The 55,120-nt window shown below is 67.3% G+C and carries 55 protein-coding genes and 1 pseudogene; 27 read left to right on the top strand and 29 right to left on the bottom strand.

Going from position 1 to position 55,120, the window contains the following annotated elements; all coding sequences use genetic code 11:
* Nucleotides 1-26 precede the first annotated feature (26 nt).
* On the bottom strand, nt 27-320 hold the full coding sequence (locus RSO68_RS00280; RefSeq protein WP_315585015.1) for an FAD assembly factor SdhE: 294 nt from the start codon (nt 318-320) through the stop codon (nt 27-29).
* A gap of 201 nt (nt 321-521) precedes the next feature.
* On the opposite strand from RSO68_RS00280, the gene RSO68_RS00275 reads away from it, so the two are divergent.
* The 3 genes from RSO68_RS00275 to lapB are packed head-to-tail and all read left to right on the top strand — an operon-like array spanning nt 522 to nt 2,355.
* Nucleotides 522-818 (top strand): integration host factor subunit beta, encoded by a 297-nt coding sequence (locus tag RSO68_RS00275; protein WP_089849146.1) that lies wholly within the window; start codon nt 522-524, stop codon nt 816-818.
* 52 nt (nt 819-870) lie between these two features.
* On the top strand, nt 871-1,176 hold the full coding sequence (locus tag RSO68_RS00270) for a lipopolysaccharide assembly protein LapA domain-containing protein (RefSeq protein WP_089849144.1): 306 nt from the start codon (nt 871-873) through the stop codon (nt 1,174-1,176).
* On the top strand, nt 1,177-2,355 hold the full coding sequence (gene lapB, locus RSO68_RS00265) for a lipopolysaccharide assembly protein LapB (RefSeq protein WP_315585014.1): 1,179 nt from the start codon (nt 1,177-1,179) through the stop codon (nt 2,353-2,355).
* Nucleotides 2,356-2,362: 7 nt separating this feature from the next.
* Here lapB and pyrF read toward each other — a convergent pair whose 3' ends face one another.
* The gene (gene pyrF, locus RSO68_RS00260) at nt 2,363-3,064 is read right to left on the bottom strand and encodes an orotidine-5'-phosphate decarboxylase (RefSeq protein WP_315585013.1); all 702 of its coding nucleotides are present in this window, start codon (nt 3,062-3,064) and stop codon (nt 2,363-2,365) included.
* 212 nt (nt 3,065-3,276) lie between these two features.
* Between pyrF and RSO68_RS00255 the strand changes: the two genes are divergently transcribed.
* Nucleotides 3,277-3,567: a ComEA family DNA-binding protein gene (locus RSO68_RS00255; RefSeq protein WP_089849137.1), complete on the top strand. Its 291-nt coding sequence runs from the start codon at nt 3,277-3,279 to the stop codon at nt 3,565-3,567.
* Nucleotides 3,568-3,714: 147 nt separating this feature from the next.
* Here the strand turns inward: RSO68_RS00255 and RSO68_RS00250 are convergent, their stop codons facing one another.
* Nucleotides 3,715-4,476 (bottom strand): SDR family oxidoreductase, encoded by a 762-nt coding sequence (locus tag RSO68_RS00250; RefSeq protein WP_089849135.1) that lies wholly within the window; start codon nt 4,474-4,476, stop codon nt 3,715-3,717.
* A gap of 215 nt (nt 4,477-4,691) precedes the next feature.
* On the opposite strand from RSO68_RS00250, the gene RSO68_RS00245 reads away from it, so the two are divergent.
* The 4 genes from RSO68_RS00245 (at nt 4,692) to RSO68_RS00230 (ending at nt 8,445) form a co-directional block, all read left to right on the top strand.
* Complete coding sequence (locus RSO68_RS00245) at nt 4,692-5,216, top strand: FxsA family protein (RefSeq protein WP_089849133.1); 525 nt, start codon at nt 4,692-4,694, stop codon at nt 5,214-5,216.
* 209 nt (nt 5,217-5,425) lie between these two features.
* The gene (locus RSO68_RS00240) at nt 5,426-5,719 is read left to right on the top strand and encodes a co-chaperone GroES (protein WP_035595572.1); all 294 of its coding nucleotides are present in this window, start codon (nt 5,426-5,428) and stop codon (nt 5,717-5,719) included.
* Between the two features lie 62 nt (nt 5,720-5,781).
* Nucleotides 5,782-7,428, top strand: a complete 1,647-nt coding sequence (groL, locus tag RSO68_RS00235; RefSeq protein ID WP_089849131.1) for a chaperonin GroEL — start codon at nt 5,782-5,784, stop codon at nt 7,426-7,428.
* Between the two features lie 237 nt (nt 7,429-7,665).
* A complete protein-coding gene (locus RSO68_RS00230; RefSeq protein WP_315585012.1) occupies nt 7,666-8,445 on the top strand; it encodes an RNA methyltransferase in 780 nt (259 codons plus the stop codon).
* Between the two features lie 84 nt (nt 8,446-8,529).
* Here the strand turns inward: RSO68_RS00230 and RSO68_RS00225 are convergent, their stop codons facing one another.
* From RSO68_RS00225 to RSO68_RS00175, 11 genes and pseudogenes are all read right to left on the bottom strand, one after another.
* Nucleotides 8,530-9,879, bottom strand: coding sequence for a Na+/H+ antiporter family protein (locus RSO68_RS00225; RefSeq protein WP_315585011.1), 1,350 nt, complete (start codon nt 9,877-9,879; stop codon nt 8,530-8,532).
* 282 nt (nt 9,880-10,161) lie between these two features.
* The gene (locus RSO68_RS00220; protein ID WP_315585010.1) at nt 10,162-11,187 is read right to left on the bottom strand and encodes an Lnb N-terminal periplasmic domain-containing protein; all 1,026 of its coding nucleotides are present in this window, start codon (nt 11,185-11,187) and stop codon (nt 10,162-10,164) included.
* A 76-nt stretch (nt 11,188-11,263) separates the two neighbouring features.
* Nucleotides 11,264-12,232 carry a branched-chain amino acid transaminase gene (locus RSO68_RS00215; RefSeq protein ID WP_315585009.1) on the bottom strand — a complete coding sequence of 323 codons (969 nt, stop codon included), beginning with the start codon at nt 12,230-12,232 and terminating at the stop codon, nt 11,264-11,266.
* A 135-nt stretch (nt 12,233-12,367) separates the two neighbouring features.
* Complete coding sequence (locus RSO68_RS00210; RefSeq protein ID WP_315585725.1) at nt 12,368-13,477, bottom strand: class II histone deacetylase; 1,110 nt, start codon at nt 13,475-13,477, stop codon at nt 12,368-12,370.
* Nucleotides 13,478-13,509: 32 nt separating this feature from the next.
* Complete coding sequence (locus RSO68_RS00205) at nt 13,510-14,451, bottom strand: ornithine cyclodeaminase family protein (protein WP_315585008.1); 942 nt, start codon at nt 14,449-14,451, stop codon at nt 13,510-13,512.
* Between the two features lies 1 nt (nt 14,452).
* Nucleotides 14,453-14,809: a RidA family protein gene (locus RSO68_RS00200; RefSeq protein ID WP_089849121.1), complete on the bottom strand. Its 357-nt coding sequence runs from the start codon at nt 14,807-14,809 to the stop codon at nt 14,453-14,455.
* Nucleotides 14,810-14,835: 26 nt separating this feature from the next.
* Nucleotides 14,836-15,870, bottom strand: a pseudogene (locus tag RSO68_RS00195) (histone deacetylase family protein).
* Between the two features lie 11 nt (nt 15,871-15,881).
* Entirely contained in the window at nt 15,882-17,159 is a 1,278-nt protein-coding gene (locus tag RSO68_RS00190) for a TRAP transporter large permease (RefSeq protein WP_315585007.1), read from the bottom strand.
* Complete coding sequence (locus RSO68_RS00185) at nt 17,156-17,701, bottom strand: TRAP transporter small permease (protein WP_089849115.1); 546 nt, start codon at nt 17,699-17,701, stop codon at nt 17,156-17,158. The genes RSO68_RS00190 and RSO68_RS00185 overlap by 4 nt, the downstream gene beginning before the upstream one ends.
* A gap of 71 nt (nt 17,702-17,772) precedes the next feature.
* A complete protein-coding gene (gene dctP / locus RSO68_RS00180; protein ID WP_089849113.1) occupies nt 17,773-18,846 on the bottom strand; it encodes a TRAP transporter substrate-binding protein DctP in 1,074 nt (357 codons plus the stop codon).
* 189 nt (nt 18,847-19,035) lie between these two features.
* Nucleotides 19,036-19,815, bottom strand: a complete 780-nt coding sequence (locus RSO68_RS00175) for an AraC family transcriptional regulator (RefSeq protein WP_315585005.1) — start codon at nt 19,813-19,815, stop codon at nt 19,036-19,038.
* A gap of 243 nt (nt 19,816-20,058) precedes the next feature.
* Here RSO68_RS00175 and RSO68_RS00170 point away from each other — a divergent pair, with 243 nt between their 5' ends.
* The 3 genes from RSO68_RS00170 to RSO68_RS00160 all read left to right on the top strand — a co-directional run bounded on the left by RSO68_RS00170 (nt 20,059) and on the right by RSO68_RS00160 (nt 22,851).
* Nucleotides 20,059-21,165, top strand: a complete 1,107-nt coding sequence (locus tag RSO68_RS00170) for a pyridoxal phosphate-dependent aminotransferase (protein WP_315585004.1) — start codon at nt 20,059-20,061, stop codon at nt 21,163-21,165.
* A 45-nt stretch (nt 21,166-21,210) separates the two neighbouring features.
* Entirely contained in the window at nt 21,211-21,636 is a 426-nt protein-coding gene (locus tag RSO68_RS00165) for a DUF2784 domain-containing protein (protein ID WP_315585003.1), read from the top strand.
* 624 nt (nt 21,637-22,260) lie between these two features.
* The gene (locus tag RSO68_RS00160) at nt 22,261-22,851 is read left to right on the top strand and encodes a VOC family protein (RefSeq protein WP_315585002.1); all 591 of its coding nucleotides are present in this window, start codon (nt 22,261-22,263) and stop codon (nt 22,849-22,851) included.
* Nucleotides 22,852-23,345: 494 nt separating this feature from the next.
* Here RSO68_RS00160 and RSO68_RS00155 read toward each other — a convergent pair whose 3' ends face one another.
* From RSO68_RS00155 to RSO68_RS00120, 8 genes are read right to left on the bottom strand one after another with little or no spacing between them, the layout of a single operon-like run.
* Nucleotides 23,346-24,026, bottom strand: coding sequence for a lipoyl protein ligase domain-containing protein (locus RSO68_RS00155; RefSeq protein WP_315585001.1), 681 nt, complete (start codon nt 24,024-24,026; stop codon nt 23,346-23,348).
* Between the two features lie 39 nt (nt 24,027-24,065).
* A complete protein-coding gene (locus RSO68_RS00150) occupies nt 24,066-24,836 on the bottom strand; it encodes a 2-oxo acid dehydrogenase subunit E2 (protein ID WP_315585000.1) in 771 nt (256 codons plus the stop codon).
* Between the two features lie 11 nt (nt 24,837-24,847).
* Nucleotides 24,848-25,084 (bottom strand): lipoyl domain-containing protein, encoded by a 237-nt coding sequence (locus RSO68_RS00145; protein WP_315584999.1) that lies wholly within the window; start codon nt 25,082-25,084, stop codon nt 24,848-24,850.
* 14 nt (nt 25,085-25,098) lie between these two features.
* The gene (locus tag RSO68_RS00140; RefSeq protein ID WP_315584998.1) at nt 25,099-26,121 is read right to left on the bottom strand and encodes an alpha-ketoacid dehydrogenase subunit beta; all 1,023 of its coding nucleotides are present in this window, start codon (nt 26,119-26,121) and stop codon (nt 25,099-25,101) included.
* Nucleotides 26,118-27,206, bottom strand: a complete 1,089-nt coding sequence (locus tag RSO68_RS00135) for a 2,3-butanediol dehydrogenase (protein WP_315584997.1) — start codon at nt 27,204-27,206, stop codon at nt 26,118-26,120. Before RSO68_RS00135 ends, RSO68_RS00140 begins: the two co-directional genes overlap by 4 nt.
* 40 nt (nt 27,207-27,246) lie before the next feature.
* On the bottom strand, nt 27,247-28,233 hold the full coding sequence (locus tag RSO68_RS00130; protein WP_315584996.1) for a thiamine pyrophosphate-dependent dehydrogenase E1 component subunit alpha: 987 nt from the start codon (nt 28,231-28,233) through the stop codon (nt 27,247-27,249).
* A 14-nt stretch (nt 28,234-28,247) separates the two neighbouring features.
* Nucleotides 28,248-29,828: a GMC family oxidoreductase gene (locus RSO68_RS00125; protein ID WP_315584995.1), complete on the bottom strand. Its 1,581-nt coding sequence runs from the start codon at nt 29,826-29,828 to the stop codon at nt 28,248-28,250.
* A gap of 56 nt (nt 29,829-29,884) precedes the next feature.
* Complete coding sequence (locus RSO68_RS00120) at nt 29,885-30,400, bottom strand: gluconate 2-dehydrogenase subunit 3 family protein (protein WP_315584994.1); 516 nt, start codon at nt 30,398-30,400, stop codon at nt 29,885-29,887.
* A gap of 383 nt (nt 30,401-30,783) precedes the next feature.
* Here RSO68_RS00120 and RSO68_RS00115 point away from each other — a divergent pair, with 383 nt between their 5' ends.
* Complete coding sequence (locus RSO68_RS00115) at nt 30,784-32,742, top strand: sigma-54-dependent Fis family transcriptional regulator (RefSeq protein WP_315584993.1); 1,959 nt, start codon at nt 30,784-30,786, stop codon at nt 32,740-32,742.
* 169 nt (nt 32,743-32,911) lie between these two features.
* Here RSO68_RS00115 and RSO68_RS00110 read toward each other — a convergent pair whose 3' ends face one another.
* Both RSO68_RS00110 and RSO68_RS00105 read right to left on the bottom strand, forming a co-directional pair.
* Nucleotides 32,912-33,217, bottom strand: a complete 306-nt coding sequence (locus tag RSO68_RS00110; RefSeq protein ID WP_315584992.1) for a hypothetical protein — start codon at nt 33,215-33,217, stop codon at nt 32,912-32,914.
* Between the two features lie 37 nt (nt 33,218-33,254).
* On the bottom strand, nt 33,255-33,452 hold the full coding sequence (locus tag RSO68_RS00105) for a hypothetical protein (RefSeq protein WP_089849084.1): 198 nt from the start codon (nt 33,450-33,452) through the stop codon (nt 33,255-33,257).
* A 359-nt stretch (nt 33,453-33,811) separates the two neighbouring features.
* Here RSO68_RS00105 and RSO68_RS00100 point away from each other — a divergent pair, with 359 nt between their 5' ends.
* From RSO68_RS00100 to RSO68_RS00070, 7 genes are all read left to right on the top strand, one after another.
* A complete protein-coding gene (locus RSO68_RS00100) occupies nt 33,812-36,604 on the top strand; it encodes a monovalent cation/H+ antiporter subunit A (protein WP_315584991.1) in 2,793 nt (930 codons plus the stop codon).
* Nucleotides 36,604-36,942 carry a Na+/H+ antiporter subunit C gene (locus RSO68_RS00095; protein WP_089849080.1) on the top strand — a complete coding sequence of 113 codons (339 nt, stop codon included), beginning with the start codon at nt 36,604-36,606 and terminating at the stop codon, nt 36,940-36,942. The genes RSO68_RS00100 and RSO68_RS00095 overlap by 1 nt, the downstream gene beginning before the upstream one ends.
* Nucleotides 36,939-38,468, top strand: coding sequence for a monovalent cation/H+ antiporter subunit D (locus tag RSO68_RS00090; RefSeq protein WP_315584990.1), 1,530 nt, complete (start codon nt 36,939-36,941; stop codon nt 38,466-38,468). Before RSO68_RS00095 ends, RSO68_RS00090 begins: the two co-directional genes overlap by 4 nt.
* Nucleotides 38,465-38,971: a Na+/H+ antiporter subunit E gene (locus RSO68_RS00085; RefSeq protein ID WP_315584989.1), complete on the top strand. Its 507-nt coding sequence runs from the start codon at nt 38,465-38,467 to the stop codon at nt 38,969-38,971. Before RSO68_RS00090 ends, RSO68_RS00085 begins: the two co-directional genes overlap by 4 nt.
* On the top strand, nt 38,968-39,237 hold the full coding sequence (locus RSO68_RS00080; protein ID WP_315584988.1) for a K+/H+ antiporter subunit F: 270 nt from the start codon (nt 38,968-38,970) through the stop codon (nt 39,235-39,237). Before RSO68_RS00085 ends, RSO68_RS00080 begins: the two co-directional genes overlap by 4 nt.
* Complete coding sequence (locus tag RSO68_RS00075; RefSeq protein ID WP_315584987.1) at nt 39,234-39,578, top strand: Na+/H+ antiporter subunit G; 345 nt, start codon at nt 39,234-39,236, stop codon at nt 39,576-39,578. Before RSO68_RS00080 ends, RSO68_RS00075 begins: the two co-directional genes overlap by 4 nt.
* A 256-nt stretch (nt 39,579-39,834) precedes the next feature.
* On the top strand, nt 39,835-40,239 hold the full coding sequence (locus tag RSO68_RS00070; protein ID WP_315584986.1) for a hypothetical protein: 405 nt from the start codon (nt 39,835-39,837) through the stop codon (nt 40,237-40,239).
* A 22-nt stretch (nt 40,240-40,261) separates the two neighbouring features.
* Here the strand turns inward: RSO68_RS00070 and RSO68_RS00065 are convergent, their stop codons facing one another.
* Nucleotides 40,262-41,155 (bottom strand): helix-turn-helix transcriptional regulator, encoded by an 894-nt coding sequence (locus tag RSO68_RS00065; protein ID WP_315584985.1) that lies wholly within the window; start codon nt 41,153-41,155, stop codon nt 40,262-40,264.
* 126 nt (nt 41,156-41,281) lie between these two features.
* On the opposite strand from RSO68_RS00065, the gene RSO68_RS00060 reads away from it, so the two are divergent.
* From RSO68_RS00060 to RSO68_RS00050, 3 genes are all read left to right on the top strand, one after another.
* A complete protein-coding gene (locus RSO68_RS00060) occupies nt 41,282-41,986 on the top strand; it encodes an ABC transporter permease (RefSeq protein WP_089849067.1) in 705 nt (234 codons plus the stop codon).
* Nucleotides 41,983-42,708: an ATP-binding cassette domain-containing protein gene (locus RSO68_RS00055; protein ID WP_315584984.1), complete on the top strand. Its 726-nt coding sequence runs from the start codon at nt 41,983-41,985 to the stop codon at nt 42,706-42,708. Before RSO68_RS00060 ends, RSO68_RS00055 begins: the two co-directional genes overlap by 4 nt.
* Before the next feature lie 113 nt (nt 42,709-42,821).
* The gene (locus RSO68_RS00050) at nt 42,822-43,601 is read left to right on the top strand and encodes a substrate-binding domain-containing protein (protein ID WP_315585724.1); all 780 of its coding nucleotides are present in this window, start codon (nt 42,822-42,824) and stop codon (nt 43,599-43,601) included.
* An 88-nt stretch (nt 43,602-43,689) separates the two neighbouring features.
* On the opposite strand, the gene idi is transcribed toward RSO68_RS00050, so the two are convergent.
* The 3 genes from idi to RSO68_RS00035 form a co-directional block, all read right to left on the bottom strand.
* The gene (gene idi / locus RSO68_RS00045) at nt 43,690-44,274 is read right to left on the bottom strand and encodes an isopentenyl-diphosphate Delta-isomerase (protein ID WP_315584983.1); all 585 of its coding nucleotides are present in this window, start codon (nt 44,272-44,274) and stop codon (nt 43,690-43,692) included.
* Nucleotides 44,275-44,302: 28 nt separating this feature from the next.
* The gene (locus RSO68_RS00040) at nt 44,303-45,451 is read right to left on the bottom strand and encodes a phytoene/squalene synthase family protein (protein ID WP_315584982.1); all 1,149 of its coding nucleotides are present in this window, start codon (nt 45,449-45,451) and stop codon (nt 44,303-44,305) included.
* Between the two features lie 177 nt (nt 45,452-45,628).
* Nucleotides 45,629-47,608, bottom strand: coding sequence for a serine hydrolase domain-containing protein (locus tag RSO68_RS00035; protein WP_315584981.1), 1,980 nt, complete (start codon nt 47,606-47,608; stop codon nt 45,629-45,631).
* A 276-nt stretch (nt 47,609-47,884) separates the two neighbouring features.
* Between RSO68_RS00035 and RSO68_RS00030 the strand changes: the two genes are divergently transcribed.
* Genes RSO68_RS00030 through RSO68_RS00010 form a run of 5 tightly spaced genes read left to right on the top strand, consistent with a single transcriptional unit; the run spans nt 47,885 to nt 54,470 of the window.
* Nucleotides 47,885-49,054, top strand: coding sequence for an isovaleryl-CoA dehydrogenase (locus RSO68_RS00030; RefSeq protein WP_315584980.1), 1,170 nt, complete (start codon nt 47,885-47,887; stop codon nt 49,052-49,054).
* A gap of 12 nt (nt 49,055-49,066) precedes the next feature.
* Nucleotides 49,067-50,674, top strand: a complete 1,608-nt coding sequence (locus tag RSO68_RS00025) for a carboxyl transferase domain-containing protein (protein ID WP_315584979.1) — start codon at nt 49,067-49,069, stop codon at nt 50,672-50,674.
* Nucleotides 50,675-50,681: 7 nt separating this feature from the next.
* Complete coding sequence (locus tag RSO68_RS00020) at nt 50,682-51,527, top strand: enoyl-CoA hydratase/isomerase family protein (protein ID WP_315584978.1); 846 nt, start codon at nt 50,682-50,684, stop codon at nt 51,525-51,527.
* Nucleotides 51,524-53,560: an acetyl/propionyl/methylcrotonyl-CoA carboxylase subunit alpha gene (locus RSO68_RS00015; RefSeq protein ID WP_315584977.1), complete on the top strand. Its 2,037-nt coding sequence runs from the start codon at nt 51,524-51,526 to the stop codon at nt 53,558-53,560. The genes RSO68_RS00020 and RSO68_RS00015 overlap by 4 nt, the downstream gene beginning before the upstream one ends.
* A gap of 10 nt (nt 53,561-53,570) precedes the next feature.
* On the top strand, nt 53,571-54,470 hold the full coding sequence (locus RSO68_RS00010) for a hydroxymethylglutaryl-CoA lyase (RefSeq protein WP_089849048.1): 900 nt from the start codon (nt 53,571-53,573) through the stop codon (nt 54,468-54,470).
* A gap of 92 nt (nt 54,471-54,562) precedes the next feature.
* Here the strand turns inward: RSO68_RS00010 and RSO68_RS00005 are convergent, their stop codons facing one another.
* The gene (locus RSO68_RS00005) at nt 54,563-54,832 is read right to left on the bottom strand and encodes a hypothetical protein (protein ID WP_315584976.1); all 270 of its coding nucleotides are present in this window, start codon (nt 54,830-54,832) and stop codon (nt 54,563-54,565) included.
* Nucleotides 54,833-55,120 lie beyond the last annotated feature (288 nt).

The following is a 55,120-nucleotide window of genomic DNA, read 5'->3' as shown; positions in this document are numbered from 1 at the left end:
CCAGCCCCTGAGCCGCGAGCGCGACCCTAGAGGTTGCGATAGTGATCGTTGTCGGTGGTCTCGGCATGCTCGACGATCAGCTTGACGATGCGGCGCCGCGTTGGGTCCTCGGGCCATTCACGGCGCATCAGCCAGACGAACAGGTCCTGATCCTCCTCGTCGATCAGAGCCCTGAACGCCGCCTGGTCCGCCTCGTCCAGATCGCCATAGCGCTGTTCGAGGAAGGGAATCAACAGCAGGTCCAGTTCCCACATGCCACGACGCGAGTGCCAATAGAGGCGTTTGCGCAGGGCGGCTTCCGGAGACGAATCGTCGTTCAAGGTCGGCCTCGTTGAGTCGAGTGGATGTGACAGCAGTATACCCGAGCCCCTGGCCGGCGGCAGCCCGCCTCTGACTCATGCGCCACAACGCTCGGCAAAAGGTCGTAGTGCGTTGTTTTCTCGAGATTTGCCCAGTATGCTTTGGAAAACAACAACGCCCGGATCACGCCGACCCCGGCAGGACCGCACGGAGACGAGTCGATGACCAAGTCCGAACTGATCGAGCAGATCGCCATGCGACAGCCGGAGCTGTCGGTAAAGGAGGTCGAGGCGGCGGTACGCCTGATCCTCGACGACATTACCGACACCCTATCCGAAGGAGGCCGGGTAGAGATCCGCGGCTTCGGCAGCTTCTCGCTGCACTACCGCGAGCCGCGGGTCGGCCGGAACCCCAAGACGGGGGAACCGGTCGCACTCGACGGCAAGTTCGTGCCACACTTCAAGCCCGGCAAGGAGTTGCGCGAACAGGTGGATGCCAGCCGCGCACTCGGCTACTGAACGGCGTCCCATGATCGCCGTCCCTCCTTCAACCGACACGGGAACATTGCACATGCGTTGGCTCAAAGGCCTGATCCTGGCCATCATTTTGTTGGCGGTGCTGCTGATCGGCATCCTCTTTGCCGTCAACAACCAGCAGACCCTGCCCCTGAACCTGATCTGGATCGAGCTCCCCGCCGCCTCGCTCTCCGTCTGGCTGCTGGCCTCGCTGACCGCGGGCGTGCTGCTCGGCATGATCGCCATGAGCGGCGTCTATCTGCGCCTGCGCACCCTGCTGACCCGCGCCCAGCGCCATAACCAGCAGCAGCGTAAGGAGCTCGATCGTCTGCGCGTCCAGGAGATGAAGGAACTCTCCTAGATGCCCGACGTGCTCTTGCTGGCCCTGCTGGTGGCAGCGATCGCCGCCGGCTGGTGGCTGGGCCGACGAGAACGCCCGAAGGGCGACGCCACTTCCGCGACGCCCTCCCTGGCGCGAGACTACTTCGTCGGCCTCAACTACCTGCTCAACGACCAGCAGGACCAGGCCATCGAGACCTTCATCGGTGCACTGGAGGTCAACAGCGATACCGTCGAGACCCACCTGGCCCTGGGCAACCTCTTTCGCAATCGCAGCGAAGCCGACCGGGCGCTGAAGATCCATCAGAACCTGCTCGCCCGGCCGACACTGACCAGCGATCAAAGCGAGCGGGTGCAGCTCGAGCTTTCCCGCGACTTCCTGGCGCTTGGCCTGCTCGACCGTGCGGAACGTCTGCTCGAGGGCCTGGTGCGCGACACTCACGACAGCGAGCTTCGCCGATCGGCCAGACGACTGCTGATCGATCTGTTCGAGCGCGAGCGCGAGTGGCAAGCGGCACTGGACGTGGCACTGCCCAAGCTGGTGCGCCAGCACGACGACATCCGGCGCGCGGCGGCCCACTGGCTCTGCGAGCTGGCCGAAGAGGAGCGCCACTCGGCAAGCCCGGTACTGGCCAGGCGACACCTGCGTCAGGCGCTGGCCACCGATGCGCGCTGCGTGCGCGCCAACCTGTTGCTGGCCGCCATGGCCCAGGACACCGGCCAGTACAAGCAGGCCATCAAGCTACTGCGACGCATTCCCGAGCAGGACGCCAGCTACACGCCGCTCATGCTCGAGCCGCTGGCCCACGCCTATCGGCTGCTGGACGACGAAGAGGGGCTGGTCCGCTGCCTGCGGGAACTGCTCGACGAAGTGCCCTCCACGTCCGTGATCAGCCTGCTGGCCGAGACGCTCTATCATCAGGGACGTGATGAGGACGCGGTCGCGTTGATCCGCGAGCAGCTCGAACGACAGCCGAGCCTGGAGGCGATTCACCAGCTACTGTCGCTATCGCGGCGCCACCCGCGGGAAGAGGACGAGCGCATCGAACTACTCGAGCGCCATACCCAGGCACTGGTCCGTGCCCGCCCTCGTCACCGCTGCCGGCGCTGCGGCTTCGCCACCGCGACGCTGCACTGGCAGTGCCCGCGCTGTCGCAGCTGGGGCACCACTCAGCCGATCGACGCCGCCGACGGGAGCTAGACTCGCCTCAGCCGGCGGCCAGCTCCGCCTCTATTGCCGCCAGCGCCGCCATGGGATCCTCCGCCTGCGTGACGGGGCGCCCCACCACCTGATGCGTGCTGCCCGCCCGCAGGGCGTCGAGAGGCGTCATCACGCGACGCTGATCCCCGGCGGCAGCGAAGCTCGGCCGAATGCCGGGCGTCACCTTGAGGAAGTCAGGGCCGCAGAGCGTGGTCAGGCGATTCGCCTCCTGAGGTGAACAGACAACGCCATGCATGCCGCTGTCGCGGGCCAGCACGGCCAGGCGTTCGACCTGCTCCGCGGGAGGCGTCGATACGCCCACCTCGGACAGATCCTCGGCCTCCATGCTGGTCAGCACCGTCACCGCAATCAGGTGAGTGGACAGCCCGTGACGATCCAGTCGCTCCCGGGCGGCCTCCATCATGCGCCGCCCCCCGCCGGCATGCACGTTGACCATCCATACGCCCTGCTCGGCCGCCGCCTGGACGGCTCCGGCCACGGTGTTGGGAATGTCGTGGAACTTGAGATCCAGAAACACCTCGAAGCCTCGACCGTGCAGCGCCTCGAGGATATCCGGGCCGCTGCGGGTAAACAGCTCCTTGCCCACCTTGAGCCGGCAGCGTGAGGGATCGAGGCGATCGGCCATGCACAGTGCGGCGTCCAGGGAGGCATAGTCGAGGGCGATGATCAGGGGAGAAGCGGTGGACACGGTCGGGCTCCTGGCAGGGTGAAGGAATCGCCCCAGTATATCAGTGATGGCCTACGCCGCTGGGGCAAAGACGCCGGCATCGCCTCCGTGATGGCTTACGCCACAGCGGTACGATCTCTGACGAGGCGATAGCGTCCGGCGCGCTAGCTTGAAGGGGACGAGCCGGTGCACAGAGGCAACGGCCCGCATCCCAGGACTCAAGGAGAGCCACCATGACCCACGCCCTCAAGAACCGCTTGACCTGCCTGATGCTGACGATACTGCTGGGCCTCGCCCCTCTCGCCGCCAGCCAGGCCCTGGCCCAGGAGATGTCACCGATCGACATCAACGCCGCCGATGCGGCGCTGCTGGCCGAATTGCCCGGCATCGGCCCGAGCAAGGCCACGGCGATCGTCGAAGATCGCGAGGCCAATGGCCCCTATGAGAACGCCGAGGATCTGACGCGGGTCAGCGGCATCGGCGAGGTCACGGTAGACGGCCTGGCCGACCAGATCACCTTCTGATCACGCCGCGTCGCTCACCGTATTCAAACACGCCTCATCCATCACGGGCAGCGATGCCGGCCGCACCTCGGCCGGCATCGCCACGCAGCACGCCGACAGAACGCGGGGCGAGAACATCGTGCCCGCTAGAATCCCAAGCCTGGAGCCCTAGAGCCTCAGCCCGCCATCGCACTCGATCACCCGCCCAGTGAAGTACTCGTTGGTCATGATGAAGGCGACACTTTCGGCGATATCCTCGGGCTGGCCGAGACGCCGGAGCGGCACTCCCGAGGTCAGCTTCTCGAGCATGTCCTCGCGCATCGAGGCGGTCATGTCGGTCTCGATGAAGCCCGGCGCCACCGCGCCCACGCGAATACCGTAGCGCGAAAGCTCCCCCGCCCAGGTGGTGGTCAGCGCCACCACCCCGGCCTTGGCCGCCGCGTAGTTGCTCTGGCCCATGTTGCCGGCCCGCGAGATGCTCGAGATATTGACGATGACGCCCTGGTGGCCCGCCTCGATCATCTGTGAGGCCGCCTCCCGGCCGCACAGGAAAACGCCGGTGAGGTTGACGTCGATCACCTGCTGCCACTGCGACAGGGGCAGCGTCTTCTCCACCTTGCCGTCCTTCGCCTTGACCAGCAGCCCGTCCTTGACGATCCCGGCATTGTTCACCAGACCCTGGATCGGCCCCAGCGACGCGAGGATATCGCTAAAGGCCTGCTGCACCGAGGCCTCATCGGCCACGTTGACGATGAAGCCCCGCGACGCGATCCCCTCGGCGTGCAGGAGGGAGACGGCCTGATCCAGGGCGTCGCCGTCGAGATCCATCAGGGCGAGACGCGCCCCCTGGCGGCCCAGCCGCCGTGCCATGGCCAGGCCCAGGCCGCGAGCGCCACCGGTGATGGCGATTACGGTATTGTCGAATGTCATGTGCGCTTCTCCGGGAGACAGGGACTCGCACGATCACAGACTCAAGCCGACCCTCGAGGAGACCTGGACGGCCTGCATAACCTTATGACCTTGCGATTAGCGCTACTTTAACGAAGCCTGGAAGGATATTCCACGACGCCTCCCCGCCGCCCCGACGGCTTGAATTCTGGCACCGCGCCCCCATCACCAGCGCAACTGTCATCCGCGGAGCCACCATGCCCATTCTTCTTATATTCACCCTCTTCGCCCTCCTCGACTTCGTCATCCTCTTCTCGGTGGGCAGCCACATCGGCCTGCTCACCACCTTGGGGCTGGTCCTGGCGACCGGCTTCATCGGCCTGCATCTGATCCGCCGCGAGGGCGTGGCCACCTTCGCCCGCGCCCAGGAGCGCATGAACCAGGGGGAGATCCCCTCGGGCGAGCTCCTGACCGGGGCGGCGCTGATCTTCGGCGGCGCGCTGCTGATGGCGCCGGGCTTTCTCTCCGACGCCCTGGGCTTCATGTGCCTGATCCCCAATGCCCGGCGCCTGCTGGCCAAGTCGCTCACCTGGCTGGGGGTACGCATGAAGGGGCTGCACGTTCGCGCCGAGACCTACCGCCCGCGCCAGGGCAGCGATGCCGACTGGCAGCAGGCGAGCCCACACGGGGATGACGCGACCGAGCGTCGCGACGAGCCTGGCAGCACCGGCGATGACCGCCCGCTGGAGGGCGATTTCATCTCCCGGGACGAGAGGCGCTGATCAGGCAAAAAATTTTCACGGCAGCCCTTGAAAGCGCCCTGCCGAGCCCCACCTATCCGACAGCATCGGAATTCGGCCCGGGAAAGCTCTTCGGGCCATCGACAAGGAAGGCGATAACCGCCTCCACCCCGCAGCCAGCCTGCGGGTTGATGATGAAAACCGCCGGACATTGATTGCCGGCACAGCAAACCATCAGGAGAACGTGAGCAATGAACATCCGTCCCTTGCACGATCGCGTCGTCATCCGTCGCGTTGAAGAAGAGCAGAAGACTGCAGGCGGCATCGTGCTCCCGGGCAGCGCTCAGGAAAAGCCGACTCGTGGCGAAGTCCTCGCCGTCGGTAACGGCCGGATTCTGGACAGCGGCGACGTGCGCCCGCTCGACGTCAAGGTCGGCGACACTGTGATCTTCAAGGATGGCTTCGGCGTCGAGAAGCAGAAGATCGACGGCGAAGAAGTGCTGATCATGAGCGAGTCCGACATCCTGGCCGTTGTCGAAGGCTGAGCCGCGACCCGCCAGCAATCGCCCGATACTGACGTTCACGAACTCACAGGAAGCATACGAAAATGGCAGCGAAACAAGTCAAGTTCTCCAGTGATGCACGCACTCGCATGGCGCAAGGCGTCGACACCCTGGCCAACGCGGTGAAGGTTACTCTGGGACCGAAGGGCCGCAACGTGGTGATCGAGAAGTCCTTCGGCGCCCCGACCGTCACCAAGGACGGTGTCTCCGTGGCCAAGGAGATCGAGCTCAAGGACAAGTTCGAGAACATGGGCGCGCAGATGGTCAAGGAAGTCGCTTCCAAGACCTCCGACGTCGCCGGTGACGGCACCACCACCGCTACCGTGCTGGCCCAGTCCATCGTGACCGAGGGCCTGAAGGGCGTGATCGCCGGCATGAACCCGATGGACCTGAAGCGCGGCATCGACCAGGCCGTCATCGCTGCGGTCAAGGAAGTCGAGGCCCTGTCCGTGCCCTGCACCGACACCAACGCCATCGCCCAGGTCGGCACCATCTCCGCCAACGGCGACAAGCGCATCGGTGAGATCATCGCCGAGGCGATGGAAAAGGTCGGCAAGGAAGGCGTCATCACCGTCGACGAAGGCCGTGGCTTCGAGGACGAGCTGGACGTCGTGGAAGGCATGCAGTTCGACCGCGGCTACCTGTCGCCGTACTTCGTGACCAACCAGGACACCATGGCCGTGGAACTGGAAGATCCGTTCATCCTGCTGGTGGACAAGAAGATCTCCAACATCCGCGAACTGCTGCCGACCCTCGAGGCCGTCGCCAAGGCCGGCAAGCCGCTGGTGATCATCGCCGAGGACATCGAAGGCGAGGCGCTGGCCACCCTGGTGGTCAACACCATGCGCGGCATCGTCAAGGTCGCGGCCGCCAAGGCCCCGGGCTTCGGTGACCGTCGCAAGGCCATGCTGCAGGACATCGCCATCCTCACCGGTGGCACCGTGATCTCCGAGGAAGTGGGTCTGGACCTCGAGCAGGCCACCCTGGACCACCTGGGCACCGCCAAGCGCGTGACCATGTCCAAGGAGAACACCACCATCATCGATGGCGCCGGCAACGACAATGACATCGAGGCCCGCGTCAGCCAGATCCGCGCCCAGATCGAGGAGACCTCCTCCGATTACGATCGCGAGAAGCTCCAGGAGCGCGTCGCCAAGCTGGCCGGCGGTGTCGCCGTCATCCGCGTCGGTGCTGCCACCGAAGTCGAGATGAAGGAGAAGAAGGCCCGCGTCGAGGACGCCCTGCACTCCACCCGCGCCGCCGTCGAGGAAGGCGTGGTGCCCGGGGGCGGTACCGCCCTGGTGCGCGTGCTGACCCGTATCGCCGGCCTCAAGGGCGATAACGAGGACCAGACCCACGGCATCGCCATCGCCGTGCGCGCCATGGAAGCCCCGCTGCGCCAGATCGTCGCCAACGCCGGTCAGGAGGCCTCCGTCATCCTGAACCGCGTCAAGGACGGTGAGGGCAACTTCGGCTACAACGCTCAGACCGGCGAGTTCGGCGACCTGTTCGAGATGGGCGTGCTGGACCCGGCCAAGGTCACCCGCTCCGCGCTGCAGTCCGCTGGCTCCGTCGCCGGCCTCATGATCACCACCGAGTGCATGATCGCCGACGATCCGGACGAGAAGGATGCCGGTGGCGCCGACATGGGCGGCATGGGCGGCATGGGTGGCATGGGCGGCATGATGTAAATCGCCCTCCCCCAGGCCTCGCCTGAGACCAGCCCCGCCGGGAAACCGGCGGGGCTTTTTATTGCCAGCCTCAAGCGCCGGGCGACAAGCGCCAAGGGCTCCGGCGGCTTGGCGGCTTGGCGGCTTGGCGGCTTGGCGGCTTGGCGGCTTGGCGGCTTGGCGGCTTGGCGGCTTGGCGGCTTGGCAATGTAAAATACGTATCCTGACCCACATCACTATCAGGCCTTCCCGAGCCCCATGCTATCGAACATCCGTATCGTCCTCGTCCAGACCTACCACCCCGGCAATATCGGTGCCGCGGCTCGCGCCATGAAGACCATGGGCCTCACCGACCTGGTACTGGTCAACCCGCGCTGCTTCCCCGACCCGGAGGCCTCCCGGCTGGCCGCCGGGGCCGAGGACCTCATCGACACGGCCCGGGTGGTGGGCTCGCTCACCGAGGCGGTGAGCGACTGCGTGCAGGTGGTGGGCGCCAGCGCCCGGCTGCGCAGCCTGCCGCTGCCGCACTTCGACGAGCCGACCGAGATGGCCCGCGACGTCGTCGAACAGGCCGCCGATGACCCGGTGGCGCTGGTCTTCGGTCGCGAGCGCTTCGGGCTGACCAACGACGAGATCCGCTGCTGCAGCCATCAGGTGAGCATCCCGGCCAACCCGGACTACGGCATCCTCAACCTCGCCCAGGCCGTGCAGGTGCTCGCCCATGAGGTGTTCACCGCCTGGCGACAGCGCCCGGAGAGCGACTTTCGCCTGGCACGCCCGAGCCAGGATCGCCAGCCATCCCGGGAGCAGCTGGGCCACTTCCACGATCACCTGACGCGCGTCATCGAGCGCAGCGGCTTCATCACCCAGCCCCACGCGCGCACCGAGGCGCAGCTCCAGGCACTGTTCGCCCGGGCCCGGCCGTCGCGCAAGGAGCTCTCGCTGCTGCGCGGCCTGCTCGCCTCGCTGGAGCAGCATCTCCCCGACGAGGGGCTTCCTGACGAGGGGCTCTGCGACGACCGACTCAGCGACGACTGACTCTCCGGCGAATCGGGGGTAGATACGACGACGGCGGCCCAAGGGCCGCCGTCGTCGGTGGTGCTCATCACGCCGAGCGCGCGATCACAGGGTCATCGCCGCCAGCCAGCCGAAGCCGATCAGCGGGATGTTGTAGTGCAGGAAGGTCGGCACCACGCTGTCCCAGATGTGGTCGTGCTGGCGGTCGACGTTGAGCCCCGAGGTCGGCCCGAGGGTCGAGTCCGAGGCCGGCGAGCCGGCGTCGCCCAGCGCCGCCGCGGTGCCCACCAGCGCCACGGTGGCCAGCGGCGAGAAGCCGAACTGGACCGCCAGGGGCACGAAGATCGCGGCGATGATCGGGATGGTCGAGAACGACGAGCCGATCCCCAGGGTGATGAACAGGCCCACCAGAAGCATCAGCAGCGCGGCCAGGCCGCGGTTGTCGCCGATGATCTCGGCGCTGGCGGTCACCAGGGTCTCGACCTCGCCGGTGGCGGTCATCACCGCGGCGAAGCCCGAGGCCGAGATCATGATGAAGCCGATCAGCGCCATCATCCGCATGCCGCTGGTGAACAGGTCATCGGCCTCCCGCCACTTGAAGATCCCGCCCAGCGAAAGCAGCGCGAAGCCCACCAGGCCGCCCAGCACCATCGAGCCGGTGTAGAGCTGGATGCCCAGCGCCGCGACGATGGCGACGATCGACATCGCCACGCCCAGCGCATGAGGCTCCTGGGCCTCGGAATGGTGGTGCGGCACGTTGCTCGTGGCCACCTCTGCCGCCTCGTAGTCGCGCGGTTTGCGATAGCTCACGAACACCGCGAAGAGCAGCCCCAGCGCCATGCCGCCCACCGGCACGCCCATGGCCACGGGCACCATGCCGCGGGTGATCTCGAGACCCAGCGCCTCGCCGGCCTGATTGATGTTGGCCAGCAGGATGTCGTTGAGAAAGATCGCCCCGAAGCCCACCGGCAGCAGCATGTAGGGCGCCGTCAGGCCGAAGGTCAGCGCACAGGCCACCGCACGGCGGTCCAGGCGTAGCTGGTTCATCACCTTGAGCAGCGGCGGGATCAGGATCGGGATGAAGGCGATATGCACCGGGATCAGGTTCTGCGAGGAGATCGCCACCAGCAGCACCGACCCGAGCAGCAGGTACTTCACCGTGGCCTGGCGACTGGCCGAGGCCTCCTGACCCAGCAGCGCGATCAGCCGGCGCGCCAGCAGATCGGGCAGCCCCGAGCGCGAGATGGCGACCGCGAAGGCCCCCAGGGTCGCATAGGCCAGGGCCACCTTGGCGCCGCCGCCGACCCCGTCGTTGAACGCCGCCAGCGTTTCGGTGATGGAGAGGCCTCCGACCAGCCCGCCGGCCAGCGCCCCGACCACCAGGGCGAAGACCACCGAGACCCGCGCCAGTGACAGCCCCACCATCACCAGCACCGCAACAATTACCGCATTCATGAGAGATTCCCGAAAATGGAGTTGGATTCAGACGAGACGGCGCAGGATTTTACCAGACGGCGAGCGACGCTGCCGGTTGCCGGCAGCGATAATGTCACCGCCGCGTCATCGAACCCTCACGCCGCTGTCACGGGCATCGGCGATAACGGGAGGACCCGGCAAGGGAGACTGCCAACCAGGGTGACAGGGACGCCAGGGGCAGGAGGCCCCACAGGGAGCAAGGCATCAAGGCGATGCCCAGGGAGGAGTGCGACCGCCACGGCGCCCGCGTCGTGGCGTTTTTCATGGCCGTACATCGAGGCCTTCCCATCCCGGCACGCCGCGGCGGATCCGCCGGGAGAAATCGGCGACGTCATGGGCCTGGACGGCCCGCTCGGTAATATCGCCCAGACGGCGCAGCTCGGCGAGATGGTAGCCGTCGATGAGGCCGCCATGCTCACGGACATAGCCCGGCAACAGGCCGCTGAGCAGCAGGCGATGATCCAGCGGCAGCCCCTCGGTGATCTGGCGCATCATGGCGAACACCAGGGTCGTGCAGTTGGCGGTGACGGTGTGATAGAAGCGCGGCTCGCGGTCGAGATCATTGGCCGAGGCCACCAGCGCCAGCAGCAGGCGGCGACGCGCCTCGGCCGAGAGGGTGACGTGGTAGAGGGTCACCCGCTCGCCGCGCACGTTGCTGCGCAGACGCACCGCGTCGCGCTCGTCGGCCGCGATGATCGCCAGCTCGTACTGCTTGAAGAAGCCGCCGATCTCCGAGAAGTGCTCGTCGCATGCCCGGCGCACCTCCACCGAGAAGGCGACGAAGTCATCGACGCGGCCGTCATCCCCGGCGAAGCCGAAGGAGATCAGCACATGAGCGATGCCCGGCCGCCCCCAGCTCGAAACGATCAGGTCCACCGTGCTCAGGCGCTTCAGATCGTAGACGCGCCGCTCCCAGCCGCCCACGGCGATGTCCTTTGTCTGCCAGTCGAAGTGGCGAACATGGTGCAGGGTCAGCCGCTCCCCCACGACCCGACCGGTGGCGAGATGGGCCACATCCTCGGCCCAGTCCCGATCCTTCTGTGGCGCGAGCCGCCGCCACCAGGAAAGTAGCCCGACCAGCTGCACGGCCATGCCGACAAACGGCGCCAGGTAGGCACCCTGCCAGGCAAGCCACAGCCAGATCGCGCCCGACAGCAACCACAGGCCCACCCCGACCCACCGCCAGGGCCGCGCAAGCGGCAGGCGATGCCCCAGGGCCAGTGCGCCCCACAGCGTGGTGATCGCAAGCCCCAGCAGCAGCAGGCCCTCCAGCAATGCCGTGATCATCGTCATCCTTGCCAGCGTGATGGCGCGAGGCTACCACGGCCGCGATGCCGAGGGGCACCGCGACCCGCGCCGAGGCTCAGACGGTGGTCAGCCAGCTGGTGAAGCCCTGGAGGTCGCCGCCGAGATCGCCCCGGGTGACCCGATGGTAGAGCCGCTGCAGCCGAGCGGTCAGCGAATCGTCGGGGATGGGCCGGTCCGGCGCCGGCGCGCCGGCCCGGGCGCCGATGTGGCGCCCGTCGAGCTCGCGCAGCGGCAGGATCTCAGCGGCGGTGCCGGTGACGAAGGCCTCGTCGGCGATGTAGAGCTCGTCGCGGGTGATGCGACGCTCGCGCACCTCGATCCCCAACACCTCGCGGGCCAGGCGAATCACGCTGTCCCGAGTGATGCCCTGCAGGCAGGAGGTGATTTCGGGAGTGTGCAACACGCCATCGCGCAGCAGGAAGACGTTGGCCGCCGAGGCCTCGGCCACGTAGCCCTCGGGATCGAGCATGATCGTCTCGTCGAAGCCCGCCTTGATGGCGGTGTTCAGCGCCAGCATGGCGTTGACGTAGTGGCCGTTGGTCTTGGCTCGGCACAGGCTGATGTTGACGTGGTGGCGCGCCCAGGAGGAGGTCAAGGCGCGCAGGCCGATGGCCGAGGCCTCGGGCGAGATGTAGTCGCCCAGGTCCCAGGCGGGGATCATCACGTGGGTGGTGAGCCCCTTGGCCCTGAGCCCCAGGCCCTCGGCACCGAAGTAGACCGTCGGCTTGAGGTAGGCGCTGGTCAGATCGTTTCTGGTCAGGCACTGGCGCTGGGCCTCGATCAGCTCGGCCTCGCCGACGGGGAGCGGCATGTCCAGGGCGTGGGCGCTGTCGGCCAGGCGACGGGTATGCTCCGCCACCCGAAAGAGATGCGTGCCGCCGGGTCCATGATAGGCGCGCACGCCCTCGAAGCAGCCCATGCCGTAGTGCAGGCTATGGGTCAGCAGGTGGGTGCGGGCGTCGCGCCACGGCAACCATTCGCCGTCGTGCCAGAGCCAGCCATCGCGATCACAGAGCGGGATCATGGTGAACGTTCCTGTGGTTGAAAGACCTGCTGAGAAGACCTGCTGAGAAGACCGGCCGACACAAGTGATCGACAAGAGCGGTCGTCCACGCCGGTCATCAAAAGAGAGTCGTCAAAAGAGAATCGTCAAAAAGACTCAGAGCCGACCGGCGGCGGCCCAGGCCGCGCGCCAGCCATCGATCAGCTCCCTCTGATGAGGCTGCAGCGCCTGATAGCCCCAGGCGGCGATCTCGTCGTTCTGGGGATCGGGCACGGTGATCGCGTCGCCCGCGAGCGCCTCGATCACCGCATGGCCACACAGAGGCACATAGCCCTCCGAGTAACCGCCCTCGTGAACCATCACCAGCCGGCCCTGGCAGACCCGTTCGGCGAGCGCCATCAGCTGGCGGGTCATGTCACCGAAGGCCGCGCTGTTGAGCAGCATTTTGCCCAGCGGATCCTTGGCGCAGGCGTCATAGCCGCAGGCCACCACGATCAGCTCGGGCCGGAAGGCCTCGAGGGCCGGCATCACCAGCTCAGACATGGCGTGGGCATAGGCGCCGAGGCCGCAGCCGGGCGGCAGCGGCAGGTTGAGGCAGGCCCCCTCGCCGGCCCCCTCCCCCTGCTCCTCGAAGGTACCGGTATCCAGCGGGTAGTTGCCCGCCTGGTGAATCGAGACCGTGAGCACCTCGGGTTCGTCATAGAAGGCGGCCTGCTGGCCGTTGCCGTGATGCACGTCCCAGTCGAGGATCGCCACCCGCCCCACCTGCCCGAGGGCCCGGGCGCGCATTACCGCGACCGGGATGTTGCCCAGCAGGCAGAAACCGCGCCCCTGATCGGCCTCGGCGTGGTGGCCGGGCGGCCGGCACAGTGCGTAGGCCCGCGCCCGCTCGCCGGTGGCCACGGCCTCGACCGCCGCGATGGCCAGTCCCGCCGACTGGCGCGCGGCGGCCAGGCTGCCCGGCGTGTAGGGCGCGCAGTCGCCGCCGTCGCCGCCCAAGGCGCGATCCCCGGCCTCGAGCGCGTCCAAGTAGCGCGGGGTGTGGAAGCGCTCGAGATCCCCGCGGCGGGCTGGCCCCGGTTTGCGCACGGCGAGCGTGTCGATCAGGCCGGAAACCTCCAGCAGATTCTTGAGGCGTCGCTTGCTCTCCGGGCTCTCCGAGGCCGGCTGAGGCTGCAGGAACGCCCCGGGAGCCGAGAAGACGCCGATGGCCCCCGGGTCGTGCCAGAAGCACCGCTCGTGCCAGAAAAAACCGGTGGTGGGCACTCCTGAGGCCGAACCGTCCGAACGAACGAGGCTCACGAACTGCCCTCCAGCCGCTCCCAGACCTCGATGGCCGCGGCCAGGTCCTCGAGCGACGCGCCCACCGACTTGAACAGCGTGATGGCCTCCGGCGAGGAGCGCCCCGGATGCTCGCCGCGCAGCAGCTCGGCGAGCTCGGCCCGGATGTCATCGAAGGCGAAGTGCCCCTCGTCGACGGCCTGCAGGATATCGCCCGCCTCGCCCCGGGCGCCGGGATAGGTATCGACGAACACCTCGCTGCGGGCCAGGCACTCGCCGTCGGTCTCGCGCATGCTCGGCCGGAAGGCGCCGATCAGATCGAGATGCGTGCCGGGCGAGAGCCAGTCGCCGTGGATCAGCGGCTGGGTGGAGAGGGTCACGCAGCTGATCAGGTCGGCGTCGCGGGTCGCCGCCTCGAGGTCGCTGACCACGGCGGTGTCGAAGCGATCGGCATACTCGGCCACCAGCCGCTCGGCCTTCTCGAGATGACGCCCCCAGATCCGTACCTTCGCGATGGGGCGCACCGCGGCATGGGCCTCGATCACCATCGGGGCCAGCTTACCGGTGCCCACCACCAGCAGGGTCGAGGCGTCATCGCGGGCCAGTTCCCGAGCCGCGAGCGCCGAGGCGGCGGCGGTACGCCGCCGAGTCAGCTCGCCGCCATCGAGACACGCCAGGGGGCGCCCATGGTTTCCCTCGCTGAGCAGGTAGGCACCGGAGATGGCCGGAAGGCCCCGGTCGGCGTTCTGCGGAAAGACGTTGACCATCTTCATGCCGATGTAGCCGGCCCGCTCCCAGGCCGGCATCAGCAGCATGGTGGCCTCGCCATCCGGCCGATGCATGGCGTGGTGGTGACGCGGCGGCGACTCCACGCCCTCGCGGAAGGTGGTCGCCAGCCGCTCGACCAGCGCCGGCCAGTCGAGCGACATCGCCACCTCCTTGTCGGTGATGATGCGCATCTCAGCCCTCCGGAAGCGCCGCGGTGACCATGATCTCCACCTTCCATTCGGGCTTGGCGAGCTTGGCCTCGGTGGCGGCCCGCACCGGCGGGCGCCCCGGCACCACCCAGCTGTCCCAGGCGGCGTTCATCTGGTCGAACTCCGCCATGCTGGTCACCCAGATCTGAGCGGCGATCAGCTGCTCCTTGGAGGTGCCGGCGCGGGCCAGCAGGTCGTCGATGCGCGCCAGCACCTGCTCGGTCTGGCCGCGCATGTCGGCGCTTGGGTCCGTCGGCACCTGACCCGCCAGGTAGACGGTGCCGTTGTGCACGGTGATCTGGCTCATGCGGGCATTGCTGTCGTGATAGGTGACGGTCATGGCGTGGTCTCTCGTCGTGATGGCAGTCAGGCTGCGGTGAAGCCGCCGAGGAAGGCGGCCAGATTGTCGCCCAGATGCTCGGTGGGGTAGCCCCCCTCCTGCACCAGCACGGTGGGCAGGCCCAGGGCGGCGATGCGCCGCCCCACGGCGATGAAATCCTCGGTCTCGAGCGCCAGGCCGGCCAGCGGGTCGTCCTTGTGGGCATCGAGCCCCAGCGCCACGACCACGGACTCGGGCCGGAAGGCGTCGAGACGCTCGATCAGGCGATCCAGCTGCGCCAGGAAGGTCGCGCCGTCGCTGCCCAGGGGCAACGGCAGGTTGACGTTGGCGCCCGCCCCCTCGCCCTCCCCCGTCTCGTCGGCCCCGCCCCAGAAGAAGGGATAGAAGTCGGCGGAGTCGGCGTGCAGCGAGCCGGTCCAGACATCGCCGCGGCGATAGAAGATGTCCTGGGTGCCGTTGCCGTGGTGCAGGTCGACGTCGAGGATCGCCACGCGCGCATGCCGCTCGCGCAACACCGTGGCGGCCAGCGCCGCGTTGTTGAGAAAGCAGAAGCCCCCGGCCCGCTCGGGACCGGCATGGTGGCCCGGCGGACGACACAGCGCATAGGCCGCGCCCTCCCCGGCGAGCACCGTCTCGGCGGCGGCTTCGGCGCAGGCGGCGCTCGCCAGGATGCCGGCGAAGCTGTCGGCGGTCATCGGACAGGCCATGTCGTGCATGTGCCAGCCAACGAGCCCCACCGGGTGACGGGGATAGTGATGGCCGCCGCCGCAGGGATGGACGTTGGGCGCCACGATCTCGGCGGCGCCCGACAGCGCCTGCCAGCGGGCATGGATGGTCTCGAGGAAGTCGAGATAGCGCGGGGCATGAATGGCGGCCAGGCGCTCGCGCAGCCGGGGGCTATCGACCTAGGTGGGCGGCGTCAAGCACTGCCCCATGGATGAAAGACCCCGCGTCAGCAACTCGGCGCGCACGGGCCCCTCCGGCGAATCCACCGGTCGGCCGCGCAGCAGGAAGGTCGGCGGCGCGTGGCGCTCCTGGTCGGGATGGTAGAAGAGCTTCATGGAAGAGTTCCTTAGCCCAACAGCGACGGGAGCCAGGTGGAGAGCGACGGGAAGATCACCAGCAGCAGGATGACCACGATGAAGGCGACATAGAACGGCAGTGAGGCGACGATCGCCCGCTCGAAGGGCACGTTGGCGATCCTCGCCGCCGTCATCAGCGTCATCCCCACCGGCGGCGTGACGTTGGAAATGTTGAGCACCACGATCATCAGGATCGCGAAGTGCAGCGGGTCCACGCCCAGCTGGATCATCGCCGGCACCAGCACCGGGGCCACCACGACCAGCGCCGGCAGCACGTCCATGACGGTGCCGACCAGGATCAGCAGGGCGCAGACGAGCAGCAGCTGCAGGAAGGTCGAGTCGCTGAACGTGGTAATCAGCCCCGCGGCGTCCCGCGCGATGCCGGAGCGAGTGACGAACCAGCCGAGCACCGCCGAGGTGGCCAGCAGGAAGAACACCACGCCGGAGAAGCGCACCGTCACCACCAGCGCATGCCAGATCTTCTGCCAGCTGAGGTTGCGATAGAACACCACCCCGATGACGATGGCGTAGACGGCGGCGAACCCAGAGGCCTCGGTGATGGTGGTAAGCCCCGAGAGGATGCCCCCGAGGATGATCAGCGGCACGATCATCGCCGGCAGGGCGACCAGGAAGGACACCGCCGCCGCCTTGAGCGGCGTGGGCGCCTGCTTGGGATAGCCGCGCTTCCACGCCAGGAAGAAGCTCACCGCGAGCAGCGCCAGGGCCATCAGCAGGCCGGGGATGATCCCACCGGCGAACAGGTCGATGACGGAGATGTCGCGCAGCAGGGTGGCGTAGACCACCATCACTACGCTTGGCGGGATGATCGGCCCGATGATCGACGAGCAGGCGGTGATCGCCGCGGCGTACTCGGCGTCATACCCCTGCTTCTTCATCTCCGGGATCATGATCTTGCCGATCGCCACGGTGTCGGTAATCGCGGCCCCGGTCAGCCCGGCGAAGAACACCGAGACCGAGACGTTGACGTGGGAAAGTGCCCCGCGGACGCGGCCGAACAGGGCATTGTTGAAAGCGATCAGCTTCTGGGTCAGGCCGCCCTGATTCATCAGTTCGGCGGTGAAGATGAAATAGGGCACGGCGATCAGCAAAAAGCCCGAGACGCCCGAGAACATGCGATCGGCGATGATGCCGAGCATGCGCTCGCCGCCCATGGCAAACCCGCCGGCCAGCCCCGACATGGCCATCACTACGGCCACCGGGGCACCGATCAGCAGCAGCACGACGAAGGCGATGATCGCGGGCGTCATGAGCGCTCCTCCAGGTCATTGGCATCGATGAGTCCTTCGATCAGGCTGTCGTCATCGATGAAGTGTTCCAGCAGGTCGAAGCCCTGCACCAGGTGCAGCAGGATGATGACGCCGCTGATGGGAATCACGATGGCGGTGAACTTGGCGGGAATCTGGATCTGATCGGAGACCATGTAGACCTGGGTGGCGCCCTGGAAGTAGCCCCAGCCGTACCAGACCAGCATCAGCGCAAACAGCGCAATCACGCCGAGGCAGAGCCCCGCCGCCACGGTGATCAGCGCCCGGGGCAGGCTGCGTACCAGTAGCGTCATGGCCACATGCTCGCCGTAGCGCAGCGAGATGGTCATGGAGAGAAAGCCGATCCAGGGCAGAAAGAGTCGCGCCAGGGAGTAGGTCCAGCTCAGGGTGCTGCCGGTGGCCAGCTTGTAGAGAAAGGCGGTGAAAGAGATGCCCAGCATGATCAGCACGCAGGCCACACACGCCACGATCGCCACCTGATTGACCGCATCGCTCAGGCGGCGCAGAGGCTTCAGTAACTGCATCGAATCACCTCCCGGCTGCATCGGCCGGCCGCGCTCGCGGCCGGCCGATGGGGCGGATCGACAAAGAGCGCTCAGCGGCCGTACACGGCGACGTCGGACTCGCTGACCTGCTCGCCAACCCGCGCCACCTCGCCGAGGAAGGCATCGACCTTATCTGCCTCTATGCCGAAGTCGTTGACGATCCAGTCCTTCCACGCCGGGGTGGCGATCTCCGACATGCGGGCACGCTCCTCGGGCGGCATGATGTAGCACTCCTCGAACCGCTCGCAGGACTCCTGCCAGCTGGCAGTGGCGAGCGCCCCGGACATGCCGTGCCCGATGGCGATGGCCTCGCGGGCCGAGGTGACGATGGCCGCCTGCTGCGCCTCGGTCAGGCTCTGGAACCACTCCTCGCTGATCAGCCAGGCGGCGCTGTTATACACGTGGCCGGTGAGAGTGGTGTAGTCCGTCACCTCATCGAAGTTGAAGGTGGTGTTGAGCACGGGGGCGTTGAACTGACCGTCGGCCAGCCCCGTCTCCAGGGCCGTGATCACCTCGCCCCAGGGCAGCGGCGTGGCCGAAGCGCCCAGCGCCTTCATGATCGCGACGTGCCCCGGATTCTCCTCGGTGCGGATATTGAGCCCCTCGAGGTCCTCCACGGTCTTGATCGGGCGTTCGTTGTTGGTGAAGGCCACGAAGCCGCCGCCATCGTCGAAGGTGCCCAGGTAGCGCATGTTGGTCTCCTCGACGGTGCCCGACATGAAGTCGGCGAACCACTCGCCATCGAAGAAGGACCAGGCCTGACGCCAGTTATCGAAGAGGAAGGGTGCCGTCATCAGCTGATAATCGTCATAGAAGGACGACATGGCGCCGGTAGTGATGATGGTCGACTGCAGGGTGCGGCCGCCCTGGACCTCGGAGGCGGTCTCCACCTCGGAACCCAGCTGACTGTTGCCGAAGATCGAGACCGTCACCTCGCCGTCGGTGCGCGTCTCGACCAGGTTCTTGAAATGGACCAGCGCCGGGTAGACCTCGTTGTTGCTCATGTTTTCCGGAAGGATGGTGGCGATGGCCATTTCCGTAGACTGGGCCTGCACCTGGGCGCTGGCGATGGCCAGCGGGAGCGCGGCCAGGGCCGCCACTTGAGGGAGTGCCTTCGACATCATGGTTCATCCTCGCATTCGCGTTGTCATTGTCATTGTCGCGGTCGGCCCTGGGCGGCGGCGCCGGCAACGCCGCGGCCGCGCTCACGCCTAGTACAGCGCGCGCACAGGGCACTGGCCTTCAGCCTAGGCCGCCATCGCTCATGGCGCTTGCCCGTAACTACGGTGGAGTTGGCCGAGACTCGGGAATGCTCAGTTGGCGCGACGTTCGGCGGAGGGAGAGACGTCGAAGCATCGACGGTAGGCGCGGGAGAAGCTGCCCTGGTCGCGAAAGCCCACCAGGGAGGCGATATGACCGAGACTCAGGGCGCTGTGCATGATCAGGGTGCGGGCATGGTCCAGCCGGCGTCGCTGAACGTAGGCGAGGGGCGTCATGCCCGTCAGCTCGCGAAAGCAGGCATGAAAATGCCCGGCGCTCAGGGCGCAGAGCGCAGCCAGACGCTCGACGCGAATCTCGTCGGCGAGGTGATGGTCGATCCAGGCATCCAGGCGCGTCAGGTCGAGACGCTCGCTGATCCCCGGGGCGGCGAGTCCCTCGATGGTCGCCGAGAGGGGTTCGGACTCGAGATGCAGGTAGAGGGCCCGCAGCAGCAGCGCGGCGATCTCGCTGTGCAGGGCCGGGCAGAGTTCGAGCTGGCGCATGAGGCTCGCGGCCAAACGGTTGAGACGCGGCGGCACGCCGAAGAAGCGCGGCCGGTCGAACAGACGCTCGATCTCGTCGCCGTCACGCAGCGCCGGCAGGCTATCGGCGGGGATGTCGAGCACGAAGGTGCGGTTACGGCCGTCGCCCCGGTAGTCGTGATGGCGGCCGCTCGGGATCAGGCAGCCACGGCTGCCGGTAATGCACCCGCCCTGCCCCTCGATGGAGAGCTCCGTGGTGCCTCGCGTGGCCAGGATCAGCTGGTGATGGCCATGATCGTGAGCGATGTGCTCGTGCCCCAGGGTGGCGGTACGCAGATCGAGAAAGGTCATCGGCATCATCGCCTCGCGGTCACCATCGACCGCTTCAACATGCCGGGGCGGATCGTGGAACGCAAACCGCGGCCAAGGGACCACCGACGATACTCGTCCCGCGCGGCGCAAATGCTATGGTGTCGCAAGGTCCATCGCCTCACTCGGGGAGTCGACCCTGCGCCCTCCGACCCCACCTCCCTTCGGCGTCGGCAGGACCCGGCCGTGGCTCCCCCCTTGATCACACCTGACAGGGAGTTCCCGATGCCCCGTTTCCCCGACCACCTGACCGGCGACGGCCCGACCAATCCCTTCCCCGGCATCCGCGTGCTGGAGCGGCGCCTAGGCCGCGAGATCCCTCATCGCCTGGGCTCCAACGAGGGGCTGGACATGCCTCACCGCGCCCTGCGCGCCCACTTCGGCGATGCCATGGTCGAGCACGCCTACTGCTACGGCGACTCCGAGGCGCTGGGCGTGCGCCAGCGCCTCGCCGAGCAGCAGGGTGTCCTGCTCGAGGCGCTGCTGGTCGATGCCGGCGCCGACAGCCTGATCGCGCTGGCCCTGCGCACCGTGGCCGAGCCCGGCATCACGGTGGTGGCCACCGCAGGCACCTACCCCACCTTCGGCTACTTCGCCAGGGGCCAGGGCTGCCGGCTGGTCGAGGTCGCCTACGACGAATCGCCCGGACGCCTCGCCCCGGACCTCGAGGCCCTGGCGGGCGCGGCGCGCGAGACCCAGGCACGGCTGGTCTATCTCGCCAACCCCGACAACCCCAGCGGGCATCTCCACGGTGACGATGCCGTGCGCCGCCTGCGCGAGGCCCTGCCCGGCGACTGCTGGCTGCTGCTCGACGAGGCCTATCACGACTTCCGCGAGGACCCCGACACCCCCTTCGCCCGCGAGGTGCTGTCCGGGGTGATCCGCCTGCGCACCCTCTCCAAGGCTCACGGCCTGGCCGGGCTGCGCATCGGCTATGCCATCGCCGAGCCCGAGACACTCGCGATGATGATGAAGGTGCGCATCCACTATGCGGTCTCGACCCTGACCCTGGCCGCCGCCGAGGTGGTGCTCGACCACCCCGATGAGACCCGCGAACACATCGCCGCCGTGCATCGCCGCCGGGCACGCCTGGCCGAGCACCTGCGCGGCCTCGGCGCCGAGGTGCTGCCCAGCGCCACCAACTTCATCGGCGTGCAGATGCAAAGCGCCGAGCTCGCCGAGCGGGTCAACCGCGAGCTGCTCGAGGCCGGACGGCTGATCGCCCGCCCCGCCCATCCGAGGCTCGGCCACGTGCTGCGCATCACCGCGGTGGAAGACGCCCTGGTGCCGGGCCGGCTGGCCATCCTCGAGGAGGCCCTTCGCCAGGCCTGATTGCTAGCCCTCTGAGCGTATCGACCCCGGGAGAGGCGTGACACCATGGAAACTCGCCTGCTCTATTCCCTGGCGGCGGATGCCATCCTGGTGGTTCACGCGGCCTTCGTGCTGTTCGTGGTACTGGGACTGGCGCTGACGCTGGTCGGCAAGGGGCGCGCCTGGCACTGGGTGCGTCATCCCGGGTTCCGCCTGGCTCACCTGGTGGCGATCGGCATCGTGGTGCTGCAGGCCTGGCTGGGCGCGCTCTGTCCCCTCACCGCGTGGGAGATGGCGCTGCGGGAGAAGGCAGGAGACGTCGTGTATGCCGGCTCCTTCATCGCCTACTGGCTGCACGAGCTGCTGTACTATCAGGCCCCCGCCTGGGTCTTCATCGTCGTCTACACGCTATTCGCCGGTCTCGTGATCCTCAGCTGGTTCTGGGTTCGCCCTCGCCCCTTCCGCCGCAAGGGACGCCATGACGCCCGCTGAGGCATGATATCGCGGTCCGAGTGATTCCCCCCGGGTCGTCGCGGAGGAATACCTCCTCGGCCGCGAATTCAGCGTGGCCGTCCTGGGCGCCAGAGAGGCCGGCGAGGAGCCGATATACCAGCCACCGCTGGAGATCGAGGACAAGGTCCAGCGCACCGTGGAGATCCGGGTGAGCGAGGCGACCCGGGAGACCCTCCAGGCCTATCGCTTTGGGTACTTAAGCGCCCCTGAAGGGGCAATGATTCGAGACCCCATCAGCGGTGCCTTCTTCTACGCTAACCGCCTAACCCGTGGATCGACTCTCGCCTCCGTCGGTCGTACCCGGGCCCAGCCGAGCTTGGCCTTATCGACCACCTCCCCGGCGTCATGACGACAAAGCGAGACACGACCTTTGGCGAAATGACAGTCGTGACAGGTGTCACGTGACAGGTGTAGCGCCGGCGTATCACCATGGCCGACTCGAATCCTCCCTTTTCCTTTAACCCCGTTATAACTCAGCACATTAAACAGCGATCGTGATACACCAGCTTCTTGGCATGGCCCTTGCTCAAAGTATCCATGTTGCCCGTGACATACCGCGGTGACCATCAATACAAAACAACTCATGAGACACGGAGTCATGCCATGACTTTCACTCTGAAGCGTAAGCTACTTACCCTTCCCTTGTTATTAGCCGCACAGGCCGCACAGGCCGAACTGCCCGGCATGCAGGGGCCTCAACACTTTGGCTTTACCGTGCCCGACCGTCAGGCCGCCGTCGACTTCTTCGTCGAGGTGATCGGCTGCGAGGCCTACTTCACCATCGGCCCCTTCGGTCCCTTCGAGGACGACTGGATGACGGTGAACCTGAACGTCCACCCGGAGGCCACTATCCCTGCCGCCCACCTGGTACGCTGCGGCGACGGCACCAACCTCGAGATCTTCGAATACACCGCGCCGGACCAGCGCACCGAACAGCCCCGCAACAGCGACATCGGCGGACATCATATCGCCTTCTATGTCGACGATATGGATCAAGCCGTGGCCTATCTGAAGGAGAACGATGTGAAGGTACTGGGTGAACCCCACACCTTCACCGAAGGCCCGATGAAAGGCCTGACCTGGGTCTACTTCATGGCGCCTTGGGGCATGCAACTCGAGATGGTCAGCGTGCCTTTCGGCAGCATGGGGTACGAAGAAGAGAACAGTGGTCGCCTCTGGGACCCCAGACACTAACCTCTGATCGCCTCTCGCCCCCTTCTTCGAGAGGGCCGCGAACCGACACCGGCGAAAAAGGCGAAAAAAGGAGATGGCCGATTGGCCATCTCCTTTGTATTACCCGCGACACGCAAGGACATGCCAGGGTAGCGCCCGCCCAAGCAAGGATCGCATCGATCTGGATGATCGGTTGAACATGGGTAAAGTTCGGCAGATCGCCCAGCATTTCCTGGCCGTGATGCGCGAGTGCGGCCTGAAATTCTTCTGCGGAGTTTCTCCAGACATTCATCAAACAGACGAGTGCCACGGCCAAGCCATCGGCCGCGACGATGCCTTGCGCACCTTGGTGCGATCCCTGTTGTCACCCCAGAAAACCGTTCACCAACGCCAAGTGTTGGTTGAGGGAGTCATCGACGTCGAACCTGACCCCGTTTTCGCTCGGCTAGGACATGGAAGCACAGAAAGTGGCGCTTCTCTTCTCGTTGCTAGCGACGTATCAATAGGTTGTGTGACTATCCCCGGTAACGCGCCAGCAGCGTGTCAAGGGTCTCTGATTGGAAGCCGGGGATCGCCTCGCGCAACGCGATGTGTCGCTCGGCCCGGAAGCGCATGGGGTCACCGATACCGGCCTGGAAGTCGTTGACGACCGCCACCAGCTCCGCGGGATCCCCCTCGACCTGCATGGCGCCATGCACCAGCAGAGCCATGTCGCGACAGCCCCGCACCCGGCGCCAGCGCTGGGCAGTGCCGACCAGCTTGCGCCCGGCGATGCGCACGTTGAAGCGCCCATCGCAGTAGGAACCGGCGACCGGGCCGAGATCGGCGTCCGCCACGCCCAGATGACCGAGCCAATCGCACCAGGGATCGCCCAGGCGGTGGTAGCCCCACTCCAGGTGAGCCGCCGAGCCGCCCACCCGGCAGCGCTGGGCCAGGGCGACATTGATCACCTGGGGCGACTGGGGCACCGGCGTCCCGCCGGTGGCACGGAAGCGAACCGGCCAGCCCCTCTCGGCCAGCCGTGCCCGAGCCTCGGGAAAGTCCGCCAGGCGCTCGTGGCGGCGCGGCATCACCAGGCCTCGGTCCCGGGGCGACCAGGCCAGCCAGCCGAGCGATAGCTCCCCCTGGCAGACCATATCGAGGAGGGCCTCCTCGGCGAGGAGACCCTCCTCCACCGTGGGGCGTTGCAGGGTCATGCTGGAGATCTCTAGCGGAACGGCCATGGCTCCCCCGGGTCAGCAGCGCAGTTCATGGTCGAAGGCATCGGGCGCGATGCGCTCTATGCGCTCGATGAGTCTATCGAGAAAGGCCGCCGCCGGCGCGCCATTGACCGCGCGATGATCGAAGGTCAGCGACAGGCCGATCACTTCGGCCGACCGAACGCCGCCCGCCTCATCGGGGACCACCCGCGCCTCGATGCCACCGATGCCAAGAATCGCCACCTGGGGCAGGTTGAGGATCGGCGTGAAATGATGCACCCGGGAGCGCCCCAGGTTGGAGACGGTGAAGGTCGCCCCGGTCAGCTCACGGACCGAGAGCTTCCCGGCGCGGGCCTGCTCCACCAGGTCGCGTCGTGCGCCGGGCAGTGCCCCCAGTTCGACCGATTGGGCATCGAACAGCGCCGGGGCCACCAGCAGGTCGTCAGGCAGCGGCACGGCGAGTCCCAGGTGCACCACAGGGTGCTCGGTGATGCGGTTGTCTTCCAGGGTCGCGTTCAGGGCCGGAAAGTCCTGGAGGGTCTGCACTACCAGGCGTAACAGGATGTCCTGCACCGAGGGCGGCGCGAGCCCGGCGCTACGACAGTGCGCGCGCAGCGCCTGCACGGCGCCGAGCTCGGCACCGGCATGGTGGGTGAGCTGGGCGGTCGACTGCAGGCTCTCGCGCATCTTGGTGGCGATCATGCCGCGCATGCCGCGCAGCGGGATCTCGCGCGGCTCACGTCTTCCGTCCGCCGGCGAGTGAGCCGCCCCCCCCGGGGCGGCGGCATTCTGGGTGTCGAGTGACATGGAGAAACTCCTCAGGTTTCCAGGCTGGCGATGGAGGTGCCCTTGGCGACCACCTCGTCTTCCTGCTTGGCGATGGTCAGTACTCCGGAGACCGGGGCCTCGATCTCGTACTGGGCCTTCTCGACCATCACCTCGGCCACCAGGTCGCCCTGGGCGACCTCGCTGCCGTCGTCGACTAGCCAGGCGGTGATCACACCTTCGCCGGCGCCTTCCCACAGGTCCTCGGGTACGGTAATCGCAGTGTTCACAGGTCTCTCCTCGGTCAATGGTTTCGCAGCATCTGATGGAAAGCGGCGACGATCTTGTCGGCATTGGGCAGGGCCCACTGCTCCATCGTCGGCGCGAAGGGGATCGGGATATCCGGGTAGGCCACCCGCGCCGGGGCAGCCTTGAGGCGATGGTCGTGTTCGACCACGCTGGCGATGATCTCGCCGCTGACGCCGAAGCTGTGGTAGTCCTCATCGACCACGATCAGCCGGCCGGTCTTGGCCACCGAGGCGCGCACCGTCTCGCGGTCCAGCGGCACGAGGCTTCTCAGATCGACGACCTCGGCGTCGAAGCCTTCATCCCCCAGCGACTTGGCGGCACGCAGGCAGTGGTGGACACCCGCGCCCAGGCTGACGAGGGTCAGGTCTTGGCCTTCCTTGACCACGGAGGCCTTGCCGATCTCGACGGTGTAGGGCTCCTCTGGCGTCGCCACGGTGGCGCCCTTCTCGGTGCCCAGCCAGCCCATGCCCTGCAACGACTTGTGGTACATGAAGACCACCGGGTTGTCGTCGCGGATCGCCGCGGTCATCAGGCCCTTGGCGTCATAGGCGTTGCTCGGCACCACCACCTTCATGCCCGGCAGGTGGGCGAAGGTACCGTAGAGGCACTGAGAGTGCTGCCCGGCGTCCGAGTAGCCGCCGCCGGTGGAGGTCATCAGCACCATCGGCACCTTGACCTTGCCGCCGGAGAAGTAGGTATTCTTGGCCATCAGGTTGTAGATGGCGTCCATGCACACGCCGAAGAAGTCGACGAACATCAGCTCGACGATGGGGCGCATGCCATCGGAGGCGGCGCCCACGGCGGCGCCGATGAAGGCGGTCTCGGAGATCGGAGTGTCGCGCACACGTTCGGACCCGAACTCCTCATGCAGGCCCCGAGTGTTGCCGAAGACGCCGCCGAGTGGGCCCACATCCTCGCCCATCACGAAGACCGACGGGTCCTGGCGCATTTCCTGGGCCGTGGCCTCGGCCATGGCCCGGGCGATGGTCAGCTTGCGAGAGCCGGTGACAGTATTCATGACATGACTCCTTCGCCCAGCCGCTGGCCGGGCCGTACGATGATCTTGATGTGCGACTTGTCATTGAGCAGGGTCTCGAACCCCTGCTCGACCACATCGTCCAGCACGATACGTGCGGTAATCAGGTCCTGGGCGCGAAAATAGCCCTGCTGCATCAGGGCCATCACGGCGGGATAGATATGCCGGTAGGCGATGATGCCCTTCAGGGTACGCTCCTTGATCACCAGGTCATTGGGTTGGAAGGCCGCCTCGGTTTCCCAGATGCTGACGATCACTGTCTCGCCGCCGGCATGGGTGGCATTGATGGCTTGGTCCAGCACGGCGGAAATGCCGGTCACCTCGAAAGCGAAGTCGGCGCCACCCTGCGTCAAGGCATGCACCTGCTCTACCGTGTCTTGCTCTCGGGGGTCCACCACCTGGGCACCCAGCTCCCTCGCCTTGTGCCGGCGCGAGTCAGAAGGCTCCACGGCCACGATGCTGGCAGCCCCGGCGGCCTTGAGCGCCTCGATGATCATCAAACCGATGGGGCCTGCACCGAAGACCACGGCACTGTCACCGGCTTTCAGCGCGCTCTGACGCACCGCATGCAGGCCCACGGCAGCCGGCTCGATCAGTGCCCCCTGTTCATAGGAGAGGTCATCAGGCAGGGGGTGAACCATGTGCTCACCGACGACCGTATATTCTGAGAATCCGCCGCCGCCGCCCGAGAGACCATGGAACCCCAGCAACGGCGTCAGGTTGTAGCGCTCCATGAGATAGTGGCCATCTCGATTCGGCGAAAGGATGGGCTCGATGGCGACTCGGTCCCCCGGCTTGACTCGGGTGACACCTTTGCCCACTTCCACGACCTCACCGGCGAACTCGTGGCCCATGATGATGGGGGCCTGCTGCTGGCTGAGAGGATGCGGGGCATCGACCGGGATAAAGATGGGGCCGGCGCTGTACTCGTGAAGGTCGCTGCCGCAAATGCCGCAGGCCGCGATCTTCACCTTTACCTGGTGCGGCTCCTGGACGGTCGGGACCTGGACCGTTTCGACGCGGAGGTCTTTGGCTCGGTGCCAGACTGCCGCTTGCATCATATTCATGACGTTACTCCTGATTGTCGTTTTCGGTTCTTCGTGGCAATCAGACGAAGACGGTCTCGAGGGCCGCCTCGGCGGGCAGGAAGTCGCTCTCCCGAGCGAAGTGGATGGCCGCCTCGACACGTTCGTGAGCCTCGTCGACCAGGCGGCTGTCGGCGGCCTCGTCGAGCAATCCGGCCTCGATCAGCGCCTGGCGATAGCGCGGGATGGGATCATGACTCTGGAGCCCGGCCTTCTCTCCTTCGGGCCGATAGTCCTCACTATCCCCCATGAAATGACCGGCCAGCCGCGAGGTCTCGATCTCGATCAGGGTCGGCCCTTGACCGTCACGGGCCCGGGCGATGGCCTCGCCGGCCGCGGCGAACACGCCCTCGACGTCGTTATCGGCGACATGCACCCCGGGCATGTTGTAGCCGCTGGCGCGCAGGTCGTTGCGCGGCACCGCGGTGGAGGCCTGCTTGGCCACCGAGATGCCCCAGGCGTTGTCCTCGATCACGAACACCACGGGCAGCTGCCAGACCGCCGCCAGGTTCAGGGCCTCATGGAAGGCGCCCTGGTTGGCCGCCCCCTCCCCCAGGAAGGCCACCGCCACCCCGGGCTTGCCCTGTATCTTCCGGGACAGGGCGGCGCCGGCCGCCGGCCCCAGGCTTTCGCCGATGATCCCCGAGCAGGAGAAGTTCACGTCGGCATCGAAGATGTGCATGTGGCCGCCACGACCGCCGGAGAGGCCAGTCGCCTTGCCGAAGATCTCGGCGACCATGGCATTGAGGTCGACGCCCTTGGCCACGGCGATATGGTGCGGCCGGTGGGTGGCGACGACGACGTCCTCGGCGCCGAGGTGGGCGCAGACCCCGACCGCACAGGGTTCCTGGCCATTGGAGAGGTGCATCTCGCCGGGAATCGGCCCCTTGGCCATGTTGAAGACCGGCATCTTGCCTTCCATGTAGATCGTCTCGATGCGCTCCTCGAGATGACGGCTGGTCACCATCTGACGGTACATCCACAGCCGCTGGTCATTGGTCGGTTGCATGGGGAGTCCTCCGCTCAGAGTTCTTGGCGCTGCATGCGCTCGGCGATGTGATCGGCCTGGCGCAGCGCCAGGGCGACGATGGTCAGGGTCGGGTTCTCGGCGCCGCTCGAGGTGAACTGGCTACCGTCGGAGACGAACAGGTTGTCGATGTCGTGGGCCTGCCCCCACTGGTTGACCACCCCGTCCTCGGGCCGGGCGCTCATGCGGTTGGTGCCGACGTTATGGCTGGTGGGGAAGTCCGGCACCTTGAAGATGCGCTCGGCGCCGGCGGCCTCGTAGCAGCGCCGCGCCTGCTGCTCGCCATGGCTGCGCAATTTCACGTCGTTGGGGTGATCGCCCTTGTAGACGACGGGAACCGGCAGGCCGTACTGGTCTTTCTTGGTGTCGTGCAGAGTGATGCCGTTGCGCTCCATCGGCAGATCCTCACCGCAGATCCATACCCCGGAGAGGTGGTCGTACTTGTCCAGGGCGGTGGTGATATCCCGTCCCCAGCCGGCATTGGTGGGGTCCATGAACTTGGCGAAGAAGGGCACGCCCAGCGACATCACCTCCAGGGTGTAGCCACCGACGAAGCCCCGGGACGGATCGAGGCGCGCCTCGTCGGAGATGATGCCCGCGAAGGTAGTGCCGCGATGCATGTGCACGGGCTTGGGCATCACACCGAAGATGCAGCTGGTGGCGTGGGTCATGTAGTTGCGACCCACCTGGCCGGAGGAGTTGGCCAGGCCATCCGGGAACCTCGAGGAGTGAGAATTGAGCAGCAGGCGCGGCGACTCGATGGAGTTGCCGGCGAGGCACACCGCCCTGGCGCGCTGACGGTGCTGGTTGCCATCGCCATCGGCATAGACCACCGCCGTGGCCCGCCCCTGAGCGTCGTGCTCAATCTTCAGGGCCATGGAGCGCGGCCGCACCTCGCAGTGCCCGCTGGCCTCGGCGCGGGGAATATCGGTGTACATGGTCGACCACTTGGCACCGAAGCGGCAGCCCTGCATGCAGAAGCCGGCCTGCATGCAGCGGCTGCGCTCGTCGTACTCCTCGGTGTTGATGGCCATGGGACCGGAGCGCAGCTGGGTATAGCCGATGCGCTCGGCGCCGGCGGCCAGCACCTTGAAGTTGTTGTTCCACTGGTGATAAGGCATGCCGGTGGAGTCCCCGGTCACCCCCATATGGCGTTCGGCCTTTACATAGTAGGGCTCCAGGTCCTCGTAGGAGATCGGCCAGTCCAGCAGGTTGGCACCCGCGAGATCGCCGATCTCGCTGTGCAGCTTGAATTCATGGGGCTGGAAGCGCAGCGAGACGCCGGCCCAGTGGATGGTGCTGCCGCCCACCCCCTTGACGATCCAGGCCGGCAGGCCGGGGAAGGTCTCGGTGAGCTGGCGGGGACCGGCGGTGATGCGCTCATCGAGCCAGGAGATCTTCTTGAACATCTCCCATTCGTCATTCTCGATGTCGTTCATCTGGTAGCGCTTGCCGGCCTCCAGCACCACGCTGTCGATGCCCTTCTTGGCCAGGGCATGGGCCAAGGTGCCACCGCCGGCCCCTGAGCCGATGATCACCACCACGCTGTCATCGTCATGGTCGAAACGTGTTGCCATGGCGTGTTTCCTCTCGAATCGGTTGTTGTTATCGGGTCACACCGGGATATCGGGCGTCACAGCCAGTCGACCTTCAGGTCATCGAAGCCGCGATGGAGGTATCCCCCCTGCTGCCACGACGATCCCTCGTAACCGAAATGCGGCTCCCAGAGCGCGGGGTTGTCGTAGAGCCCCACCACCAGGGTGCCCCGCACCGTCTGGAAGAAGTCGCCGTCCTCGATCTCGCGCAGCAGCGCCGCCCGGTCGGCCTCCTCGCCGATGTCGCCGTAGTCCTTCCCGTGGGCGTCACGCGCCCGCCGGTTGAGCTCGGCCAGGCCGTCGGCGATCAGCGCCCGCTGATTCTCCAGCAGCGGCTCGAGGGGGGTGAGGTAGTAGGTGTCGGGAATGGCATCGTGGGGGTAAATGTCACGGCCCATGCGCAGCAGGCCGGCGGCGAGGTCGGGTTCGGCCAGGGCCCAGCGTGGCCAGAGGCCGCCGGCGCCGAGCGCTGCTCCGGCAACCAACGCGCCTTGGCCGGTGAGGCTGAGGAAGCGACGCCGGCTCAGCGGCATCGCCTTGGGAGAAGAGGTCATGGCGTGGCTCCTGTTGTTGTGCAGCGCGATCGTCGCGCCGGTGGTCAGCCAGAGCGGCCATGGGGCCGCACGCCCCTCCCCTCGCAGATTCCGTGCCAGAAAGGGCCACAACCAAAACAGGTCATTGTTTACAAAAGAAAAAGATAGCGAAAAAGGACGAAGACAGACGTCTCCCACGCCGAGGTGGACGGCGACTATTACACTCGGCGTGACAACCCCGTTTACAGGAGGCGTTACAGGTGTAACGGGGGCGACCAAGGTCGAATCACCGTTGGTCTCTGCGGGGCGTACCTTGAATGAAAGGACAACGACAATAACCTGACACGCCGGCTCGCCGGCCACAGGCCATGACCATGAGCACCGCCCAGGCACAACGACAACACGTGCAGACAATCCTGCACGCACGAGAGCATCCCGGCGCCGACGAAAACGCCGTCATCGAGCGTTCCTGGCGTCGCTGCATCGACCGCTACGGCCTCGACCCGGCAGCGCCCAGCCCACCCCGCTATGTCCCCGACCGTACCCTGCGCGAGCACCAGGACCAGGCCGACGCCCTGATCCAGGTGGCCAGGGCCGGAGTGGAGCAACTCTATCGCCAGGTGAGACCGCTGGATTATGTGGTCCTGCTCACCGACGCCAGGGGCATCGCCGTGCAGTTTCTCGGCGCGAGCAGCGCCCAGTATGAGCACCAGCGCACCGGCCTCTATCTGGGGGCCGACTGGAGCGAAGAGCATGCCGGCACCTGCGCGGTGGGCACCTGCATCCATGAGCGAGTGCCGCTGACCTGCCACCACAGCGACCACTTCAGTGCCCACCACATTCGCCTGACCTGCACGGCGGCGCCGGTCTTCGACCCCGACGGCCAGCTGCTGGCGGTGCTGGACATCTCCGCCTATCGTTCCCCGGAATCCAAGACCTCCCAGACCTTCGCCCTGCAGGTGGTCAAGCACTATGCGCGGATGATCGAGGATGCCTACTTCCTGCAGCGTTTCAGTGGCTACCACATCGTCTGCCTGGACCGCTCTCGGGAGTTCGTGCAGATCAACCGGCGCTACCTGATCGCCATCGAGGAGGACGGCACCCTGCTGGCCGCCAACACCGCCGGGCGCAAGCTGCTGCGCCATCACGAGTTGCCACTGGCCGGCGCCGGTGACGCCCGGCCGTTCAAGGCCTGGCACATCCAGGACCTGATCGACGCCGAGATCGACGAGGTGCTCGACATCCACCGCTATGGCGACGACCGGGTGCGGGCCTTCCGCACCCACCGCCATCACGAACTGCACTTCGCCACCCTGCTCGAACCGCAGCGCCGCCGCGCCCCCAGCGGCCAAGCGCGCCCGGGCGAAAAAAGCAGCCTGGCCCCGCTGGAGGCCCTGGCCGACGATGACCCGGCGATGCGCGACACCCTGACCCGCGCCGCCCGGCTGCGCAACGAGCCGATCAACCTGCTGGTGATCGGCGAGACCGGCACGGGCAAGGAACGCATGGCGCGGGCGCTGCACGACTCCAGCCGTCGACGCGACCAGTCCTTCGTGGCGATCAACTGCGCCGCCATGCCCGAGTCGCTGATCGAGAGCGAGCTGTTCGGCTACGAGCCCGGCAGTTTCACCGGCGCCAACAGCAAGGGCATGAAGGGGCTGATCGCCCAGGCCAGCGGCGGCACCCTCTTCCTGGACGAGATCGGCGACATGCCGTTACAGCTGCAGACCCGGCTGCTGCGCGTGCTGGCCGAGGGGGAGGTGCTGCCGATCGGTGCCAACCGGCCGGTGAAGGTCGATCTGCGCGTCGTAGCGGCTACCCACCGCGACCTGCGTGGGCTGATCGACCTGGGACAGTTCCGCGAGGACCTCTTCTATCGCCTGAACGGCGCCAGCCTGCGGCTGCCGCCGCTACGTGAGCGGGCGGACCAGGGCTACCTGATCCGACGGCTCTTCGAGGACCTGAAGGCCGAGCGCGGCGACTCGCGGATACGGTTGCGCGGGGACGCCATGAGCGCCCTGCTCGCCTATCCCTGGCCGGGTAACATTCGAGAGCTGCATAACGCCCTGCGTTATGCCCTGGCCACCTGCGAAGGCGACGAGGTGGTGGTCGGCGACCTACCGGAGGAATGCATCAGCGGTCACCTGGCGCATCCGGCGGCACGCCCCGCCGAAACACCCGACGAGCTCGTCGCCGGCCACTCGGCGGTGTCACGCTCCATGGATCCACTCCACGAGGCCCTGCGACGCCAGCAGTGGAACATCAGCGCCGTGGCCCGTGAGCTCGGCCTCTCACGGCCGACCATCTACCGGCGCATGAAACGCCTCGGGATCACCCCTCCTCACCAGCTGGATGCCCTGTGATACCGGAGCCCGCCCATCGACCGGGGCCAGAGCAGTCCTCACTGACGCGCAAGACACCCTGGTGCCGGGCCGGTTGACGATATTCGAGGCGACACGGCGCCAGGCCTGACCCTTTGAGCAAGGCCCAGGCGCGGTGAAATGGGCCGCTAGGGAGAGAGGGGGCGTGCGCTCAGCAGCGCCCCTGCATGGCAAGGCCGGGAGGACAGAAGAGCGAGCGCTGCCGGTGGTGATGGCGGTCACGGTCGCGCCGACCATCGTGGTAGTGGTCGCGGTAATGGCCTTCATAACGCCGATAGTCGTAACGGTCGCGATCGTGGTGATCGTGGCGGTCATGACGACGGTGATGACCGCCGTGGTAACCGTCGATCTCGATCAGCGGCTGGGAGAGGATGCGCGGTGGCGTATAGCTACACCCCGCCAGGAGCAGGGCGCCGGCCAGCAGCACCACACACCCCGCCGTTCTGAAACCGTTCATGACGCTCCCCCGTCTGGTCACGAGCGGGCCTGCCGGATCAGCAGCGCCCTTTCTTGGCCTGGCCGGGCGGGCAGAAGCCGCCGCCGTGGCTGCGACGATCGTGGTCGTGACGATCATGGTGATCGCCGAATTCGATCAGCGGCTCGGAGGTGATCCGCGCCGGCGTATAGCTGCAGCCCGCAAGCACGGTCGTGGCGATCAGCAGGAGGGACAGGAGGAGGACTCGACGGGTCATGGGGTCTCTCGTGAATGGAGTATGAAGGATCGACATTCTAACGGACCAGTGCCTTCTCCCCCATGTGGCGCCGTCGCGACGCTAATGTCTCCATCAAGAGACAGCCATTAGAGTGACGCTGCCCCGCCTCACGTAGCGCCGAGCGTTGACGCACGACACGCTCGGCGACAGGCCCGCCCGCTATAGTGAAGAGGCCGGTCGCGACAGCGCCGGACCCGCGTGCTTCAGGGAGCCTGACCCATGACAGGGACGATCACCGAGCATCGAGCCGCACTCCTCCGCGACCCCGCCTCAGGCCGCGGAGGTACGGGGAGCCCCGCCCCGCGGCGCGTTTCCTCTCGATAGCCGGAAACGCCCGCATGACACTGGCCCTCATCATCCTGTTCCCGCTGCTCGGCGCGCTGCTGCCGGCGCTTTACCGGCGCGCCACCTGCCGGCGGCTCGCGTGTCTGGCCGCGCTGCCCGCCGTCTCGAGCCTCCTGCTGCTGCTGAGCCTGCTGCCGCGGGTCTCGAGCGGCGAGACGATCATTGCCGAGCTAGACTGGCTGCCCTCACTGGGGCTGAACCTGGCGCTGCGCCTCGATGCCCTGGGCCTGCTGTTCGCCCTGCTGATCACCGGCATCGGCGCCTTGATCCTGCTCTTCGCGCGCTACTACTTCGAGGGCAGCGCCTCGGCCGCGCGTTTCTTCACCCTGGTGCTTTCGTTCATGGCGGTGATGCTCGGCATCGTGCTGTCCGAGAACCTGCTGTTCATGCTGGTGTTCTGGGAGCTGACCAGCCTGGTGTCCTTCCTGCTGATCGGCTTTCACAGCGACCGTCAGGCGGCCCGGCTGGGCGCGCGGATGTCGCTGGTGATCACCGGCGGCGGCGGACTGGCCCTGCTCGGCGGCATCGTGCTACTGGGTCAGGCCGCCGGCAGCTACGAGCTCTCGGTGGTGCTCGAGGCCGGCGAGCAGATCCGCGCCCATGAGCACTATGGGCTGATGCTCAACCTGATTTTGCTCGGCGCCTTCACCAAGTCGGCCCAGTTTCCCTTCCACCTCTGGCTGCCCCACGCCATGACAGCGCCGACCCCGGTCTCCGCCTATCTGCACAGCGCGACCATGGTCAAGGCGGGGCTCTTCCTGCTCGCCCGGCTGCATCCGGCCCTGGCCGACACCGAGCTGTGGTTCCACCTGGTCACTCTGACCGGCATGCTGACGCTCATGGTGGGAGCCTTCGTGGCCATGTTCATGCACGACATGAAGGGGCTGCTGGCCTACTCCACGGTGTCCCACCTGGGGCTGATCATGCTGCTGCTGGGCCTGGGCACCCCCATGGCCCTGGCGGCGGCACTCTTCCACCTGGTGTGCCATGCGCTGTTCAAGGCGCCGTTGTTCATGATGGCGGGCTACGTGGATCGCGCCACCGGTACCCGCGACATGCGCCGCATCAACGGCATGTGGCGCTTCATGCCGACGCTGATGGCGCTCTCGGCGATCCCCGCCGCCGCCATGGCGGGCCTGCCGCTGATGAGCGGCTACCTGAGCAAGAAGATGCTGTTCGGCGAGAGCCTGCGGGTGGTCGCGCCCGAGTGGGCCACACTGGTGATTCCCGCCTGGGTCACCCTGGCCGGGCTCTTCTCGGTGGCCTACTCGATTCGCATCTTCCATAACGTCTACTTCAACGGGCGGCCCATCGACCTGCCCGTCTGGCCGCCCCGCGAGCCCCGCAAGGCGGCCCTCACGCCCATCGCCCTGCTGGCCCTGGCCACGCTCGCCGTCGGCATCGCGCCGCAGGGGCTCTACGCGACGCTCGTCCACCCGGCGTTCGAGGCCGCGCGCCAGGTCCCGCTTCCCGCCTACGACGTCGCGACGCTGGGCGGCCCCCGGACGGGGCTGATGAGCCTCATCGCCCTGGCGGGCGGCGCGCTCTTCTACGCGATCCGCGGTCCGCTGTTTCGCCTCCACGCCCGCCTGCCCGAGGTGGATGCCAAGGAGATCTTCGACTGGGCCATGCGCCGCGCCATCGCGCTGTCCCAGCGCCGCGTCTTCCAGCTAGAGAACGGCTCGCTGCAGCGCTACCTGACCTTCATCATGATCACCGTCGTGGTGCTGGTCGGCGTGGAGCTCCTCGCCGTGGCGCGCTGGAACGGCGGCGTGCCGCTAGGCCCGCTGGACCCGCTGACCGTGCTGGCCGCCGGCCTGCTCTGCCTGGCGTCCATCGGCGTGGTGGTCTTCCATCATCACCGGCTGCCGGCCCTGCTGCTGCTCGGGGTGACCGGGCTCTTCGTGACCGTCGCCTTCGCGCGCTTCTCGGCGCCGGACCTCGCCCTGACCCAGCTGATGGTGGAGGTGATGGCGGTGGTGATCATGATGCTGGCGCTCTCCTTCCTGCCCCAGCAGTCACCCCGGGAATCCACGCGCCCGAGGATGGCGCGTGACCTGGCCATCGCCGGCCTGGTGGGCGGCGGCGTCGCGGCCTTCAGCTTCGCCATCCTGACGCGCCCGCAGCACACCATCTCCGACTTCTTCCTCGCCAACAGCCTGCCCGGTGGCGGCGGCACCAACGTGGTCAACGTGATCCTGGTGGACTTCCGCGGCTTCGATACCCTGGGCGAGATCACGGTACTCGGCATCGCCGCCGTCGCGGTCTTCGCCTTCACCCGCGACCTGCACCTCAAGGAGCGGGTGGTCGACACCAACCCCGGGCACTGGGTGGCCGAGCCGCACCCGATCATGCTCAGCACCGTGGCGCGGCTGGTGCTGCCGATCGCCCTGCTGGTCTCGGCCTACATCTTCCTGCGCGGCCACAACCAGCCCGGCGGCGGCTTCATCGCCGGGCTGATCACCGCCGTGGCCTTCACGCTGCAGTACATGGCGGGCGGGCTGGTCTGGGCCCAGTCGCGCATGCTGACCGCCTTCCGGCCGCTGATCGGTGCCGGCCTGCTGATCGCCGTGGCCACGGGGCTCGGCAGCTGGCTGTTCGGCTACCCGTTCCTCACCTCGGCTCACGGTCACTTTCACCTGCCGCTGGTCGGCGAGTTCGAACTGGCCACCGCCATGCTCTTCGATCTCGGCGTCTATGCCACCGTGGTCGGGGCAACGCTGCTGGTGCTGGCCAACCTCGGCAAGCTGATGACCGTGGCCGGCCCCGGCAAGGAGATCGGCTGATGGAACTGCTCTATGCGATGACGCTGGGCGTGCTGACCACCTGCGGGGTCTACCTGCTGCTGCGGGCGCGCACCTTCACCGTGATCCTGGGCCTCACCCTGCTCTCCCATGCCGTCAATCTGTACCTCTTCGCCTCGGGGCGCCTGGTCGCCGGCGCGCCGGCCATCGTCGGCCTCACCGAGCGCTCGGCGGACCCGCTGCCCCAGGCACTCGTGCTGACCGCCATCGTCATCGGCTTCGCCATGACCGCCTTCGTGGTGGTGCTGGCCCTCAAGGCGGCGGTGGAGCTGCGCAACGACCACGTCGACGGCGAGAACCCCGACGAGGATCGGCTATGAACCACGCGCTGATCCTGCCGATCCTGCTGCCGCTGATCACCGGGGCGAGCCTGCTGCTGCTCTATCGGCTGCCGTTCGGCGTGCAGCGCCTGGCCGGCCTCACCAGCACCCTGGGTCTCGCGCTGCTGGGCGCCTGGGCCCTGGTCACGGCCGGCGCCGGGGAGTATCGGCTCTACCACGCCGGCGACTGGCCCGCGCCTTACGGCATCGTGCTGATCCTCGACCGGCTCAGCGCTCTCATGCTGGCGCTGACCGCCACCCTGGGGCTTGGCTGCCTGCTCTACGCCAGCCGCGGCATCGACCGGCGCGGCGCGCACTTCCACGCGCTTTTCCAGTTCCAGCTGGCTGGCCTCAACGGCGCCTTTTTGACCGGCGACCTGTTCAACCTCTTCGTGTTCTTCGAGATCCTGCTGATCGCCTCCTACGCCCTGCTGCTGCATGGCGGCGGGCGGGCGCGCAGCCGCGCCGGCCTGCACTACGTGATCATCAACCTGGTGGGCTCGGCGCTGTTCCTGGTCGCCCTGGGCACCCTCTACGGGCTCACCGGCACCCTCAACATGGCGGACCTGGCGATCAAGGTGGCCGCCGCTCCCACGGGCGACGCGCCGCTGCTGGCGGCGGCCAACATGGTGCTGCTGGTGGTGTTCGGCATCAAGGCCGCCATCCTGCCGCTGCTGTTCTGGCTGCCCCGCGCCTACTCGGCCGCCAGCGCCCCGGTGGCCGCGCTCTTCGCCATCATGACCAAGGTCGGCGTCTACGCCATCCTGCGGGTCTTCCTGCTGGTCTTCGGACTGGGCGAGGCGCCGGTCAATGCCGCCGCCTGGCAGTGGCTGTGGCCACTGGCGCTGGCGACCCTGGCGCTGGGCGGCGTCGGGGTGCTGGGCTCGGACAGCCTGCGGACCCTGACCGCCTACCTGGTGATCATCTCGGTGGGCACCCTGCTCGCCACCCTGAGCCTAGTGACGCCGGCGACGCTCGCCGCCGCACTCTTCTACCTGATCCACAGCACCGGCATGGCGGCCGCCTTCTTCCTGCTCGCCGACCTGCTGGGCCAGCAGCGCGACGAGGGCTACGACCGCTTCTCGGTGGCGGCCCCCGTGGGGCATCGCGGGGTGCTCGGCAGCCTGTTCTTCCTCGCCGCCATCGCCATGGTCGGCCTGCCGCCGTTCGGCGGCTTCGTCAGCAAGGCGTGGATCCTCCAGGCGAGTGCCGATGAGCCGCGGGGGCTCTGGCTGTGGGGCGTGCTGCTCACCGCGGCGCTGCTGACCCTGATCGCCGTCAGCCGCACCGGTAGCAGCTGGTTCTGGCGCCCCGGCGGGGCCGGCGAAGCAGAAGCGCGCCCGCTGGATCGCGGCTGCCTGGCCATCGTCTGTGCCATGGTGGCCATCAACGGCCTCCTCGCGGCCCTGGGCGAGCCGGTGATGGCGTATCTGGCGCTGACCGCCGAGCAGCTGATGACGCCCCAGGCCTATATCGCCGCCATGCTGCCGGAGACGCTGGCCTTCGCCCAGGAGGTCTCGCCATGATGCCGAACGTCCGCTCCCGGCAGTTCTGGCTGCCGCACCCGCTCTTTTCGCTCTTCTTGGCCCTGCTGTGGCTGCTGATGGTCAACGACCTGAGCGTCGCCCATGCCCTGCTGGGGCTGGCGCTCGGCGTGGCGATTCCCATCGTGACCCACGCCTTCTGGCCCGAGGAGGCGAAGATCCGGCGCCCGCTGCCGCTGCTGCGCTACCTGGGGATGCTGCTGGTCGACATCCTGCGCTCCAACCTGGTGGTGGCCCTGCGCATCCTTCGCCCTGCCCGCCAGCTGCGGCCGGGCTTCTTCACCTATCCGCTGACGCTGGACGACGACTTCGCCATCACCCTGCTGGCCAGCACCATCTCGCTGACACCGGGCACCGTCTCGCTCCACTACGACGGCGAGGCCAACACCCTGCTGATCCACGCCTTGCACCTGGAGGACGAGGCCGAGGCCATCGCCGCCATACGCACGCGCTACGAGCAGCCCCTGGAGGAGATCTTCCGATGATCGCCATCGTCATCCCCATCGCCATGACGCTCTTCGCCGTCGCCGCCCTGCTGAACCTCTACCGCCTGGCCATCGGGCCCGACATCGTCGATCGGATCCTGGCGCTGGATACCCTGATGATCAACAGCATCGCGCTGATCGTGCTGGCCGACCTGAGGATGGGCCTCGGCGTGCTCTTCGAGCTGGCGCTGCTGATCGCGCTGATGGGCTTCGTTGGCACCGTGGCCATGAGCAAGTACCTGCTGCGGGGGGACGTCATCGAATGAGCCCCCTCGACATGCCGTGGACCCTGCAGCTCGTCGTCGCCGCCTTCCTGCTGGTCGGCGCCCTGGTGGCGCTGATCGGCTCCTGGGGCCTGGCCAAGCTGCCCGACTTCTACACGCGACTCCACGGCCCCACCAAGGCCAGCACCCTGGGCGTCGGCTGCACCCTGATCGGCTCACTGCTCTTCTTCAGCCACCAGCAGGACGGCGTCTCGGTGCAGGAGGCGCTGGTGACGATCTTCCTGTTCGCCACCGCCCCCGTCAGCGCCCACATGATGGGCAAGGCCGCCCTGCGCCGCCGCCTCGGAGGCGTGCCGGGCACCCGCAACCCGCCCGAGCGCTAACCTCGCAGGCCAGTGTTATTGCAGTTAGCGTTATCGTTCGGGGCTGATCGGTCGACAGGTCTGCGAGGGGGGGCTGTGAACCCCTCCCTGGGCGCTACCGACGCCATCCCTGGCGTAGGACCCCCTCTTCGACCTGTCCCCGCCGCCCCTCGTCGGATCCAACTGCAATAGCCCTGCTTACAGGCCGCCTTCGGTTGACTTCTTCGCCCCAATGTCCAGAATGATATTCACTCTCATTTGAGTCTCATGGTGCACTATGAACGCGGAACGCTCCCAGCTCTATTACGCCTGCGTTTTCCTGCACGTCTCCTTCCAGGCGATCCAGCACTCGGTCGCCTGCTCCTCCAGCCGGGACGACACCCCCTGCTGGCTGGACGCGCAGACGATGAGCCTGCTGCTTCGCGAGCTGCAGCTCTGCCGTCGGCAGGCCGGTCCGTTGAAGGAGGTCTATCCCGCCCTGGACACCGCCTTCTACCACTGCGGCCTACTGATGGCCCAGTGCCCCGCCGCCATCAACCGCCCGCTGTGCCAGCACCACCTCGAGGCCATCATCGCGCCGCTCAAGGAGGCCACGGCGCAGCTCTCGGGAAAGGTGAACCAGGCATCCGAGAGCAGCGATCTCTCACCCGGGAAGCGTTTTCGTCGCTGGCTCGGGTGGTAGAGGCGGCGGCCTGCCGGCCGGCTCAGGCGTTGTGCACCACCCGTCCCACCTCACCGATGTCATAGCCGCCCAGCGCCTCGGCCCGATCGACGAAGCGCGGCTCCCGGGCAAAGGCCAGCAGGCGCTGGATCGGCGCCTCGAAGAAACTGCGCCGCCGCAGAGCCAGGTCGAAGGCCTCCTCGTGGAGCGGCACGAAGGCGAGCCCCTGACGGCGCGCGGCGGCCTCGACGCCCAGCCCCGCATCGGCCTCGCCCTGGCGGATCGCCAGCGCCAGGTCGTCCTCGCTGAGTGAGGGATGGGCGGCGAAGCGCAGCTCGTTTGGATCGATGCCCGCCCGCCTCAGCAGCCAGCTCAGCAGCCGATGCGCGCCGGCATCCGGCTGACGATGGGCGACCCGCACACGTCGATTCACCAGGTCCTTCAGCGCGGCGATGCGCAGCGGGTTGTCGGGCGCCAGCAGCAGCCCCTGACGGCGCGTCGCCCAGCGCACCATCACCAGATCGCGCATGCCGGCAAGCCCCAGCGCCTCGGGCCGGTTGTAGTCGCCGCTGCGCTCCTCCAGCAGGTGCAGCCCCGACACCATCGCCTCGCCAGAGAGCAGACGTCGCACCCCGTCGCCGCTGCCGTGACAGAGCAGCGCCAGGCCGGCGTCGCTCTCGCGCACTGCCCACTCCAGCAAGGGGTCCTGGCTGCCGGCGAGCACCAGCGGCACGGGCCGGCTACTCGCCCGGTCGCCCTCCAGGTGGCTCATCAGCCACAGGTCGATGGCCTGGCGCGGGAAGAGCAGCTTGCCGGTCACCCGCACGCAGGGGATGCCGCCCTGTCGCACCAGGTCGTAGACCTTGCGCTCCTTGAGGCGCAGGTAGTCGGCCACCTCGGCGGTGGTCAGGTAGGCGTGCTCCGGGCCGAGTGCCATGGCGTTTCCCTCATACGGATACAGGCTGAATTCGTCGTTATTCTGCATATTACTGCATGAATTTCCGCACCGGGTGCATTAGCGGTGTTTAACGCACATGATGCAGGAAGATCGCAGGAGAGCCCGATGCCCGACGACGCCAACGCCTTCCAGACCGCCCTGGCCCTGATCCTCGGGCTCGATCCCGACCTGATCGGGATCGTCACGCTGTCGCTGAAGGTCTCGCTCTCCGCCGTACTGATCGCCGCGCTGGTCGCCCTGCCGCTGGGCGCGGCGATCGCGCTGTGGCGCTTCCCCGGTCGCGGGGTGCTGATCGTGGCGCTCAATGCGCTGATGGGGCTGCCGCCGGTGGTGGCCGGGCTCGCGGTCTATCTGCTGCTATCGCGTGCCGGCCCGCTGGGCGAGTTGGGCCTGCTGTTCACCCCCGGGGCCATGGTGATCGCCCAGGTGATCCTGGTGCTGCCGATCATCGCCGCGCTGACCCGCCAGCAGATCGAGGAGCTCCACGGCGACTACCGCGAGCAGCTCACCTCCATGGGCGTCTCCCGGGCAAGGCGCATCCCCACCCTGCTGTGGGACGCCCGCTTCGGCCTGGCCACCGTGATGCTGGCCGGCTTCGGCCGCGCCAGCGCCGAGGTGGGTGCGGTGATGATCGTCGGCGGCAACATCGACGGGGTGACCCGGGTGATGACCACCGCCATCGTGCTGGAGACCAGCAAGGGCGACCTGCCCCTGGCGCTGGGGCTTGGCATCGTGCTGCTCGGCCTGGTGGCCCTGGTCAACGCCGCCGCGCACCTGGTCGGCGAATCGGCGCGGAGGCGGCTGGGATGAACGAGTGGACCCGCCTGGACGTCACGGCCATTCCTCCGCTCTCCTTGGAAGGTGTCGGCTTCAGCCACCGCGGCCAGCCGCTGCTGCACCCCGTCGACCTGCGCCTCGCCGGCTGCCGGCGCACCCTGGTGATGGGCCCCAACGGCGCCGGCAAGAGCCTGCTGATGCGCCTCGCCCACGGCCTGGTCACGCCGACGACCGGCCGCGCGGGCTGGGAGGGTTGCCCGCCGCGCCAGGCCATGGTCTTCCAGCGCCCGGTGCTGCTGCGCCGCTCGGCGCTGGCCAACCTCACCTACGCCCTGGCGATCGCCGGCACGCCCCGCCGCCGGCGCAAGCCGCTGGCCCGGGAGGCGCTGGCGCGCTTCGGGCTGGCCGCCCTGGAGGCGCGCCCGGCCCGGGTGCTCTCCGGCGGCGAGCAGCAGCGCCTGGCCCTGGCCCGGGCGTGGCTCGCCAGGCCCGAGGTGCTGTTTCTCGACGAGCCCACCTCGGCGCTGGACCCCGCCGCCATCAAGGCGGTGGAGGACGCGGTCAACGACTTCCATCGCCGCGGCACGCGCATCGTGATGACCAGCCACGACCTGAACCAGGCCCGGCGCCTGGCCGACGACATCGTGCTGATGGTGGGCGGGCGGCTCATCGAGCACGGCCCGGCCGAGACCTTCTTCACGGCTCCCGCCTCACACGAGGCGCGGGCCTTCATCCGGGGCGAGCTGATCTGGTGACGGCCCGCCCATCGCACCGTGCGACATTTCACTCGGCAATAAAAAGGAACGGCATCATGAGAAGGAAAGGCACCATGCAACCGGCAGGACTCACCCTCGTCGCCCTCGGCCTGATGGGCCTATCGCTTAACGCCAGCGCCCAGGAAGAGGGCCGCCACATCACCCTGGCCTCGACCACCTCCACCCAGAACTCGGGGCTCTTCGACGCCATCATTCCCCAGTTCAGCGAGGCGAGCGACATCGAGGTACGCGTGGTCGCCGTAGGCACCGGCCAGGCCTTCGAGATCGCCCGCCGCGGCGACGCCGACAGCCTGCTGGTACACGACACCGCCGGTGAGGAGCGCTTCGTCGCCGAGGGCTACGGCACCGAGCGCGCCGACGTCATGTACAACGACTTCGTGATCGTCGGCCCGAGCGATGATCCGGCGGGCATCAGTGACGCCGAGAGCATCGAGGAGGCGCTAGGCGACATCGCCGCGGCCGAGGCGCACTTCGCCTCCCGCGGCGACGACAGCGGCACTAACCGCGCCGAGCTGCGCCTGTGGGACGCCGCCGATGTGACGCCGGGCGGCGAGTGGTACCGCGAGCTCGGCAGCGGCATGGGGCCGACCCTGAACACCGCCGCCGGCATGGACGCCTACGCCATGAGCGACCGCGCCACCTGGGTCGCCTTCGACAATCGCCAGAACCTTGAGCTGCTCTTCGCCGGCGACGAGGCGCTGTTCAACCAGTACGGCAGCATCCTGATGTCCGAGGAGCGTCATCCGCACCTGAAGCACGATCTCGCCGAGCAGTGGCACGACTGGCTGCTCTCCGAGGAGGGCCAGGCCGCCATCGCCGACTTCGAGGTCAAGGGCCAGCAGCTGTTCTTCCCCAACGCCCACGCCGACTGAGCCGGCGATAACATCGCCTCACCCGCAGATCCAAGAGCGCCCGGCCACGTTGGCCGGGCCATGAAAGGCCCGCTCTCCGCCGTCGAGACTATCGGATATAACGCGTGAGCTCATCGGAGAACTCACTGCGCAATCGCGTCCACTCCATCTTGAACCAGGGCGTATAGTGCTCCGGGCGAGAGGCCAGCTCGGCATCGAGCGCTGCGGGTGATATCCAGCACCAGTCGGCAATCTCCTGGCGGTTGGGGCGTGGCATATCGTCCGTGACCCCGAGATATACCCAGCAAAGCTCGTGCTCGGCGCCGCTTGAACCAAACAGGGCCTGATAGCGGAACTTGTAGAGGAAGTCGAGCTGCGCCTCGAGGCCGACCTCCTGCCATAATCGCCGGTGAATCGCCGCTTCCATGGACTCGCCTCGGCGAGGATGGCTACAGCAGCTGTTAGACCAGCACAGCGACCAGAGGCGCTTGCCTTCCGCCCGCTGCTGCAGCAGAAGCTCCCCATCATGATTGAACACGAACAGCGAGAAGGCGCGATGCAACACACCGCTGCCTTCGTGGCACTTGGCCTTGCTCAAATGCCCCAGCTCCCTGTCCTCGTCATCGACCAGGATCAGCTCCTCGTCATCGAAGGAAACGGTCTCGTCGCGCTCGCTTGAGCCAGTGCTAACCAATGGTCACCTCCTTGTCCGTGATATCTGCCTACTCCTCGTCATTGCCGAGCCGAAGGCCATAGGCTGCGGCTGAAGAGCCATCACTACCGGAAGGCTCGAACGCCCACGCACTCAATTCCGGATGTAGGCCCGCGAGCGGTTCGAGTGGCAATCCCCGGGTCACACCGCTGAAAAGCAGCCTGAGCATGCCATCATGACGTGTCGCCAGGCGGGTACTCGCTATGGCGGCCTTGACCGTGCGGCGTGACACCTTGACCTGCCGCCCCGTGCAATAGGTCGGCCGCTCATTTATCCGCCTGAGGGTGAGCACGGCCAGGCCGATGGCCCATAAGCAGAAGCGCCTGATGCCCGTTTCCTTCGCCGGAACCATCAGCGTGTAGCGAAAGGCATGTCGCAAATGGGCATGCGCAATGCCGATCATGTATCGCAGGGCGGTGGCGAACGCCGGATCGCTGCGTCCCGGCGCCAGGCTCGACACTTCCACACCGAATTCCTGGAATTCCCGGCGGGGCAGCCAGCAGACGCCGCGTTGCCGATCATCCCAGAGGTCCTTGAGGATGTTGGTGAGCTGCAGACCCTGTCCGAACGAAGGCGCCAGGGCCAGCATCTCGGCACGCCGCTCATTCATGTCGCCCGAGTGCTGACAGAACAGGTCGGTGAGCATTTCACCCACGACGCCTGCCACGTAATAGCAATAGCGATCCATCTCGCCCAGGTCGGCCAGGCCCTCCAGGCTGGAATTCTCCTGGTAATGGCCCATGCCCCGGCACATGATGCTCACACACTTGATCAGCGCCTGCTGTTGGGGCGCTGCGAGGCTATGGGTGCAGCGGACGACCAGTGGCGTGTTGGCCACCAACTCTCGTTCATCCGGTGACGTGGCCTGCGAGAGCAGCGGCGTGACCTGGCTGGCGAAAAGCTGGGCCTTCTCCTCTCCTCTCAGCACCGCCAGGAACCGTTCGTGCAAGCGGGTCTTCTGAACCGCGGAAAGCGCCGGTTCATCCTCCACGGTGTCGGCAATACGACAGAGCAGGTAGGCATTGGTCACGACCTTGCGCAGATCGGCCGGGAGCTGAGGGATGGTGAGGGCAAAGGTGCGTGACACCCCGCCAAGGGCCCTGCCCTGATAGGCGTCTGCCTCTGCAATGTCGGAAGCCGCCGCAAGGGCCTGGGCCATGGCAGTACACCCCTTCATGTGTCGCGATTGACCGACCCGCGTGATGTGCTAGTTCGAGACAGGTTTTATAAGCAAGTTATCACGCTGACTTCGGAAGAGTAACGACGCCCAGTCAACGTCGAGGTCCCCTCCTCGACAGCTTGTTGTGATCCTTGCGTGGCGGGAGTGTTTCTAGCCTCAGCCCATCAGCACGAAACCATTGAACTGCCAGACCGTCACCAGGGTGAGGGTGAGCAGCACGACCAGCCCGGCATGGCGCAGGCGCCGGCCCGGCGTCCAGCCGGTTTCACCCAGCACCGGCGCCAGCAGGGCGAGGCTCCCCAGGCTCAGCGCCCCCGCCAACATGGCAATGACCTGAGCGGCCACGAAGGCCGGCGGCGGGAAGCCGAAGAAGACCAGGCCCACGTCCCGCGTGATGGGCAGCACCCCGGCCAAGGCGAGGACCATGCTCACCACCCAGAGCCCCGCGGCCAGCAGCGTCAGCCGCGCCGCCCAGCGCACCGTGGCCCGGCGCGCACGAGGCCGGCGCCAGCCGCCCAACAGAGCCGAGCCTAGGGTGGCGACGAACACCAGCCCAGCAAGACCGAAGAAGGCGAGTCGCCAGCGCGGGTTGGCCAGCGGCCCGACCCGCTCCATCACCATGATCGGCTCCGGCACCGCCAGGTGGGTCACCGCGCCGCTCTGGTCATCAAGAAAGCGCAGCGACTCGCCGCTATCGGCCTGGCGGAAGTGCCCCTCTCCTTCTCCTTCTCCCTCCCCCTGCGCCGGCATCAGACGAATCTCCCGCCCTCGGCGGCTCAGCAACAGCTGGCCGTCCCGGTCCAGGTGGACGCTGGCCATGTCGTGATTCAGCAGCGCCTCGACCGTGGTGTAGGGCCGCCGCGTGGAGAGGTAGTCCCCGACATAGCGCGCCGGGTCGTCGGGCGCCGTGGTCGCAGCGGGGGCTTCGGTCGGGAAATAGCGGCGCACCAGTTCCTCGGCGAAGCCGCGAACCAGCGCCTGGCCGCCGTTGCTGTTGGTGCTGATGAACACGCCAAGCTCCAACTCTGGGATCAGCTGCAGATCGGAGACGAAATGCACCGTGCCGCCGCCATGGCCGAGGGCCCGGTAGCCGGCGATCTCGCTCTCGATGAAACCGTGGGCCATGCCGGGCTGCCCCGGCGCCACCCGATAGTGGGTGCGCTGCATCTCACGGGCCGTCTCCGGTGCGAGCAGTGCCACCTCCCCGAGCCGGCCCTCGTTGAGGTGGGCGCGCATGAAGCGCGCCATGTCGGTCGCCGTGGTGGAGAGGCTGCCCGCCGGGCCGATGCCGCCGACGAAGGTGAAGCCGCCCGGCCGGAAGGCGCCATCGACCCACTGGTAGCCCTCGCTGACCCGCTCGCGCAGGGCCGGGGCCATGGGGGTCTGCTCGCGCTGCGGCCCCCAGGGCTCGCGAAAGGTGCTGTCTCGCATGCCCAGCGGCGCCAGCAGGTGGCGCTCGGCATAGGCCTCCCAGGACAGGCCGCTGACCACTTCCACCACCCGACCGGCCAGCGCCACCCCGAAGTTGGAGTAGGCCGGCCAGCTGCCCGGCGGACGCACCTGGGCCGGGGCATGACGGCGTAGATACTCCGGCAACGGCAGCACGGCGTCGGGGTCATCCTCGAAGAGATGGCCCATGGCGGTGTCCTCGAAGCCCGGGGTGTGCGCCATCAGCTGGCGCAGGGTGATGGGTGCCGAATAGCGGGTCTCGAGCGGGAAATCGGGCAGATAGTCGCGGACGTCGGTGTCCAGGTCCAGCCGGCCCTGCTCCACCAGCTGCATCACCGCCGTCCAGGTGAAGAGCTTGGAGATCGAGCCCGGCCGGAACAGGGTCCGCTGGGCCACTACCGGGCGCTTGGCCTCGATGTCGGCCGACCCGAAGCCCTTGGCCAGCACCATCTCGTCGTCCTTGACCACCGCCACCGTGACGCCGGCGACATGATGGGCCTTCATGCGCGCAGTGATGAAGCCGTCGACGAAGGCCTCGAGGTCCTGGCGCTCGAACGCCTGTTGCTCGAACCCCGGCTGCTCGCGTGGCTCCCGTTCACGATCCTGCCCATCGATGTCCGCGCCCAGGGCCATGGCCGCCCATAGCCAGACCAGCAAAACGCTCGACGCCCCTCGCATGAGCTTCATGATCGCGTGCCTCCCCGAGTCGCATCGTTTCCCTTCGCCAGGTCAGAATGGTCGCGCAACAGGCGCAGAAAACCCAGGCCCTGCCACTTCACGGCGGCGGATCGCGGGCCGGCGCCTTACGATTGCCACCTTGGTCTAAGCCGGGCAATGCTGCACTTTACGTTAACGTCAACCTCGCCTAGTCTTGTGCCATCTGCCATTTCGATGACACCAGTTTGCCTGTCGCGCCCTCGCTCACGCACAAGGCGCGTCACCTGACACGACGGGAGCCCTGCCATGCACACGCCCTACCAACCCCTCGATTTCGGCCTCGACGACGAGCTGAACATGCTGCGCGATCACGTCAACGCCTTCGCGCGTGACGAGATCGCCCCGCGCGCCGCCGAGATCGACGAGAAGAACGAGTTCCCCAACGACCTGTGGCAGAAGTTCGGCGACATGGGCCTGCTCGGCATCACCGTGTCGGACGAGGACGGCGGCAGCGGCATGGGCTACCTCGCCCACTGCATCGCCATGGAGGAGATCTCCCGGGCCAGCGCCTCGGTGGGCCTCTCCTACGGCGCGCACTCCAACCTGTGCGTGAACCAGCTCAAGATCAACGCCTCGGCCGAGCAGAAGGCCAAGTACCTGCCCAAGCTGATCAGCGGCGAGCACGTCGGTGCCCTGGCCATGTCCGAGCCGGGCGCCGGCTCCGACGTGGTCTCCATGAAGCTGCGGGCCCGCAAGGAGGGTGACAAGTACGTCCTCAACGGCAACAAGATGTGGATCACCAACGGCCCCGACGCCGACGTGCTGGTGGTCTACGCCAAGACCGATCCCGAGGCCGGTTCCAAGGGCATCACCGCCTTCATCATCGAGAAGGGCATGCCCGGCTTCACCACCGCCCAGAAGCTCGACAAGCTCGGCATGCGCGGCTCCAACACCTGCGAGCTGGTCTTCCAGGACTGCGAGGTGCCGGAGGAGAACGTGCTCGGCGAGGTCGGCCGCGGCGTCAAGGTGCTGATGAGCGGCCTGGACTACGAGCGCACCGTGCTCGCCGCCGGCCCCATCGGCATCATGCAGGCGGCCATGGACATCGTGGTGCCCTACGTCCACGAGCGGAAGCAGTTCAACCAGTCGATCGGCGAGTTCCAGCTGGTGCAGGGCAAGATCGCCGACATGTACACCACCCTCAACGCCTGCCGCGCCTACCTCTACGCGGTGGCAGCGGGCTGCGACCGTGGCCGCACCTCGCGCAAGGACGCCGCCGGCGTGATCCTCTACTGCGCCGAGAAGGCCACCCAGGTGGCACTCGACGCCATCCAGCTGCTCGGCGGCAACGGCTACATCAACGAGTACCCCACCGGGCGGCTGCTGCGCGATGCCAAGCTCTACGAGATCGGTGCCGGCACCAGCGAGATCCGTCGCATGCTGATCGGCCGCGAGCTGTTCAACGAATCCAAGTAAGGGCGGCGTTCCATGAGCATCCTCCAGACCCAGATCAATCCGCGCAGCGAGGCCTTCCAGGCCAACGACGTCGCCATGCGACACGAGGTCGGCAAGCTGCGCGAGCTGACCGCCGCCATCCATCAGGGCGGCGGCGAGAAGGCCCGCACCCGCCACGAGTCCCGCGGCAAGCTGTTCGTGCGCGACCGCATCGACCACCTGATCGACGAGGGCTCGCCCTTCCTCGAGTTCTCGTCGCTGGCCGCCCATGAGGTCTACGACGGCCCGATCCCCGCCGCCGGCGTGGTCACCGGCATCGGCCGCGTCTCGGGGGTGGAGTGCGTGATCGTCGCCAACGACGCCACGGTCAAGGGCGGCACCTACTTCCCGCTCACCGTGAAGAAGCACCTGCGCGCCCAGGAGATCGCCCGCAAGCATCGCCTGCCGTGCATTTATCTGGTCGACTCCGGCGGCGCCTTCCTGCCCCGCCAGGACGAGGTCTTCCCGGACCGCGACCACTTCGGGCGCATCTTCTACAACCAGGCCACGCTCTCCGCCGAGGGCATCCCGCAGATCGCCGTGGTGATGGGCTCCTGCACCGCCGGCGGCGCCTACGTGCCGGCCATGGCCGACGAGTCGATCATCGTCCGCGAGCAGGGCACCATCTTCCTCGGCGGCCCGCCCCTGGTGAAGGCCGCCACCGGCGAGAGCATCAGCGCCGAGGACCTGGGCGGCGCCGACGTGCACGCCAAGGTCAGCGGCGTGGCCGACCACTACGCCGAGAACGACGCCCACGCCCTGCAGCTGGCCCGCGCCTGCGTGTCGCGGCTCAACTGGCAGAAGCGCGGCGAGCTGAAGATGCAGCCCTCCAGGCCGCCGCGGCTCGACCCGACGGAGCTTTACGGCATCGTCGGTACCGACCTCAAGAAGCCCTACGACGTGCGCGAGGTGATCGGGCGCATCGTCGACGACTCCGACTTCGACGAGTTCAAGCGCACCTACGGCGACACCCTGGTCACCGGCTTCGCGCACATCCACGGGCACCCGGTGGGCATCGTCGCCAACAACGGCGTGCTGTTCTCCGAGAGTGCGGTGAAGGGCGCGCATTTCATCGAACTCTGCGCTCAAAGGAAAGTGCCGCTGGTCTTCCTGCAGAACATCACCGGCTTCATGGTCGGCTCCAAGTACGAGCACGAGGGCATCGCCAAGCACGGCGCCAAGCTCGTCACCGCCGTGGCCTGTGCCCGGGTGCCCAAGTTCACCGTGCTGATCGGCGGCAGCTTCGGCGCCGGCAACTACGGCATGTGCGGCCGCGCCTTCGAGCCCAACCTGCTGTTTATGTGGCCGAATGCCAGGATTTCCGTCATGGGGGGTGAACAGGCCGCCGGCGTGCTCTCCCAGGTCAAGCGCGAGCAGATCGAGCGCGAGGGCCGCGAGTGGACCCAGGACGAGGAAGAGGCCTTCAAGGCGCCGACCCGCGAGCAGTACGAGCACCAGGGCCACCCCAACTACGCCAGTGCGCGGCTGTGGGACGACGGCGTGATCGACCCGCTGCAGACCCGCGAGGTCCTCGGCCTGTCGCTCGCCGCCGCCCTCAATGCCGAAGTGGAAGAGACGCGCTTCGGCGTGTTCCGGATGTGAGGTCGAGATGACGCCGACATATTCCCGACTGACGATCGACGACCGCGGCGTGGCCCGGCTGACGCTGGACCGCCCGGACGTTCACAACGCCTTCGACGACCATCTGATCGCCGAGCTCAATTCCCACCTCGAGCGCCTGCATGATGGTGCCCACCACGGCGAGGTCCGCGTGGTGGTGCTGGGCTCCGAGGGCAAGAGCTTCTCCGCCGGGGCCGACCTCGGCTGGATGAAGCGCATGGTCGAGTACGACTTCGACGGCAACCTCGCCGACTCGCGCAAGCTCGCTACCCTGATGCACCGCCTGGACACCCTGCCCTGCCCCACCCTGTGCCGGGTGCAGGGCGCGGCCTTCGGCGGCGCCGTGGGCCTCGCCGCCTGCTGCGACGTGGTGGTCGCCTCCGAGAAGGCGAAATTCTGCCTCTCCGAGGTGAAGATCGGCCTGTCACCGGCCGTGATCAGCCCCTACGTGCAGCGCGCGCTGGGCGAGCGCCAGGCGCGCCGCTACGCGCTGACCGCCGAGGTGATGGACGCCGCCACCGCCCAGGGCCTCGACCTGGTGCATCGGGTGGTCGCCCCCGACGAACTCGACGCCGCCGTCGACGCCATGCTCGAGACCCTGCTCGCTGGCTCGCCCCAGGCCCAGCGTGCCACCAAGGCGCTGCTCGCCGAGGTCGCCCGTGAGCCCGACAGCAAGGCCACCCGCGAGCACACCTGCCGGGTGATCGCCGAGCTTCGCGTCAGCGCCGAGGGCCAGGAGGGGCTCGCCAGCTTCTTCGACAAGCGCCGCCCCGCCTGGACCACCGACGCCCCCCAGAATAATCCCGATACGACCGCCACGGAGCGCCGCTCATGAGCCGTTCGACCCCCTTCGACACCCTGCTGGTCGCCAACCGCGGCGAGATCGCCTGCCGGGTGATGCGCACGGCGCGTGCCATGGGCCTGCGCACCGTCGCCGTCTACTCCGATGCCGACGCCAACGCCCGCCACGTGCGCGAGGCCGACGAGGCGATCCGCCTCGGCCCTGCCGCGGCCCGCGAGAGCTACCTCAAGGTCGAGGCCGTGGTCGAGGCAGCCAAGCGCAGCGGCGCCGGCGCCATCCACCCCGGCTACGGCTTCCTCTCCGAGAACGGCGCCTTCGTCGAGGCGCTCGATCAGGCCGGCATCGTCTTCGTCGGCCCGCCCGCCTCGGCCATCGCCGCCATGGGCGACAAGTCCGCCGCCAAGGCGCGCATGGCCAATGCCGGCGTGCCGCTGGTGCCGGGCTACCACGGCGGCGACCAGGACGACGGCCTGCTCAAGGCCGAGGCCGACAAGATCGGCTACCCGGTGCTGCTCAAGGCGAGCGCCGGCGGCGGCGGCAAGGGCATGCGCGTGGTGGAGTCCAGCGAGGGCTTCCAGGCCGCGCTCGACGGCTGCCGTCGCGAGTCCCAGGCCGCCTTCGGCGACCAGCGCATGCTGATCGAGAAGTACCTGACCCAGCCGCGCCACGTGGAAGTCCAGGTGTTCTGCGACAGCCACGGCGCGGGGGTCTATCTGTTCGAGCGCGACTGCTCGGTGCAGCGTCGCCACCAGAAGGTGCTCGAGGAGGCCCCGGCCCCGGGCATGAGCGAGGGCCTGCGCCGCGAGATGGGCGAGGCCGCGGTGCGCGCCGCCAAGGAGATCGGCTACGTGGGCGCCGGCACGGTCGAGTTCCTGCTCGACGCCGATGGCTCGTTCTACTTCATGGAGATGAACACCCGCCTGCAGGTGGAGCACCCGGTCACCGAGATGATCACCGGCCAGGACCTGGTCGAGTGGCAGCTGCGCGTGGCCATGGGCGAGGCCCTGCCGCTGGCCCAGGACGAGCTGACCATCACCGGCCACAGCTTCGAGGCGCGCCTCTACGCCGAGGACCCGGAGCAGGACTTCCTGCCCGCCACCGGCACCCTCACCCGCTTCGCCATGGACCTCGAGGGCGCCGAGCTCGACCCGGCCCGCGTGCGCCTGGACAGCGGTGTGGAGACCGGCGATGCCGTCTCCATGCACTACGACCCGATGCTCGCCAAGCTGATCGTGCACGGCAACGACCGCACCCAGGCGCTGGCGACCCTCAACCGCGCCCTGGCCGCGCTGGACGTGCAGGGCGTGGTCACCAACCGCGCCTTCCTGCAGCGCCTGGCCACGCATCCGGCCTTCCAGGCCTGCGAGCTCGACACCCGCTTCATCGAGAAGAACGAAGCCACCCTCTTCGCGCCCAAGCAGTACAGCACCGAGGAGTACGCCGGGGCCGCCCTGGTGGGCCTGCACCAGCTCGCCCGCGAGTGCGAGAGCGACTCGCCCTGGGACCGCCACGACGGTTTCCGCGTCAACGCCCCGCACACCATCCGCATCGCCCTGTGCAACCCCGCGCATGCCCAGGATGACGACGATTCCGAGGCCGTGGTGGTGGTCGAGGGCACCCGCGAGCGTGAGGACGCCGCCTGGCACCTGACCATCGGCGGCGAGACGCTCACCGCACGCCTCGATTCGCTCCAGGGCGACGCCGTGGCCATCACCCTGGACGGCCACCGCCGCCGCCTGCAGGCGCGGCGTGATGGCAACGTGGTGGTGATGGTCGACCCGCGCGGCGAGACGCGCCTCTTCTGGCGGCGCATCGACGCCATCGACCACGGCCGCCAGGAGGCCGAATCGACCCTCACCGCGCCGATGCACGGCACCGTGGTGGCGCTGCTGGTCGAGCCCGGCGCCCGCGTCGAGAAGGGCATGCCGCTGATGGTGATGGAGGCCATGAAGATGGAGCACACCATGGCCGCCCCCGCCGATGGGCACGTGGCAAGCTTCCACTTCCAGGCCACCGATACCGTGGGCCAGGGCGACGTGCTGCTCGACTTCGCCGCCGACGAGTAAGGAGAGCACCATGGCATTTCCGCAAAACGTGCGCCTGGTCGAGGTCGGCCCCCGCGACGGCCTGCAGAACGAGCCCGAGCCGATCGGCACCGAGACCAAGCTTGCGCTGATCGACCGGCTCGGCGCCGCCGGCCTCACCCACATCGAGGCGGCGAGCTTCGTCTCGCCCAAGTGGGTGCCCCAGATGGCCGATCACCGCGAGGTGATGCAGGGCCTGACGCGCCGCCAAGGTGTCACCTACTCGGCGCTCACCCCCAACCTCAGGGGGCTAGAGGCGGCGCTCGAGTGCGGCGTGGACGAGGTCGCGGTGTTCGGCGCCGCCTCCGAGGCCTTCTCGCAGAAGAACATCAACTGCTCGGTGGCCGAGTCCCTCGAGCGCTTCGCCCCGGTGCTCGAGCGCGCCCGCGAGGCAAACGTGCGGGTCCGAGGCTACGTCTCCTGCGTGCTCGGCTGCCCCTACGAGGGCGAGATCGCCCCGGCCAAGGTGGCCGAGGTCTCCAAGGCGCTGTATGAGATGGGCTGCTACGAGGTCTCGCTCGGCGACACGATCGGCACCGGTACCCCGCTCAAGGCCAAGCGCATGCTCGAGGCCGTGGCCCGCGAGGTGCCGATGGACAAGCTAGCCGCCCACTTCCACGACACCTACGGCCAGGCGCTCGCCAACCTCTATGCCGTGCTCGAGGAAGGCGTGGCGGTGATCGACAGCTCAGTGGCCGGCCTCGGCGGCTGCCCTTACGCCAAGGGCGCCTCCGGCAATGTGGCGAGCGAGGACGTGGTCTACCTGCTCGATGGCCTCGGCATCGAGAGCGGCATCGACCTGGAAGCCCTGGCCGCCACCGGCACCTGGATCACCCAGACCATCGGCCGCCCCAACCGCTCCAAGGTGGGCGTGGCGCTGTCCGCGAAGTAACGGCCAGCCACAACGCAAAGCCCCGAGCCGGGAAACCGGCTCGGGGCTTTCTTGTTACGGACATTTACTCTTGCTGAAATTTAACGCTCGCCTCAAGTGCGCGTTTGCGCGTCACATTGCAGGCGCTTGTTATATTTTTCCTTTTTCAAATTCACGAGCTTGTATGCACAGACCAATAAAATAGTCTCTAAAATATACGCTACATAGCCACGCGTACTCATTTGTGATTTGCACTCTATCGCCCAAACTAGATCCCAAAATTTTAACTTCATCAAGGTCTGAACCATTTTTAATTCTTCTTTCTCGATGATCCTTGCTAAGAAATGTGCCTGACTTGGTGATTTGACACAGCCCCTTTTCATCCTTGCTCCAAGCTAACACACCGCTTGCATGAACCAGACAATTCCGAATCCTAAGCGCCGCGTCAATCTGATGGTGCAACTCTACTTTAGAGCAGTCCATGCCTATGCACTTAAAATAATTTGAAAGGCGAGAGTTTCCTTGACCGCGAACAGATGTCAACCCTATGCCAGTAATTCTTTCAAGATCGTTTGCAAGTAGAATCAGGTAAGCTTGGCGGTCTCAAGTTCCAAGTGCAACGCTATTGAAGGGTGCTCGGACCGGCGACGGATTTCTTGAGCACCTCGGCG

Source organism: Halomonas saccharevitans, from assembly GCF_032333995.1.
GTDB classification, from domain to species: Bacteria; Pseudomonadota; Gammaproteobacteria; order Pseudomonadales; family Halomonadaceae; genus Halomonas; species Halomonas saccharevitans.
The sequence above is the reverse complement of the archived record's forward strand: the minus strand, read 5'-3'. Positions and strand labels throughout refer to the sequence as shown.

Excerpts from the sequence above, each read along its gene's own strand:
- RSO68_RS00150 (WP_315585000.1), bottom strand. The coding sequence starts at position 24,836 with ATGTCACTCGACACCCAGAATGCCGCCGCCCCGGGGGGGGCGGCTCAC.
- RSO68_RS00130 (WP_315584996.1), bottom strand. The coding sequence starts at position 28,233 with ATGCAACCGACCAATGACCAGCGGCTGTGGATGTACCGTCAGATGGTG.
- RSO68_RS00135 (WP_315584997.1), bottom strand. The coding sequence starts at position 27,206 with ATGAATATGATGCAAGCGGCAGTCTGGCACCGAGCCAAAGACCTCCGC.
- RSO68_RS00035 (WP_315584981.1), bottom strand. The coding sequence starts at position 47,608 with ATGAAGCTCATGCGAGGGGCGTCGAGCGTTTTGCTGGTCTGGCTATGG.
- lapB (WP_315585014.1), top strand. The coding sequence starts at position 1,177 with ATGCCCGACGTGCTCTTGCTGGCCCTGCTGGTGGCAGCGATCGCCGCC.
- RSO68_RS00175 (WP_315585005.1), bottom strand. The coding sequence starts at position 19,815 with ATGACCTTTCTCGATCTGCGTACCGCCACCCTGGGGCACGAGCACATC.
- RSO68_RS00030 (WP_315584980.1), top strand. The coding sequence starts at position 47,885 with ATGCACACGCCCTACCAACCCCTCGATTTCGGCCTCGACGACGAGCTG.
- RSO68_RS00200 (WP_089849121.1), bottom strand. The coding sequence starts at position 14,809 with ATGACCGTCACCTATCACGACAGCAATGCCCGCATGAGCCAGATCACC.
- RSO68_RS00240 (WP_035595572.1), top strand. The coding sequence starts at position 5,426 with ATGAACATCCGTCCCTTGCACGATCGCGTCGTCATCCGTCGCGTTGAA.
- RSO68_RS00275 (WP_089849146.1), top strand. The coding sequence starts at position 522 with ATGACCAAGTCCGAACTGATCGAGCAGATCGCCATGCGACAGCCGGAG.
- RSO68_RS00125 (WP_315584995.1), bottom strand. The coding sequence starts at position 29,828 with ATGGCAACACGTTTCGACCATGACGATGACAGCGTGGTGGTGATCATC.
- RSO68_RS00230 (WP_315585012.1), top strand. The coding sequence starts at position 7,666 with ATGCTATCGAACATCCGTATCGTCCTCGTCCAGACCTACCACCCCGGC.
- RSO68_RS00080 (WP_315584988.1), top strand. The coding sequence starts at position 38,968 with ATGATCGCCATCGTCATCCCCATCGCCATGACGCTCTTCGCCGTCGCC.
- dctP (WP_089849113.1), bottom strand. The coding sequence starts at position 18,846 with ATGATGTCGAAGGCACTCCCTCAAGTGGCGGCCCTGGCCGCGCTCCCG.
- RSO68_RS00095 (WP_089849080.1), top strand. The coding sequence starts at position 36,604 with ATGGAACTGCTCTATGCGATGACGCTGGGCGTGCTGACCACCTGCGGG.
- RSO68_RS00170 (WP_315585004.1), top strand. The coding sequence starts at position 20,059 with ATGCCCCGTTTCCCCGACCACCTGACCGGCGACGGCCCGACCAATCCC.
- RSO68_RS00025 (WP_315584979.1), top strand. The coding sequence starts at position 49,067 with ATGAGCATCCTCCAGACCCAGATCAATCCGCGCAGCGAGGCCTTCCAG.
- RSO68_RS00060 (WP_089849067.1), top strand. The coding sequence starts at position 41,282 with ATGCCCGACGACGCCAACGCCTTCCAGACCGCCCTGGCCCTGATCCTC.
- RSO68_RS00255 (WP_089849137.1), top strand. The coding sequence starts at position 3,277 with ATGACCCACGCCCTCAAGAACCGCTTGACCTGCCTGATGCTGACGATA.
- RSO68_RS00055 (WP_315584984.1), top strand. The coding sequence starts at position 41,983 with ATGAACGAGTGGACCCGCCTGGACGTCACGGCCATTCCTCCGCTCTCC.
- RSO68_RS00250 (WP_089849135.1), bottom strand. The coding sequence starts at position 4,476 with ATGACATTCGACAATACCGTAATCGCCATCACCGGTGGCGCTCGCGGC.
- RSO68_RS00185 (WP_089849115.1), bottom strand. The coding sequence starts at position 17,701 with ATGCAGTTACTGAAGCCTCTGCGCCGCCTGAGCGATGCGGTCAATCAG.
- RSO68_RS00020 (WP_315584978.1), top strand. The coding sequence starts at position 50,682 with ATGACGCCGACATATTCCCGACTGACGATCGACGACCGCGGCGTGGCC.
- RSO68_RS00160 (WP_315585002.1), top strand. The coding sequence starts at position 22,261 with ATGACTTTCACTCTGAAGCGTAAGCTACTTACCCTTCCCTTGTTATTA.
- RSO68_RS00085 (WP_315584989.1), top strand. The coding sequence starts at position 38,465 with ATGATGCCGAACGTCCGCTCCCGGCAGTTCTGGCTGCCGCACCCGCTC.
- RSO68_RS00155 (WP_315585001.1), bottom strand. The coding sequence starts at position 24,026 with ATGACCCTGCAACGCCCCACGGTGGAGGAGGGTCTCCTCGCCGAGGAG.
- RSO68_RS00165 (WP_315585003.1), top strand. The coding sequence starts at position 21,211 with ATGGAAACTCGCCTGCTCTATTCCCTGGCGGCGGATGCCATCCTGGTG.
- RSO68_RS00270 (WP_089849144.1), top strand. The coding sequence starts at position 871 with ATGCGTTGGCTCAAAGGCCTGATCCTGGCCATCATTTTGTTGGCGGTG.
- RSO68_RS00090 (WP_315584990.1), top strand. The coding sequence starts at position 36,939 with ATGAACCACGCGCTGATCCTGCCGATCCTGCTGCCGCTGATCACCGGG.
- RSO68_RS00015 (WP_315584977.1), top strand. The coding sequence starts at position 51,524 with ATGAGCCGTTCGACCCCCTTCGACACCCTGCTGGTCGCCAACCGCGGC.
- RSO68_RS00120 (WP_315584994.1), bottom strand. The coding sequence starts at position 30,400 with ATGACCTCTTCTCCCAAGGCGATGCCGCTGAGCCGGCGTCGCTTCCTC.
- RSO68_RS00140 (WP_315584998.1), bottom strand. The coding sequence starts at position 26,121 with ATGAATACTGTCACCGGCTCTCGCAAGCTGACCATCGCCCGGGCCATG.
- RSO68_RS00110 (WP_315584992.1), bottom strand. The coding sequence starts at position 33,217 with ATGAACGGTTTCAGAACGGCGGGGTGTGTGGTGCTGCTGGCCGGCGCC.
- RSO68_RS00050 (WP_315585724.1), top strand. The coding sequence starts at position 42,822 with ATGGGCCTATCGCTTAACGCCAGCGCCCAGGAAGAGGGCCGCCACATC.
- groL (WP_089849131.1), top strand. The coding sequence starts at position 5,782 with ATGGCAGCGAAACAAGTCAAGTTCTCCAGTGATGCACGCACTCGCATG.
- RSO68_RS00205 (WP_315585008.1), bottom strand. The coding sequence starts at position 14,451 with ATGCGCATCATCACCGACAAGGAGGTGGCGATGTCGCTCGACTGGCCG.
- RSO68_RS00245 (WP_089849133.1), top strand. The coding sequence starts at position 4,692 with ATGCCCATTCTTCTTATATTCACCCTCTTCGCCCTCCTCGACTTCGTC.
- RSO68_RS00215 (WP_315585009.1), bottom strand. The coding sequence starts at position 12,232 with ATGATCCCGCTCTGTGATCGCGATGGCTGGCTCTGGCACGACGGCGAA.
- RSO68_RS00010 (WP_089849048.1), top strand. The coding sequence starts at position 53,571 with ATGGCATTTCCGCAAAACGTGCGCCTGGTCGAGGTCGGCCCCCGCGAC.
- RSO68_RS00070 (WP_315584986.1), top strand. The coding sequence starts at position 39,835 with ATGAACGCGGAACGCTCCCAGCTCTATTACGCCTGCGTTTTCCTGCAC.
- RSO68_RS00105 (WP_089849084.1), bottom strand. The coding sequence starts at position 33,452 with ATGACCCGTCGAGTCCTCCTCCTGTCCCTCCTGCTGATCGCCACGACC.
- RSO68_RS00225 (WP_315585011.1), bottom strand. The coding sequence starts at position 9,879 with ATGAATGCGGTAATTGTTGCGGTGCTGGTGATGGTGGGGCTGTCACTG.
- RSO68_RS00005 (WP_315584976.1), bottom strand. The coding sequence starts at position 54,832 with ATGAAAAGGGGCTGTGTCAAATCACCAAGTCAGGCACATTTCTTAGCA.
- RSO68_RS00100 (WP_315584991.1), top strand. The coding sequence starts at position 33,812 with ATGACACTGGCCCTCATCATCCTGTTCCCGCTGCTCGGCGCGCTGCTG.
- RSO68_RS00075 (WP_315584987.1), top strand. The coding sequence starts at position 39,234 with ATGAGCCCCCTCGACATGCCGTGGACCCTGCAGCTCGTCGTCGCCGCC.
- RSO68_RS00065 (WP_315584985.1), bottom strand. The coding sequence starts at position 41,155 with ATGGCACTCGGCCCGGAGCACGCCTACCTGACCACCGCCGAGGTGGCC.
- RSO68_RS00040 (WP_315584982.1), bottom strand. The coding sequence starts at position 45,451 with ATGGCCCAGGCCCTTGCGGCGGCTTCCGACATTGCAGAGGCAGACGCC.
- RSO68_RS00220 (WP_315585010.1), bottom strand. The coding sequence starts at position 11,187 with ATGATCACGGCATTGCTGGAGGGCCTGCTGCTGCTGGGGCTTGCGATC.
- RSO68_RS00190 (WP_315585007.1), bottom strand. The coding sequence starts at position 17,159 with ATGACGCCCGCGATCATCGCCTTCGTCGTGCTGCTGCTGATCGGTGCC.